General features: G+C 52.9%; 51 protein-coding genes, 1 pseudogene and 1 riboswitch (2 of these 53 cut by a window edge). Of the genes and pseudogenes, 7 read left to right on the plus strand and 45 right to left on the minus strand.

Annotated features, from left to right (window positions below):
- The 4 genes from ACTQ52_RS07170 to yiaK all read right to left on the minus strand — a co-directional run.
- Positions 1-199: the beginning of a glycoside hydrolase family 3 protein gene (locus ACTQ52_RS07170; protein WP_441982192.1), read on the minus strand. Its footprint begins 2,582 nt before the window's first position; only the first 199 of its 2,781 coding nucleotides appear in the window; it begins with the start codon at positions 197-199; its stop codon lies beyond the left edge, outside the window.
- A complete protein-coding gene (locus ACTQ52_RS07175) occupies positions 196-1,194 on the minus strand; it encodes a helix-turn-helix transcriptional regulator (protein WP_410043475.1) in 999 nt (332 codons plus the stop codon). The genes ACTQ52_RS07170 and ACTQ52_RS07175 overlap by 4 nt, the downstream gene beginning before the upstream one ends.
- Positions 1,195-1,562: 368 nt before the next feature.
- On the minus strand, positions 1,563-2,015 hold the full coding sequence (locus ACTQ52_RS07180; protein ID WP_410043474.1) for a YhcH/YjgK/YiaL family protein: 453 nt from the start codon (positions 2,013-2,015) through the stop codon (positions 1,563-1,565).
- Positions 2,016-2,044: 29 nt separating this feature from the next.
- Positions 2,045-3,130, minus strand: a complete 1,086-nt coding sequence (gene yiaK / locus ACTQ52_RS07185) for a 3-dehydro-L-gulonate 2-dehydrogenase (protein ID WP_441982193.1) — start codon at positions 3,128-3,130, stop codon at positions 2,045-2,047.
- A gap of 236 nt (positions 3,131-3,366) precedes the next feature.
- Here yiaK and ACTQ52_RS07190 point away from each other — a divergent pair, with 236 nt between their 5' ends.
- A complete protein-coding gene (locus ACTQ52_RS07190; RefSeq protein WP_441982194.1) occupies positions 3,367-4,077 on the plus strand; it encodes a GntR family transcriptional regulator in 711 nt (236 codons plus the stop codon).
- A gap of 177 nt (positions 4,078-4,254) precedes the next feature.
- On the opposite strand, the gene ACTQ52_RS07195 is transcribed toward ACTQ52_RS07190, so the two are convergent.
- The 22 genes from ACTQ52_RS07195 to ACTQ52_RS07300 all read right to left on the minus strand — a co-directional run bounded on the left by ACTQ52_RS07195 (position 4,255) and on the right by ACTQ52_RS07300 (position 29,466).
- Entirely contained in the window at positions 4,255-4,737 is a 483-nt protein-coding gene (locus ACTQ52_RS07195; protein WP_441226615.1) for a YhcH/YjgK/YiaL family protein, read from the minus strand.
- 200 nt (positions 4,738-4,937) lie between these two features.
- Positions 4,938-5,609, minus strand: a complete 672-nt coding sequence (locus ACTQ52_RS07200; protein ID WP_410044016.1) for a cyclase family protein — start codon at positions 5,607-5,609, stop codon at positions 4,938-4,940.
- 339 nt (positions 5,610-5,948) lie between these two features.
- Complete coding sequence (locus ACTQ52_RS07205) at positions 5,949-6,866, minus strand: ketopantoate reductase family protein (protein ID WP_410044012.1); 918 nt, start codon at positions 6,864-6,866, stop codon at positions 5,949-5,951.
- Between the two features lie 121 nt (positions 6,867-6,987).
- Positions 6,988-7,449 carry a threonine/serine exporter family protein gene (locus ACTQ52_RS07210; RefSeq protein WP_410044011.1) on the minus strand — a complete coding sequence of 154 codons (462 nt, stop codon included), beginning with the start codon at positions 7,447-7,449 and terminating at the stop codon, positions 6,988-6,990.
- Between the two features lie 2 nt (positions 7,450-7,451).
- The gene (locus tag ACTQ52_RS07215; protein ID WP_410044010.1) at positions 7,452-8,231 is read right to left on the minus strand and encodes a threonine/serine exporter family protein; all 780 of its coding nucleotides are present in this window, start codon (positions 8,229-8,231) and stop codon (positions 7,452-7,454) included.
- Between the two features lie 112 nt (positions 8,232-8,343).
- A complete protein-coding gene (locus tag ACTQ52_RS07220) occupies positions 8,344-9,300 on the minus strand; it encodes a DNA-directed RNA polymerase subunit alpha (protein WP_441226616.1) in 957 nt (318 codons plus the stop codon).
- A gap of 184 nt (positions 9,301-9,484) precedes the next feature.
- On the minus strand, positions 9,485-10,336 hold the full coding sequence (locus ACTQ52_RS07225; protein ID WP_410044008.1) for a replication initiation protein: 852 nt from the start codon (positions 10,334-10,336) through the stop codon (positions 9,485-9,487).
- A gap of 985 nt (positions 10,337-11,321) precedes the next feature.
- Positions 11,322-12,821: a hypothetical protein gene (locus ACTQ52_RS07230; RefSeq protein ID WP_441982195.1), complete on the minus strand. Its 1,500-nt coding sequence runs from the start codon at positions 12,819-12,821 to the stop codon at positions 11,322-11,324.
- A gap of 39 nt (positions 12,822-12,860) precedes the next feature.
- Positions 12,861-13,253 carry a hypothetical protein gene (locus ACTQ52_RS07235; protein ID WP_441982196.1) on the minus strand — a complete coding sequence of 131 codons (393 nt, stop codon included), beginning with the start codon at positions 13,251-13,253 and terminating at the stop codon, positions 12,861-12,863.
- A gap of 264 nt (positions 13,254-13,517) precedes the next feature.
- Positions 13,518-14,660: a sigma-70 family RNA polymerase sigma factor gene (locus tag ACTQ52_RS07240; protein ID WP_410044005.1), complete on the minus strand. Its 1,143-nt coding sequence runs from the start codon at positions 14,658-14,660 to the stop codon at positions 13,518-13,520.
- Positions 14,661-15,190: 530 nt separating this feature from the next.
- The gene (locus ACTQ52_RS07245) at positions 15,191-15,868 is read right to left on the minus strand and encodes an MBL fold metallo-hydrolase (RefSeq protein ID WP_410044004.1); all 678 of its coding nucleotides are present in this window, start codon (positions 15,866-15,868) and stop codon (positions 15,191-15,193) included.
- Positions 15,869-16,017: 149 nt separating this feature from the next.
- A complete protein-coding gene (locus tag ACTQ52_RS07250) occupies positions 16,018-16,545 on the minus strand; it encodes a hypothetical protein (RefSeq protein WP_410044003.1) in 528 nt (175 codons plus the stop codon).
- A 165-nt stretch (positions 16,546-16,710) separates the two neighbouring features.
- Positions 16,711-17,274 carry a hypothetical protein gene (locus ACTQ52_RS07255; protein WP_410044002.1) on the minus strand — a complete coding sequence of 188 codons (564 nt, stop codon included), beginning with the start codon at positions 17,272-17,274 and terminating at the stop codon, positions 16,711-16,713.
- Between the two features lie 157 nt (positions 17,275-17,431).
- A complete protein-coding gene (locus tag ACTQ52_RS07260) occupies positions 17,432-19,591 on the minus strand; it encodes an ATP-dependent helicase (RefSeq protein ID WP_441982197.1) in 2,160 nt (719 codons plus the stop codon).
- A gap of 392 nt (positions 19,592-19,983) precedes the next feature.
- Positions 19,984-22,020, minus strand: a complete 2,037-nt coding sequence (locus tag ACTQ52_RS07265; protein WP_441982198.1) for a HelD family protein — start codon at positions 22,018-22,020, stop codon at positions 19,984-19,986.
- Between the two features lie 121 nt (positions 22,021-22,141).
- Positions 22,142-23,611, minus strand: coding sequence for a C69 family dipeptidase (locus tag ACTQ52_RS07270; protein ID WP_441982199.1), 1,470 nt, complete (start codon positions 23,609-23,611; stop codon positions 22,142-22,144).
- A gap of 117 nt (positions 23,612-23,728) precedes the next feature.
- Complete coding sequence (locus tag ACTQ52_RS07275; RefSeq protein ID WP_441982200.1) at positions 23,729-24,808, minus strand: GTP-binding protein; 1,080 nt, start codon at positions 24,806-24,808, stop codon at positions 23,729-23,731.
- A 26-nt stretch (positions 24,809-24,834) separates the two neighbouring features.
- Positions 24,835-25,758, minus strand: coding sequence for a sigma-70 family RNA polymerase sigma factor (locus ACTQ52_RS07280; RefSeq protein ID WP_410043997.1), 924 nt, complete (start codon positions 25,756-25,758; stop codon positions 24,835-24,837).
- Positions 25,759-25,773: 15 nt separating this feature from the next.
- Positions 25,774-26,322 (minus strand): histidine phosphatase family protein, encoded by a 549-nt coding sequence (locus ACTQ52_RS07285; protein ID WP_441982201.1) that lies wholly within the window; start codon positions 26,320-26,322, stop codon positions 25,774-25,776.
- A 135-nt stretch (positions 26,323-26,457) separates the two neighbouring features.
- Positions 26,458-27,909: an SseB family protein gene (locus ACTQ52_RS07290; RefSeq protein ID WP_441982202.1), complete on the minus strand. Its 1,452-nt coding sequence runs from the start codon at positions 27,907-27,909 to the stop codon at positions 26,458-26,460.
- A 135-nt stretch (positions 27,910-28,044) separates the two neighbouring features.
- Entirely contained in the window at positions 28,045-28,866 is an 822-nt protein-coding gene (locus ACTQ52_RS07295; RefSeq protein ID WP_441982203.1) for an HAD-IIB family hydrolase, read from the minus strand.
- A gap of 9 nt (positions 28,867-28,875) precedes the next feature.
- Positions 28,876-29,466, minus strand: coding sequence for an ECF transporter S component (locus tag ACTQ52_RS07300; protein WP_410043993.1), 591 nt, complete (start codon positions 29,464-29,466; stop codon positions 28,876-28,878).
- Between the two features lie 209 nt (positions 29,467-29,675).
- A riboswitch (FMN riboswitch) is annotated at positions 29,676-29,799 on the minus strand.
- A gap of 317 nt (positions 29,800-30,116) precedes the next feature.
- On the opposite strand from ACTQ52_RS07300, the gene ACTQ52_RS07305 reads away from it, so the two are divergent.
- On the plus strand, positions 30,117-32,102 hold the full coding sequence (locus ACTQ52_RS07305; protein WP_441982204.1) for a flavocytochrome c: 1,986 nt from the start codon (positions 30,117-30,119) through the stop codon (positions 32,100-32,102).
- A gap of 1,500 nt (positions 32,103-33,602) precedes the next feature.
- Here ACTQ52_RS07305 and ACTQ52_RS07310 read toward each other — a convergent pair.
- From ACTQ52_RS07310 to ACTQ52_RS07325, 4 genes are read right to left on the minus strand one after another with little or no spacing between them, the layout of a single operon-like run.
- Positions 33,603-33,878: an acylphosphatase gene (locus ACTQ52_RS07310; protein WP_410043991.1), complete on the minus strand. Its 276-nt coding sequence runs from the start codon at positions 33,876-33,878 to the stop codon at positions 33,603-33,605.
- 10 nt (positions 33,879-33,888) lie between these two features.
- The gene (iadA, locus tag ACTQ52_RS07315; protein ID WP_441982205.1) at positions 33,889-35,046 is read right to left on the minus strand and encodes a beta-aspartyl-peptidase; all 1,158 of its coding nucleotides are present in this window, start codon (positions 35,044-35,046) and stop codon (positions 33,889-33,891) included.
- A complete protein-coding gene (locus tag ACTQ52_RS07320; RefSeq protein ID WP_441226628.1) occupies positions 35,043-35,168 on the minus strand; it encodes a hypothetical protein in 126 nt (41 codons plus the stop codon). Before ACTQ52_RS07320 ends, iadA begins: the two co-directional genes overlap by 4 nt.
- A 10-nt stretch (positions 35,169-35,178) precedes the next feature.
- Positions 35,179-36,546: an MATE family efflux transporter gene (locus ACTQ52_RS07325; RefSeq protein ID WP_441982206.1), complete on the minus strand. Its 1,368-nt coding sequence runs from the start codon at positions 36,544-36,546 to the stop codon at positions 35,179-35,181.
- A 318-nt stretch (positions 36,547-36,864) separates the two neighbouring features.
- Here ACTQ52_RS07325 and ACTQ52_RS07330 point away from each other — a divergent pair, with 318 nt between their 5' ends.
- The 5 genes from ACTQ52_RS07330 (at position 36,865) to ACTQ52_RS07350 (ending at position 42,351) form a co-directional block, all read left to right on the plus strand.
- Positions 36,865-38,697 carry an NAD(P)-binding protein gene (locus ACTQ52_RS07330; RefSeq protein WP_410043987.1) on the plus strand — a complete coding sequence of 611 codons (1,833 nt, stop codon included), beginning with the start codon at positions 36,865-36,867 and terminating at the stop codon, positions 38,695-38,697.
- Positions 38,691-40,427 (plus strand): [FeFe] hydrogenase, group A, encoded by a 1,737-nt coding sequence (locus ACTQ52_RS07335; RefSeq protein WP_441982207.1) that lies wholly within the window; start codon positions 38,691-38,693, stop codon positions 40,425-40,427. The genes ACTQ52_RS07330 and ACTQ52_RS07335 overlap by 7 nt, the downstream gene beginning before the upstream one ends.
- Positions 40,428-40,716: 289 nt before the next feature.
- Entirely contained in the window at positions 40,717-41,469 is a 753-nt protein-coding gene (locus ACTQ52_RS07340; protein ID WP_410043985.1) for a copper homeostasis protein CutC, read from the plus strand.
- 77 nt (positions 41,470-41,546) lie between these two features.
- Positions 41,547-41,888, plus strand: a complete 342-nt coding sequence (locus ACTQ52_RS07345; protein WP_410043984.1) for an arsenate reductase family protein — start codon at positions 41,547-41,549, stop codon at positions 41,886-41,888.
- Between the two features lie 91 nt (positions 41,889-41,979).
- Entirely contained in the window at positions 41,980-42,351 is a 372-nt protein-coding gene (locus ACTQ52_RS07350; protein WP_410043983.1) for a RidA family protein, read from the plus strand.
- A 205-nt stretch (positions 42,352-42,556) separates the two neighbouring features.
- Here ACTQ52_RS07350 and ACTQ52_RS07355 read toward each other — a convergent pair whose 3' ends face one another.
- From ACTQ52_RS07355 to ACTQ52_RS07425, 15 genes and pseudogenes are all read right to left on the minus strand, one after another.
- A complete protein-coding gene (locus tag ACTQ52_RS07355; protein WP_410044015.1) occupies positions 42,557-42,973 on the minus strand; it encodes an Hsp20/alpha crystallin family protein in 417 nt (138 codons plus the stop codon).
- A 218-nt stretch (positions 42,974-43,191) separates the two neighbouring features.
- Positions 43,192-43,632, minus strand: coding sequence for an Hsp20/alpha crystallin family protein (locus ACTQ52_RS07360; RefSeq protein WP_410044014.1), 441 nt, complete (start codon positions 43,630-43,632; stop codon positions 43,192-43,194).
- 334 nt (positions 43,633-43,966) lie between these two features.
- Positions 43,967-44,236 (minus strand): annotated as a pseudogene (locus ACTQ52_RS07365) (flavodoxin family protein); the annotation flags it as partial.
- Between the two features lie 15 nt (positions 44,237-44,251).
- Entirely contained in the window at positions 44,252-44,446 is a 195-nt protein-coding gene (locus tag ACTQ52_RS07370) for a helix-turn-helix transcriptional regulator (protein WP_441226634.1), read from the minus strand.
- Positions 44,443-44,964, minus strand: coding sequence for a hypothetical protein (locus ACTQ52_RS07375; protein ID WP_441982208.1), 522 nt, complete (start codon positions 44,962-44,964; stop codon positions 44,443-44,445). The genes ACTQ52_RS07370 and ACTQ52_RS07375 overlap by 4 nt, the downstream gene beginning before the upstream one ends.
- 300 nt (positions 44,965-45,264) lie before the next feature.
- On the minus strand, positions 45,265-46,092 hold the full coding sequence (locus ACTQ52_RS07380; RefSeq protein WP_441226636.1) for an AraC family transcriptional regulator: 828 nt from the start codon (positions 46,090-46,092) through the stop codon (positions 45,265-45,267).
- Between the two features lie 92 nt (positions 46,093-46,184).
- Positions 46,185-47,138: a beta-galactosidase small subunit gene (locus tag ACTQ52_RS07385; RefSeq protein WP_441982209.1), complete on the minus strand. Its 954-nt coding sequence runs from the start codon at positions 47,136-47,138 to the stop codon at positions 46,185-46,187.
- Positions 47,122-49,026: a glycoside hydrolase family 2 TIM barrel-domain containing protein gene (locus tag ACTQ52_RS07390; RefSeq protein WP_441982210.1), complete on the minus strand. Its 1,905-nt coding sequence runs from the start codon at positions 49,024-49,026 to the stop codon at positions 47,122-47,124. Before ACTQ52_RS07390 ends, ACTQ52_RS07385 begins: the two co-directional genes overlap by 17 nt.
- 108 nt (positions 49,027-49,134) lie before the next feature.
- A complete protein-coding gene (locus ACTQ52_RS07395; RefSeq protein WP_441982211.1) occupies positions 49,135-50,097 on the minus strand; it encodes an ROK family protein in 963 nt (320 codons plus the stop codon).
- 82 nt (positions 50,098-50,179) lie between these two features.
- Positions 50,180-51,112 carry a mannose-6-phosphate isomerase, class I gene (manA, locus tag ACTQ52_RS07400; protein WP_441982212.1) on the minus strand — a complete coding sequence of 311 codons (933 nt, stop codon included), beginning with the start codon at positions 51,110-51,112 and terminating at the stop codon, positions 50,180-50,182.
- 80 nt (positions 51,113-51,192) lie between these two features.
- Complete coding sequence (locus tag ACTQ52_RS07405; RefSeq protein WP_441982213.1) at positions 51,193-52,227, minus strand: mannonate dehydratase; 1,035 nt, start codon at positions 52,225-52,227, stop codon at positions 51,193-51,195.
- A gap of 36 nt (positions 52,228-52,263) precedes the next feature.
- Positions 52,264-53,892: an ABC transporter substrate-binding protein gene (locus tag ACTQ52_RS07410; protein ID WP_441982214.1), complete on the minus strand. Its 1,629-nt coding sequence runs from the start codon at positions 53,890-53,892 to the stop codon at positions 52,264-52,266.
- 18 nt (positions 53,893-53,910) lie between these two features.
- The gene (locus ACTQ52_RS07415; protein ID WP_441982215.1) at positions 53,911-55,947 is read right to left on the minus strand and encodes an ABC transporter ATP-binding protein; all 2,037 of its coding nucleotides are present in this window, start codon (positions 55,945-55,947) and stop codon (positions 53,911-53,913) included.
- Between the two features lie 45 nt (positions 55,948-55,992).
- Entirely contained in the window at positions 55,993-56,889 is an 897-nt protein-coding gene (locus ACTQ52_RS07420) for an ABC transporter permease (RefSeq protein ID WP_441982216.1), read from the minus strand.
- Positions 56,890-56,903: 14 nt separating this feature from the next.
- Positions 56,904-57,671, minus strand: the 3' portion of a protein-coding gene (locus tag ACTQ52_RS07425) for an ABC transporter permease (protein ID WP_441982217.1). It continues 174 nt past the right edge of the window; the window shows 768 of its 942 coding nt (coding positions 175-942); the start codon falls outside the window, past its right edge; the stop codon is at positions 56,904-56,906.

The following is a 57,671-nucleotide window of genomic DNA, read 5'->3' on the forward strand; positions in this document are numbered from 1 at the left end:
TTCCACCCTTGATCGTGAGCCCCGCACCTGCACCGAACAACGCCACCGGAATCCCGGTCGGAAGCGGCAGCACCCCGTCGTTTTTCAGAAGGACGATGCTCTCCTCGGCCGCCTCCCGCGCGAGGATGCGATGCCGCTGCTCCCGCTCGGAAATCTCCTCGGATGTCGTTCCAGTTCTCGTAAATTCATTTATTTTCATTTCGTTTCCTCCTGATATCTCGCGGCCATCTCCGCGATGTCTGTTCGCAGCTTCTCGCGAAGCTCCGCCGGCTCGAGCACCGTCACGTACTTGCCATACTGGAGCGCCCAGTACTCCATCGCCTCCAGATTACAGCGGAGGCGGACATCCATCATCCCGTCCTCGTACTGCTCGACGATCTGGAAGTCCTTTCCGAACCAGTCATAGAGCATATCCATACTGCGCTGACTCGTCCGAAGCAGCACCGTCACCGACTCGCCGGAGAACATATAGACATGCTCCGCCATGTGCTTCGGCAGGTCGAGGCCATGCTCCATGCCCTTCACTTCCCGCGCCGGCTTCCGCTCCTCGTCGAGGATCTTCATGTTCGTCATCTTATCGATGCGGAAGTGCGAGATCGTGTCATACTTATCATAGTTGCCGACGAGATAGAAGTTTCCGTTCGACATCACGATCTGATAGGGATTATAGATGTACGGCTCCTTCCGCCGCGGATGCATCCGCCGATCCGTCCCGTAGCTGTTGTAAATGAAGGAAAGCTTCTGCTTTCGTTCGATCGCCTCATCGATCAGGTCGAGGTTGATCATCGCCTGCTTGTTCTCCGTATGCTGGAGCGTCGTGATATTGGCGAGATGCGTGAAGCGCGGCTTGAAGTGTCGGCTGCTCTCATCGACCAGCTTGTCGATCAGCTGCTTCGCCTGTGCCTTCGTCAGAAATTTCGAGAAAACCACCGAGTTGATGAGCATCTGCAGCTCCGCATCATCGAAGGTCCGGGACATCAGCCGATAGCCCTTCTCCGTATCGATATCGAAGCCGTACTCGATGAGACAGTCGATGTTATTTCGGACCGAACGCCGGTCACACACCACCCCGTAGTTCTCCTTCAGAAGCTGCAGCACCCGCTGCTGCGTAAGTGCATGCTCCTCATCCGAATAATCCTTCAGGACCTCAAGTATCAGCAGATTCAGATTTTTCTTACCGCCACCGTCGTACATAGCCCTACCTCCCGAACAAAGAATCTCTTTTTATCCTATCATAAAAGCAGCGCCTGCACGACTGCGTTTCGCCATTTTCGCTCATTCGTTGTTACCGAGCAGAAGCCTCCGCACCATACGGCGCGGGGGCTTTTGCTTTATAGGATAGGAAAAAGTGTAGTTAGCGTGTTAATCATCCATGAGAGGGCCGCGCGAAGCGCGGAGAGGCTCGTGGATGCCCCCAGGCGGCGAGGCTGTTTTTTCGCAATAAGCGAAAAAATCAAGCGACGATGCCTGCGCCGAAGGCGCATTATCATGGCATCGTCTCTTTGCACTAATCCATGAGAGGGCCGCGCGAAGCGCGGCCCTCTCATGGATTAATGTTCAGATTAAACAGCGACCTTTACCACTACCTTGCGGACGAACTCTGGTCCTTCTGCAGTGCAGGTACGTGGCTTATGTGCATCCTCCGGTGCAACGACGATCATGTCGCCCGGAAGCAGCAGTACGGTACCGCTGAGTGCCGGCTCCTCATAGAACTTGAGATCATTCTCCGGATGATCCTCCTTCAGTACGAGACCATCGCGCTTGCAGTAGCCGAACTGCTCCTTGCCGGAGATCACATACTGGATGTCGAAAAATTTATCGTGGGTCTCGAAGAAGCCCTCATTTGCAGGGAAGCTGGTGTACTCCTGTACATTTGCAGTCACGCCCTCGCATACCGGATAGCTTCCGACCGCTGTGTGATCGAGGTCGGTCTCTGCCAGCCACTTATAGGCTGCCTGAAACTTCTCATCGAGGTAGTTATACTTGGTTGAAAGATTTAATGGTGAAAAAAACATAGTAAACTCCTTCTCACATTCAGATGTGATTACTTCTTCTCTTCTTCCTGCATGTTGTCGAGTACGCAGGCTGCGGAGATGTCCTTCGTTTCCATCTTACCGGCGGCGAGATCGAGACACTGCTGCCAGATCTGCTCATCGACCACGACGCCCTCACGGAGGTTACGCTCACGGGTCGCAGCGGTACGCTCACCAGGGCAGGTTACGTGACCACCCTCGTGATCCGGCTCCGTCGCATCTGCAGCGGCTACACGATCATCGAACTTCGCCTGGATCTCCTCTTCATCACCGAAGAGATACGGATCATATGCGATGAAGATCTGGCAGCAGCCGGTGCAGCTTCCACGACCCTCACGGTCCATATCCGCACCTGTCTTACCGTTCGCCATCGCAGCGGCTGCGAGGTCGAGGGCGATCGCCATACCGGTACCCTTCCAGTAACCGGTCGGAAGGATACGTCCGCTGACCTCGATCGCACCCGGATCGCTGGTCAGATTACCATCCTTATCGAAGCCGCCCGGATATGGAAGCTGCTTACCAGCGAGACGATATACGCCGAGCTTACCGTATGCATACTGGCTCATCGCCATATCGAGGACGATCGGGCCGCTCTTCCGCGGAATCGCGATACAGAACGGGTTATTACCGACGCCCGGCTTCTTCGAGCCCCACATCGGCATACAGCTCTCGGTGTTGGTCCAGCTGATACCGATGAAGCCGGCCTGTGCTGCCTGCCATGCATAGGAACCACCACGCATCCAGTGGGTCGTGTTCTTCAGTGCGACGCAGCCGATACCATGTACCTTTGCAAGCTCTACGGCACGATCCATGCAGAAGGTAGCATTCAGTGTACCGATGCCGAGGTGACCATCGTAGTTCTCGACTGCACCCTTCGCACCAACCAGCTCCGGCTTCGCCTTGATATCGACCCAGCCCTTCTGAACATACTCCGCAAAACGAGGTACACGATTGAGGCCGTGGCTCTCGATACCCTCGAGGCTGCTCTCGGTATGGATCTCTGCGCACTGCTCTGCCTGCGCCTCTGTTAAACCGAGGTTCAGAAATGCCTTCTTGACCGTTGCCTTCACCGTTTCTACAGGTACACGAATACTCATAATTAACTCTCCTTTTCTTAATCGTCAAGCTTTTCGCAATAATATATCAGTTGTTTTTCATTGGTGCTAGCATAGCACAGTTTACAGATGCATTTCAAGGCATATTTGACTGATTTTTCTATATTTATCTTCTTAATCACCAAATATTTTATGCGATTTTTGTATACATCATCTTGAAAAGCACCCGTTGCACTGATATATTAGTTATATTGAATCTCATGGAAGGAGTCCTGCACATGAACCTGATCATCCCATCTCCATATAAAAACGAAAACAACCGCGCCTACGCTTCCCGCGTATTGCGTTCGAATATCATGACGCTCCGGCTCAAGCCGGGGGAGTCGCTGAACGAGATCGAGCTCGCGCATGCGCTCAGGATGAGCCGTACACCGGTGCACGAAGCATTGACCACCCTGCAGAGCGAGTGGCTGGTCGACATTTTTCCGCAGCGCGGAACCCGGGTCAGCCGCATCGATCTGACACTCGTCAAGGAGGGCCACTCGACCCGCCTTCTGCTCGAGAGTGCACTGCTCCGGGATGTCGCCGGAAAGATCGACCGCAGTCAGATCCAGGAGCTGATGGAGTGCATGCGGAAGCAGAATGCCCTGATCAGCCACATCGAGGACTCAGTGGACGAGATCATCCAGCTAGACGACGAGTTTCATCGTATGATGTACTACTTCGGCGGCCGCTCTCACACCTGGCTCGCGATGCGCGGCCTCGTCTCCCACTACGATCGCCTCCGCTACCTCGATGTCTTCGAGGGCAGATGCGATTTCACCCGCGTCAACCGCCAGCACCGCGAGTTCTGTGACTATCTCCTGCTCGGCCTCCCGGATGATGTCTGCGCCGAGACGAAAATCAGCGAGCACCTGACCAGCTTCCGCGGCAATCTCATGGATACGATCGAGCGGCATCCGGATTACTTCACCGTCAGTGAAACATAAGACGCTCACTCCACCACTCCAAAGATCAGCTGCATTACGGCAGGAGCCCGGCCCACCACTTTATGGGGTCTGACCCCATAAACTGCGGTTTAGATTCTGTTTAGAAAAATTTAATGGGGTCAGACCCCCTTACGAAATTCTTAAGGTGATGACCGGATGCCCGCGACCCCCCTCCGCTCAGAGGCAGGTGTCGAAAGCCACCTTGATGACGATCTTCCGGATATGCGCCGGTGCGTCGACCTGGATGGCTGGTACGTGCACATCCCATGGGAAGAACATCGCGTAGCTGCCCGGCTGCATCTCGATGATGCCTTCACGGGCATGCGCGTTGTTCTTATAGAAGCAGATGTCACGCGGGGTATCGAGCAGATTCTCGTCGGTCTCACTATCGCCTAGGTCCGGATACCAGCCGATGCGCTCCGGACCGCCGGCTGCGAGGAACTGTACATCGACATACTTGCGATGGCACTCCGGACGCAGCTGCTCGCGTGGAGCGGTGTCCTGGTCGATGACCTGGAGGATCATCTTATCACCGTCAAGCTCGAACTTTCCCGGCTCGTGCGCCGCGAGGTCGTTCTCCTTCAGGAACTGCACGGCACGCTGTAACGCCGCCGGCAGAAAACGCAGATTTTCGTTTTCATGAATATTTCCGGATATCATGATGTTCTCCTTTTGTTAATATTACATAACCGTTCGTGTAGCGGGTCCCCGGCTTATAGTTCACCGGTCTCGGAGTACTGTGCCTCCGTTGACGCTCCTCCGGGTCCCCCATTCTGAATAAACCCATTTCACAAAAAGGCCTCCCGGAAGGGGAAGCCTTTTCGATTATCTTAGATTGTGATGCCTCATCGCACCCGCGATCAACGAGTGAAGCCCGGCATACCCTCGATCGCGTACACACGTGTCGGGCAGGAGTCGAGGCCGATGATGTTCATCGGAGCATAGCTGATGAAGAACGTATCCGTCTTCAGAAGCTCCAGGTTGCACAGAACCTCGAGGAAGGTAACGTTCTGCGCCATCAGAATATCATGGAACGGCTTTACGTTGCGAACATCGCCCTCGATCGCTACACCATCACCGAAGCCCACGCACTGTACCTTGTGATCTGCGAGCCACTGCGCCATGTCTGCACCTACCTGAAGACGATGGTCGGTCGGGCCGCCGGTCAGCTTCGTGAATGGCGGGATCTTGTGCGGGCTGTCGAGGATGACGGTGTCGCCCTCCTGGACCCAGCCACCGAGTGCCTTCTCGAGATCCTCAGCGGTGATCTGGTGATCCTCCGGAAGATCCAGTGTGCAGTAGATACCACGACCCATGAACTGATCGAGTGGAAGCTCTGCAACGCTCGGCCAGCTGCTGTCATGATGGTACGGACACTCACAGTGCGTACCGAGGTGGCTTCCGATATCTACATTCGTATGGAAATCAGGTACGACACCACCGGTGTTGAAACGCCATAAGTTGCAACGACGGCTCTCGGTGCTCGGATCGATGCACTTGCTCAGGTCGACGATATGAAGACCACCCTTCATGTACTCCTTTGGTGGAAGCTGATCTGCAGCGACGGTCTTCGGCTTTCCAGCCTCCCAGTCATAGGTTACGAACTCTTCGGACATAAAATATTCTCCTTACATAAATTTGTCGTTCTGCGCTGGCCGCCCTTCATCGAAACGCAGGTCCCGCGCTGAACAGAAACTTGATTTATCTCACGATGCACCCGAGGTGCATGATGATTCATATGATTTTATCTGCCGGTGTACACCTGCACTTCCGTGCCGCCCTCGATCCCTTCACGAGGGCAATGCTGCCATGAAAGTGCCGCCCTCCGTACATCTTCACGAGGACAATGCCTCCATCCGGCACCCGCCCGCTTATGCTCTCGGACGGTTCTCCATCGCATGGATGAGGCCCACCAGGAAGCGGTGGCTCGGGGTCGGTACGCCGGCCTTGACACCCGCGCGGACGATGCTACCGCTGATGGTATCCACCTCGCTGCGGCGGCCATCCCGAAGATCGGCATAGATGCTGGTGAGACCATTCGGGCTCTTATCGCATACCGCCTTGACCTCCGCGACCTTCTCATCATAATCGAAGTCCATGCCGAGCGCCGCTGCGACATCCACCGCCTCGCGGATCAGCTGACAGCAGAGCTTCCATGCATGCTCATCTGCGGAAATGAAGCCCAGCGGAACCTGCAGGGCACCCGTCAGCGCACTGGCAGAGACATTAGTAAACATCTTGTTCCAGATCATCTTCTGCACGCCGTCGGATACATCCGCATCGAGACCGCACGCCGTGAACGCATCTGCGAACTTCTGAAGCCGCTTGACATCACCGGTCACACAGCCCATGTGGGTCATACCGCTGCCACCATGCTTCGTCACACCGAAGCCGGCGACGCTTGCGTTATGCTGTGTCGTACCGATGATGATGTGCTCCTGCGGTACGAACTTCCCGAGCATATCCTCGTGGCCGCTTCCGTTCTGCAGGGTCATAAGATAGGTCTCCGGACCGATGATGCTACGGTTGTTATTCAGCGCGCTCTCGCTGAACATCGCCTTCACGAACACGACGATCAGATCGACCGGCGCCATCCCCTCGGTGGACAGCACCGCATGTGGATGATACACCTGAGACGTACCATCCGGCTCCTGCACCTCGAGGCCATCTGCATTGATCTTCTCTACGACCTGTGCGTTGACGTCGATAACCGTCACCTCGTTGTGCCGGCTCAGGTACGCACTGTACAGACCGCCCATGGCGCCTGCACCTAAAACTGCAATTTTCATATATCCTCTACTCCTTTCGGGTTTTCAAAATACTGTGGATACTACTGCTGACACAGCGTGACAGTCTCCTTTATTATAAGCGAAAATGCATCCAAACTCCACCGCAGATTATGAAGACAGCTCAGCGGTTTCTGCTCACTTTATAGGCCTTCCGAAGATTTGTCAGAAAGCCTGCCACGTAGGCAGCGATGATGATGCCGAGGGCGATCGCGCCCGCCTCGGCCAGCACGAGCTTCAGTGTCGCACCGAACTGTGCTGTATCTCCCTCGATCAGACTGTACATCGCATAGTAAAGACCGCCGCCCGGGAATTCCGGAATCAACATCGGTCCCAGCATCACAACCACTGGAGTCTTGATGATCCGCGCAAGGATCTCACTCCACGCCGCGATCGTCAGCCCAGAGGCCAGCATGCCGAAGGTTTTTCCGTAACCGGCGTACTGACAGACGATATAAGCTGCCCAGCCGATCGCGCTGCCGATCACGATAGAGATCAGCGCTTTTCGATTTCGTACACCAAATAAAATCGCGAAGGCGAGCGAGCTGATCGCCCCCATCAGCGTCTGTATGATATCTGCCTGCATCCCTAACCTCCTGCCAGAAGAACGATGGCAAATCCGAGGGCCACCGATACGGCCTTCAGAATCGCTTCACTCAGATTCAGCACACCACTGACGGTGTCTCCGTTGATCATGTCACGAAGAGAGTTCGTCAGCTGCATCCCTGGAATCACCAGCATGATGTTTCCGATCATGATTTTATCCGGGTGCACACCGATCCCGAGACGAACGAGAAGCAGCACCGCGATCGCCGTGACCGCACTGCAGATGGAGGTCTGGATCAGGCTGTTCATCTGAAGATGTGCACTCATACAGATCATCCCATACAGTACCATGCCGGAAAGAGCGGATGCGATGCCATCTGGAAAAGTTCCGCCGAGAAAAATCGAAAGCGAGAACGAAATGACCATATACATCAGAAGATCGAGCCACCACGGGCTGGTCTTTTCTTCCCGGACACGCCTGAGTTCGTCGCGGAACTCCTCCAGGGATATCTCACCATGGCAGAAGTGGCGGGACAGTGCATTGACCTCCTCGACCTTTCCGAGACCCGTGACACGGGCTTTTATACGACGACTTTCGGTCATCGTCGTCCCATCCGGAAGAAACGCTGTAGCGGCGATATACGAGGTGATCGTAAACACATCCACGCGCTCAAATCCACATGCCCGTCCGATGCGCTGGACGGTATCCTCCACGCGGCTGACCTCTGCGCCGTGGGTCAAGAGAAGCTCGCCCGCATTCAGCGCACTGCTGAGACAGCTGCTGAGCTCCGCTTTCTGCGCAGTTACCTGCTCTTCCATCATGCTTTCCTCCTTTCGTTTTTCTATAACAAAAATGGCTGCTTCCCGGAGGAAGCAACCATACAGTATGCTATTACTCTATATCGGTCTCACTTTTCAGGTCAACATCAGACGATTACTCTGCCTCTCTCGTCGCAAGAGAAAGTCCCAGAGAATCCATCTTTGCGAGGATCTCATCGATCGACTTGCGGCCCATGTTACGAACCTTGCTGAGGTCCTCCATGGTCTTCGCACGGAGATCACCGACGGTGTTGATGCCGGCTCTCTTTAAGCAGTTGTACGAACGAACGCTGAGCTCGAGCTCGTCGATGCTCATGTTATCGATATCACCTGCATCGGTCTCCGTCTCACTGCCACCCTCGGTATCGATGCTGGTCGACTGTGCAGTATCCATGTTTGCAAACAGCTGAAGGTGAGACTCGAAGATACGTGCGGAAAGGGATACGGCATCCTCCGGTGACATCGCACCGTTGGTCGTTACATCGAGGGTCAGCTTATCCTCCTGACCGCCTTCCAGCGGATCGATGGTCAGGTTGACCTTCGTCACCGGGCAGAAAATAGAGTCTACAGCGATCACACCGATCGGCAGATCACTGCGATCACGTGTATTGGCACCGTCATAGCCACGGCCCTTTACGATCTTGATCTCCATGTAGAGTCTGGTTTCCTTACCGGAAAGGGTAGCGATCACCTGATCCGGGTTGATGATCTCGACCTCGGAGCTTACCTTGATATCCGAACCACGTACGATCCCCTCACCGGCATAATCGATGTATGCCATGACTGGATCATCGCTGGTTGCGGTGTTTCTGATCGCAAGCTTTTTTAAATTAAGGATGATATCGCCGACATCCTCCTTCACACCAGGGATGGATGAGAACTCATGATAAACGCCGTCGATTTTCACCTCGCTGACTGCAGCACCCGGCATGGATGAAAGAAGAATACGTCTTAAAGAGTTACCGATGACGGTACCCTCACCCTTCGCAAGTGGTGAACATACGAAACGGCCAAACTTCTTATCATCTGAGAGCTGCTCGACTTCGAGAACCGGTTTGATATCTACTGCCATTACCCTACCTCTTTATATAAATCTATGAACGAATTGACAACAGCAGATCCTAGAAGCACCCATGCACATATCAAAGCACATAGTGATGCTATTTTTAGAATCAAGCTATTCTATTATAGCGTTAATTTTTTTCTTGTCCAGCTTTTTCACAGAATTTGTTAAAAAAGCGTGGTTCCGAGTGGAATCACGCTATATCTACCAGTGTGCCGGTGCTGTCGAAGTTCAGACTCAGCTGGCCGCGGAACTGCTGATTCCGCTTTTCGATCTTTCCGACCGTCTTGTTATAGGTCGCGAAGCGATCGAGTGTATCCTTGTTTTCGATGTATAAACGTATATATGTTATACGTTTGCCCTGCAGGCGGCCCTTGACGAGCTCACCCTTATCGGTGATGCAGTCGTAGGAGACGGTGATGTCGGTGTATTCATTGATCTCCTTAATCGCCGGGGCGAGCACACGTTGCTTGAAGTTTCCGAAAGCAGTATAGACATCCGCCATCAGATTCTCCCGGAGGGCATCGACCGAGATGTCAACCCAGCCCTTATAGGCATAAGACTTCGCAAGCTCATACAGGCGCGGGGAGTACTTACTGGTCATCGCGAGGATGTTATACAGCTCATATTCCGTGAAGTTGTTCTGGATTCCGAGAAGGTAGGTCTTGATACGGCTGTCGAGGATCAGGCTGATCGTGCCCTTGCGTTCGTTATACTCCGGTTCGTTAAACCAGCGGAGCTTGATAACACGGTTATCGAGGTTTACCCAGAAGGCCTTCTCATCGATGGAATCGATCATGTTTCGGAAATCACGGTATACGTTCTTCGGATCGATGCCACAGAGACGTGCGAAATCCAGGGCACGAATCTCATATTTTTTAAACTCTTCTTCGCCCGGCTTGATCATCGTGATCACGTAGTTCACAAGCTTCTGTTCGTTGGCGGTGAGATTATACTTCGCCTTCTGGATCAGTGCGTTATCCTTTACGACCAGATAGCTACGCTGATCGTCCATCTTCTCTTTCTGTGTTTTAAAAGCTGCCATACGTCTCCGTCTCCGCGCACGAGCCCCATGATAAGTACCGGCGTTATATGCCTGCGTGTGAAATTCAGCACACAATAGCATAACTACACGATTCTTACCCTTTAGGTCGGTGCAATGATATGTCAATATAGTAAAACGCTGCAGGGTAAAAATCAATGACCGTAATTTTGTTATAATTCAGACCTCGATTTGTCGTCCATAATGACCGTAATTATGTTATATCTCCTGCGGGTGGCGTTTCTGAACCTGCGATTCCCACCCACGCGCGCGCCTTGCTATTTGATTTTCGTTTAATTTTTTATTTTGCTTATTTAATATTTAATATATTTATATATATACAAGGGGTGAAAGCACAGAATTGCGTCGTTTTTTATCCACAAAGATAACATTTTGATGGTAAGGCATAACGAATTTACGGTGAGCTGTAACAGAAAGACGGCAGCTTCTAACAGATTTACGGTATGCGCCGAAGCGCCTGCGAGGGGGTTTTTCCAGCCGGATCCGGGGGCTGTGTTATCCCTTTTTCGCGCTGAAAGCCGGACTGAAAAGCGAAATTTCTACTGCAGGTCCGCCGTGGTCTGTTTCTTTTCAGACATTTTCCGGTAAAAAATCAGCAGTTTCACGATTTTCACGCGATTCTTTTGGCGTTTTTACCGTATAACAAAATTACGGTACCTGCTTCGCTTATAACGCGATGACGGTCGAAAGATAACAGATTTACGGTCGATACGCACGGTCCAGTTGTAGGCACTTTTCTACCGTAATTATGTTATAAGCGATGAAAAGATAACAAAAAGACGGTATGAATACAATCCATACCGTCTTTTTGTTATCTTTTATGACCGTAAATTTGTTATCTTTTCAGATCTGGCTGGTTCTGTCTCTGCATTCTCCGATATGCATCAGAACGTTCATCAGTACTTCAATGCTTCGAGTTGTGCTACGATGTCGTCTCTGTATTCTCCGATATGCATCAGCGTTTTCATCAGTACTTCAGTGCTTCGAGCTGTGCCCGGATGTCGTCGCATGGCTCGGATGTGAGAATCTCCTGCAGTGCGGCGCGCATCGCGTCTCCCGGCTCGTAGCCGTCCTTACACCAGCTTTCGAGGACGTTCAGAGCCATCTGTCGGTTGGCATTGACCGGGCAGCGGAGAGCGCTGATGACGAGGTCCTCGCCCTCTCCTGTGCTGTCAGCGAGGTTCTGTACGAGGTAGCTCAGCTGATGGTACGGGCGGTAGGCTTCGCCGATGCCCAGCTGGTCACGCGGACCGGAGGCCATCATCGCGAGTGGCAGGTGGCGGCGGTAGATGTCGAGCAGCTTCCGAAGTGTGTCATTGTCTTTCGGGAGGACATCGACGAGATCGGCGTAAGCATTGAACTCCGTGTCCATCGCGTGCAGCATCTCATCGGTGCACTGGATGCCCATGCGGCAGGCGGTACGGAAGCCCTGTCCCTTTGCGAGGAGCTCCTGGACGAAGCTGCGGATGTCGTCGGTATGCAGGATCTCCTCGGCACGCTCGTGGAGCTTACCGCTGCCCTGGAAGATGTTCTGATCGAGGTAATCGCGCACGCTCAGCACGGTGTTCAGCGTCTGCTCGCTCATGCGGCAGCGTCTCGCCTGGTGAAGATAGCCATCGAGGAGCTGTGTGCGGTCCGGCATGGCGGTGATGCCCTGCATGCTCGATTCATCGAGGAGACCGTCCAGGATGGCGCTGGCGAGCACGAAATCGTCGTCGTTAAAGGCCGGGTTCGTGAGGACGGTTGCGAGGTGGATCTTATCGGCCACGGTGCGCGCGGAGTAGGCGGCACCGATCGTGTTGTGCACGCCCTCATGGAAGAGCCAGTCCTTCACGCGGCCGCTCTTCGCCTCCAGATGCTCGACGGCGTGGATGCGGCCCCAGCCGTGCACCTGCTGTCCGAAGCGGAGGATCTCCTCTTCGGCGTCCTGCCAGGTCTCCGCGACATGAATCGCGAAGAGCGTGAATTCGTCGGAGAGCGCCAGTGTGCGGACCGCGTCCTTCACCGCGTCGTTGTCGTCGGTGTCGAGCATCGAGAACAGCACGAGGGCGAGCTTCACACACTCACAGCTTTCCGTCGTCACGAGGAGATTTGCGGCCAATGCAAACAGCCCGTCTGCATTGACCGCGTCCGTATGGTCGCTTGTCCACTGAAGAAGCGGGGCTTCGAGCGGAAGCATACGGTGGCCCGTGGACGGCGCGAAATACGCCTCGATGGCCGCCTGAATGCTCTCGGTGTCGCCCATGGAGGTCGAGCTTATGAGATCCGCGAGCGGCGTACAGTCGGCCTTCTCGGACGGGCCGTGGAACAGCGCGATGCCGTCCAGCGCACCATCGACGAGCTGCATGTCGGAGAGTGCGCTGTGGGAGCTGCTCGCCTCCGCCGGTGTGCAGCCCGGCAGCTTGAAATCCGCCGGCAGCGTGCCGGACGGCGTCAGATGATCACAGATATATTCGTAAATAGACATGATTTCCTTCCTTTAGCAATAGGAGACGATGCTCATGGATTAGTACCCAAAGTGTTCGCGCTGCGTGTCGGCGTCGAAGACCTTATGGTAGGCTTCGCTGCCCTGGTAGAGGATGCGGACGAGCGTCCACTCGACGGCCTTGATGGTGACGCGGTCGCCGACCTTCTTCTTACAGAACGGGTGGCTCGCGAGGTTCACACGGGTCGTGATCTCCTGCTTTCCGTCTGAGATGATGACGTAGTCGCCCGGCTGCGCACCTGTGCGGCCCTGGAGCTTCGTCTGGTAATAAGGCTTCGTGCTCGCTGCGCCACTGCTCTTTCGCGGGCTGCTGAAGCCGTTTGCGGAAGCGTTTCTGCCGTTCTTTCCCTGTCCGCGCTTCGCTGCTGCGCCTGACTTTTTCGGCTGACCGGAGCGTTTTCTGAAATCGTTCATATCGTACCTTTCTTTCTCTATATGCTGGTTCATGTTTTATGAGCCAATGTTTCCATCGCATACGCATATCGCCGCAGCGAATGCTATGCGTTCCCGTGATGGGTCCGCTGTTTCCATCGCATATCGCAGATCCGCAGGCCATCCGGCGGGTGCACGAGTGTATGCATTGGATACCGTAAATCTGTTATCTGTTTCGGGCGTTTGATCGCCTGGTGTGAAAAAACCGGCCTTTCTGCCATTATAACAGAAAGTCCGGTTCGTGAATCAGTTATTCTCCAGGAAGCCTTCCAGCTCGCGCTTGTACTTCGGATTCTGCAGCTTACGAAGTGCCTTGTTCTCGATCTGACGGATACGCTCACGTGTGACATGGTACATGGTACCGATCTCCTCGAGGGTACGCTCACGTCCATCGACGAGACCGTAACGCATCTCCAGGACCTCACGCTCACGCTCCGAAAGGTTACAGAGGATCTTCTCGACCTGTTCCTTCATCATCACGTTCGTCACGTTCTGCTCCGGGGAGATGATCTTCTCGTCGGCGATGAAGGAGCCGAGATCAGAATCCTCATCCTCACCGACCTTACTGTCGAGGGAAGCAGGACCGGCATCGTAGTTGACGACCTCCTGTACACGCTCCTCCGGGATGTTCAGGTACTCGGCGATGTCGGCAGTGGTCGGCTCGTGACCGAGGGTCAGCGCCAGCTGACGGGAGGTCTTCTTGATCTTATTGATGAGCTCAACCATATGTACCGGCACACGGATGGTTCTCGACTGATCGGCGAGCGCACGCGCGATCGCCTGACGGATCCACCAGGTCGCATAGGTGGAAAGCTTGAAGCCACGCTCCGGCTCGAACTTCTCGACACCACGCATGAGACCCATGTTGCCCTCCTGGATGAGATCCAGGAAGCTCATGCCACGTCCGGTGAAGCGCTTCGCGATGGAAACAACCAGACGGAGGTTGCACTCGATGAGGCGCTGACGCGCATACAGGTCGCCGTTCTTGCAGCGATTCGCGAGGTCGAGCTCCTCCTCCGGTGTCAGCAGCGGGTAGCTTCCGATTTCCTTCAGATAGATACGAACCGGATCATCAGCGGATACATTCTCGAGGTTTGCGAGTGCTTCCATATCGAGGGTTCGTGCTTCGCGGTCCTCATCGGAAAGCTCCTCTTCCTCGAGGTCCTCATCGCTCACATCTTCGTCCTCGTCGACGGCCACCTGCGTCAGCTCATCGGAAAGCTCCAGCTCGTTCTCCATGTCTGCTTCGTTTTCGAGCTCGTCGCTGTATGCATCCTCCAGCAGCTGTTCCGTCTCCTGCTTAATCACCGTACTGGAGCCATCGCGTCCATTGATTTTGATGATGAGATTCTTGTTACCTTTTGTGTTCTGTGTATTAATTTTAGCCATTGAATAACCTGAAACGATAAAGACGACCTGAGTCGTGTGAATTATATTGCTACAGATCATCTGCAGCGCAGATGAACATGCTGATATTTTTAGACAGCCTTGCTATTTTATGAGGAAAGAGAAATCTTTACAAGACAGTTTGGAAGAAAGAGCATAAAAATTATTTTATATATATGATAACATTTTTTATGCCCAAATTTTCGAAGGTGTTGTGCAGCGCATCTCAGCTTTTTTTCAAGAAGCTTCGATTAAGCTGGGCAGAGACGCTTCGCGTCTTGCCCACCGAAAAGCAACAGAGCCCAAATCGTCCATAAATGGCCATTTGGGCTCTGTTGCTTTTCGGTGCTGCACAAAATAAAATAAAAAATCCCGGGAAGCAACCGGGATTAATTATAAAGGATTTAGTTTTAAAAAAGGATTGTGCCTGATGTCTTTCTCAAGCATCTTTATCATAACGGAATCTGTTCCGAAGTGCTTGAAGAAAAGCGAAATGTCTCATTATGAAATTCTTAAGATGATTCTTAACTTTTTTACGCGTAGCGCTCCATACGGATCTCGACATGCACCATCGGTGCGGATTTTCCGACGGCCTGACGGAAGACCTCCTCGTCCTCCGGCTCTCCGGCGACGGAGCCGTAGTGTGTCGGGATGACCAGCTGCGGGCGCAGGATGACGGCCAGTGTCGCCGCTTCATGTGCGTTCATGGTATAGGTACCGCCGATCGGAAGCAGCGCGACATCGCAGCGTACCGCCTCGGCTTCCGGCGTGATGTCGGTATCGCCGGCGATATAGATGCGACGTGTACCATCATCGAGCAGATAGCCGATCCACTGCTGTGCCGCCGGGTGGAAGCGCTTCTCCGGATTATAGGCCGGGATAGCGGTGATCTTTATGCCACGGAAATCCAGGCTCTCGTTCCATGCGAGAAAATGCTCCTGTGCATCGTCGATACCGGAATCCCCGGTCTCCCCGCGCATCGAGGCCGGGTAGATCGCTTCACTGCCACTCTTCCGTACCTTCGCGATATCCTCGACCGAATAGTGGTCATAGTGCGCATGCGTTACGAGGATGAGATCGGCATCGGCTGTGGTTTCCACGAGGTGAAACGGGTCACAGTAGATCACGACATCCTCATGATGCTCGTCCTTCAGCACGAGCCGGATCGCGGCATGGGTTAACACACGAATGTCTTCACGTAACTGCTTCATACATACTCCTTCCCGGATGGTAATAGCACCATCCATCCTGGAACGCCCCTTTATATTCTGTTTTTCTATCCCCTTTGTCTGCTTCTGTGAAGCGCCATAAACAGAAGCAGACTCGATACGTGCCCGGCACGCATTGATTTACTTCTATTTTATGCGTTTTCGCGCAGTGTCGCAAGTAAAAGCAGGCTCGAAACGTGCACCGCGCGGATGCCGGCGAGCTGCAGCTTATCGAGGACGCCTGCGCTGTCATCGATGAACAGATGCGGTGTCTCGAGTCCCTGATGGTTCTTTTCCAGCGCTTCCCGCACAGCCTCCGCCTTCACATCGCTCCGTGTAAACAGGATATGGTCCTCCGGGAACAGGCCAGGATAGCAGCGCTTGAGAAACGCGAGCTTCTGCTGGTCCTGCGCCTCGGTGCCGGACTGACTCACCACATAGTTCAGCGTCGGCGTCGTATACTGCTCGATGTACTCTTTTATAAAGACCGGCGCAGCTGCGTACTGATAGAGGTCATGGGTTTCCATGAAGGCATCGAACGCCTCGTCGCGTACCGCGTTGATACCATCTGCTCCATAGGCATACACCGACAGCACCCCGTCGATATCGAAAAAACGAACCAGATCCCGCTGCTTCAGAAGCGCGGTGTCAAGGCCCAGCTGATAATCTGGATTAAACATGCGTACTCTCTCCATTCTGATAAGAGCAAGCCCGGAATCAGCGATTTTCCGGGCTTGCAAAACATACCGTTATTTTGTTATATGTCCGCAGCGACCCATCTGGATCCGCCGCATCCTCGCACCCAGGGCGCGGATAAACGAGCTGCTCGACGAACGCCGGACAGATCAGTCCTTCGGCTCTCGTGCAGCGTCGATCTCCTCCTCCGTCATATGGTCGAGCATCGCATAATCCATATTAAAGGTAAGAAAATCGTCGTAGTCATACATATCCTCGAAGCTGGCGAGCCGGACATCCGGGTCCATCTCATCCTTCTCCTCGTCGGTGAGGTACTCGTTTTTCAGTACATTTATAACATATTGACGGGCTTCCTGCGGCATCGGACGCGCCGGACTCAGTCCCTTATCCTCGCAGTTATGGATGTAGCTGTGGATCGCCGCGTGGAGCGCATACTCCTCGTAGATGTTCGGGATGAACGGATCCTTCGACTTCACACCCTTCAGCAGATTCAGAAACGCCGTTGCGCCATCCTCTCGATCATAGTGATCCGGGAAGTAGAAGTGGATGTTCTCCTGGTATTCCTCATCGTCCGGTCGCACCTTGAGATAGCTTTGGCCCGCCGCCCACTCGATATCGTTGATCAGAAGGGACATCACCCGATCGTTGATGAAGTCACGGATGTAGGCATCCGCCTGCGGATCCCTCGTAAATGCTGTATTGATCTGGAGCATGGATTTTCCTCCTGTAGATAGAATTACTCTAGTATAGCATATCTTGATTTCGAAGCACAGCTTAGGAAGGGGACCGGAGGGGCGGCAAACGGAGTACTGTGCTTCGTTTGCCGCCTCTCCGGATCCCCTGCCTTGACTTATAACAAATTTACGGCACTCACTCTTCCACCTTCTCCATCTTCACGCGGAGACTCAGCCGGCGCTCCGTCGGGAGGTCGTCGAAGCGGATCGTGTAGGCCGACTGGTCGAGGTCCACCTCCTGGATCGTACCGAGTCCGAAGGCGCGGTGTCGTATGCGGTCGCCAATGTGAAAGACCGCGGCATCGTCACTGCGCCGGAAGTGGCTGTCGACCAGCTGGATATAGCTCTCCGCCTCCTTCAGAAGCCCTGCCTTCGGTGCCTCGGTGAAGTGCAGGAGGTCCCGGTCGATGTCCAGGATGAAGCGCGACGGATAGCGCGGCGAACCATCGAAATTCCGGCCGGCAGCTTCGGAGAGATAGAGTCCCTTTTCGGCACGTGTGATCGCGACGAACGCGAGGCGCCGCTCCTCTTCCATGCCTTCGAGGGTGTTCACCTTCTTCGACGGGAAGATACCCTCACTCATGCTGCAGAGAAAGACGTATGGAAACTCCAGGCCCTTCGCGGTATGGACCGTCATGAGCTTCACGCGGTCGTGGCTGTCCGCGATATCCATATTGCTGAGCATCGCGACGCTCTTCAGGTACGCTTCGAGATCCGTCTCCTCGCCGGCGCTCGTCTCGAAGGAGAACACCGCCTGCTTGAGCTCCGCGAGATTATCGAGACGGTCCTGCGCGCCCTCCGTGCGCAGCAGCTTCTCGTAGCCGGACTCATGCAGGATGCTCGTCAGCACCTCGGAGATCGTCCGCTCTGCATAGATCGTCGCATATTTCTCGATGAGTGCGACAAATTCCCGCGCCTTCGTGCCCCGGAAGATCTCATGCTCCAGGTTCTTCACGAGGGCGTCATACAGTGTGCCTCCGTGGTGCTCCGTGTACTCCTCGAGGAACTTCATACGGCGCACACCGAGATTCCGCTTCGGGACATTCGCGATGCGTCGGAAGCTGAGATCATCCTTATAGACGATCATGCGCAGATAGCACAGTGCGTCCTTGATCTCCATGCGCCCGAAAAACTGCACACCGGAGTAGATCGTGTACGGAATCTTCGATCGAAGAAGCACCTCCTCGATCGTCCGCGTGACATAGTGCGCCCGGTACATGACCGTCATTTCGTTATAAGCGACGCCCATCTGATGCAGGGTTTCGATGTTTTTCACCATCCACTCGGCTTCCTTCGTGCTGTCCTCTGCGAGATGACAGACGACCGGTACGCCATCGGGAAGCATCGGGAGCAGCTCCTTCTCGATCCGCTTCCTGTTCTTCCGGATCAGAGCATTGGCCACCCGGAGGATCTGCGGCGTCGAACGGTAATTCTCCATCATCATGATCGTCTGCGTGCCCGGATGATGCTGATCAAAGTCCAGCAGGTACTTCACGTTCGCACCGCGCCAGGTGTAGATGGTCTGGTCCGGATCGCCCACGATGAAGAGGTTATGGTGGTAGGCGCACAGCACCTCCATGAGCCGGTACTGCAGCGGATCGATGTCCTGGAACTCGTCGATCTGGATGTACATGAGACGCTTCTGCCACTTCTCCGCGATGTCCGGATGCTCCTGGAAGATGTAGAGACTCAGGATGATGAGATCGTTGTAGTCGACCGCAAAGGTTTTCCGCTCCTGGTAGAGATAACCGTAAAAGAGGATGTCATTCACCTCGGTCGCCTGGAGATACTTCTCATGCAGCTCATCGATCGGGAGCGCGATCATGTCGAGGAAGTAGCCCGGCTCCGTGAGACACTTCCGCATCTCAAACATATCCCGTGCGCTCGCGAAGGTCTTATCCCGGAGCGTGAGCCCCCGCTCCTCATAGATGATCTTCAGCATCTCATCGATGTCGCTGTTATCGAGCACCATGAAGCTCTTCGGATAGCCGATCGCATGGCTGTCCTCCTGCAGGATGTTCACACAGAAACCATGGAAGGTGCTGATATAGCCCGTATCATTATCGCCCGTCAGCTGATGGATCCGCTGCCGCATCTCGTTGGCCGCCTTGTTCGTGAAGGTCACACAGAGGATGTTTCCCGGCAGCACCCCGAGCTCCGTCACGAGATACGCGAAACGATGCGTCAGCGCCCGCGTCTTCCCGGATCCCGCCCCCGCGATCACACGCACGAAGCCCTCCGTCGACGTCACCGCCTCCAGCTGCGCTTTATTTAGTCCTTCCAGAATCTCTTCCATTTCTCGCTCCGTTTTCGCATAATAGTTCAGTTAATAAAAATATAATAGCACAGACGTTTGTTGAATACAATATATGATTCGACGTGTATATGCCGGAGGGGGAATTATCGAAAACAGTTCAGGCAGGATCCGAAGGACCGGCAGCTGAAGCCATACGAAGAGATCGTGAATAAATCCAAATCGGGCCCTTAGAACCAGTTGGAGTAATTTTTCCTTAGCACTCTCTGCAACACTGAGTTTTCATAAAGAAAACTCAGTCGTTTGCAGAGAGCCTACTGGTTCTTAGGGCCCGATTTGTGATTTTTCCGATCTCGTAGTACTGTGCTTCAGCTGCCGGCCCTTCGAGTCCGTCATTGAATTATACTGTGATTTCGATGTCTCCCCTCCGGTGATTATACATGAACCAGCGGCGACAGCTCCCCATCCGCCAGGATGATCAGCTTCTCCGTCGCGCGCGACTCCGCGGTATACAGCCGGTGCCGGTACAGCGCCCGGTCCGGATAATCCCGCACCGACACATCCGGCAGGATGACGGTATCGAATTCGAGCCCCTTCGCGAGCTTCAGCTCCATCATCACCACACCACTCTTCGGCAGTGCCTCATAGGAGCGGATGATGTGCGGCGTGTCGTCCCCGAGTGTCCGACGCATCATATTGATGCCGGTCCAGTCGCAGCATACGATCGCCGTGAGCCCCTCCGTGCGGTCGTTCTCCCGGATCACACGACGCAGCTCCTCCACGTAAGTCTCGTGGTCTTCGCAGGCCAGCACCGTCGGCTCCACACCCTCCCGCTGCACGGAATTCGTCTGGATCCGGATTTCCTGCGGCAGCAGGCTCGTGAAGAGCTTCGTGATCTCCGGGGAGGAACGATAGCTCGTCATCAGCGAGAGCTCCGTCACCTCCTTACCCTGCTCCGTAAACATCCGGCGGATATCCGCGAAGCTCGCCGTACCACTGTGGATCGACTGGAACTCATCGCCGAGGAACATGAAGTGCGCGTTACGGAAGTAGCGTGCGAGCAGCATGAGCTGCGCCTCCGTATAATCCTGCACCTCATCGACGATCACGTAACGAGTGTTGCGATCCGAGGTGCCGGTCAGCGTCATCTTGAGGTAGCTGAACTCCGCCGGTGTCAGATCATCCTTTCCGAGAATCGACTGACCGATGGCCTCCATATCGAGCCAGTCGAGGTTTCGGATCTTCTCATAGACACCACCCATCTGGCTCTCATCCGGCTCCTCGTCATAGAGATCGTCGAGGCCCTGATCGTGCTTCTTCTTTTCCTGCTTCTGCGCGTTGCTGCGTGCGAGCTCCTCGAGCTCCTCCACCGCAGTCTGGATCAGCCAGGTCGTGGATGAGGTTCCCTTATGGCGGCGAAGCACACCGAGAATCTGCTGCTTATCGAGCACACGTGCACGCTTCAGATTGATATTGTGGAGATGCTTCGCCTCGATAGAGAAGCCCACCAGGCCCTCATCGATCTGGTGCAGCGCATCCGCTTCCGTGATATCCGCCTCGCCGAGGCTCTTCACCCCGAGATCATCGAGGAAGTCGGACCAGGTCATGGTCACTGGATTCGCCTCACCCATCTCCGGCAGCACGTGGTCGATGTACTGCTGGAAGACCGGATTCAGCGTGATGAGCGCCACCTGGTTCGGCCGCAGGGTATGCCGGCGGCGGTAGAACAGATACGCGATACGCTGCAGCAGCACGGAGGTCTTACCAGAGCCTGCGATGCCCTGCACGAGCAGCACCGGCACGTCCGGATAGCGGATGATGAGGTTCTGCTCCTTCTGAATCGTCTCCGTGATGGACTGCATCTTATCGCTCCGCTTCTTCGTAAGCGAGTGGATCAGCAGTGGATCCTCCAGCGCGATTTTCGTGTCGAAGTAGGCCTTCAGCACATCGCGCTCCAGATCGAACTGCCGGCGAAGCTTCAGGTCCACCGGGATCTTACGTCCATCGACCATATAGGAGGTCTCGCCCAGCGCCTGGTTGTAGTACACCTCCGCGATCGGGCTTCGCCAGTCGATGATCTCCGGCTCATGATGCTCGTTTGACACCGAGGAAGAGCCGATATAGAAGCTCTCCTCTTCCGTCTCCTCCGGGAACTGCACGGTGATGCGCGCGAAGTACGGACGCGGCAGCAGGCGGTTCACGCGCTGCAGCCCCATCGATACCGTCCGGCTCGAGATATTGAGCTCCTCGACGGCACGGCTCATGGTCTCAAACTCGATCAGCGTCTCCTGTGACTCCTCGATGCCGACGAAGTCGTACTGGAGGTCATCCGCGACCGTGTTCTTCTCCTCCTGTGCCTGTCGCTGGAGATCGACGAGCTCGGCCTCCATCTGCTCCTTCATCCGCGCGAGCTTTCCGTACTGCTCCGTCAGATGCGCCTGTTCTTCTCTGAAAATTCTATCTTCGTTCATTCCTTACCTATTACTTAAATCCATGTTTTTCAGGCCAATGCTTCCTGCGTTACATCGTCACATCACGTGAGATACCACTGCCGGAGAAATCGCTCTCTCCGGCAGTCTGTATCGTATACGTTTATGCATCCGAGCGCGCGAACGCGTTCTTCATGTGCATGCTGGCCTCATACAGTACCTTGTCCAGCACGTCGTCCGTTTCTCTCCGAAGCATCTCGGCGATGGCCTCATTGGCCTCCTCGAGCGTTGTGTCCTTCGTGTCCATGAAGCGCTGGTCATACTCCCGGATCAGGCGGTGACCTGCGATGGCTACCTTATTCTGGTAGCGTTCGATGTGGGAGGAGGTGTAGCTGTAGGCAGCGTCCGACAGGGCCGCGATCATCCGGCTCGCCCAGTAGAAGCTGTCGGTGGACACCTGTGCGGTGGTGCTGTTCATATACGCCGGGGTTCCGTCAACATTGGCATAAAATGGTACAAACGCGTTAAATGCGTTGGAGCCGTAGCAGATCCACTCGAGCGCCTGAAGATCGGCCGGTACGTATGGGCGGAGCTGGAGACAGGCCATGAAGCTCGTACGGTTGATGCCGATGGTCCGGTAGGTGCCGCAGAGTGACTTGTCCCCGTGCTTCCGATACGGATCATACGGGGTGCCCTGATAGTGGTTTGAAAGCGCCCACTTCACCTCTTCCACCGTGATCTTATGCTCCGGCACGAGGGACCATGGGAGGTCGTCGCTCACCGGGGTGAAGTCTGCGTCCGGGCCATCCCAGCGGTACGTGCGCGGGTTGAAGTAACGGAACAGCGCCCAGGCACGTGGGGTGTTGTAGGTGTGGTCAGAATCGTCGTGGCTGCCGAAGGCGAGTCGTGGATTGAAGGCGTCACCCTGATTCAGATTCAGATGATTCTTCTCCACGAACGCACGGAGATCCGCGGAGCACATGAACTCCTTCTGCGCACCGAGGGCATCCTCGAAATCGAAGTGATCGATGCCGAGCTGGTTCGGCATGATGACATACTGGTCATCCGGTACGCGACGTGCCATCCAGTGGTGTCCGCCGATGGTCTCGAGCCACCAGATCTCATTCACATCCTGGAAGCCGATGCCGTTCATCTCATAGGTGCCGTACTGCGCGAGCAGGCTGCCGAGACGCTCGACGCCCTCGCGAGCAGAGTGGATATACGGAAGGACCAGGAGGACGATATCCTCCTCGCCGATCCCGCCGGCCTTCTCCGGTGTATGCTCATCGCCCGGCTCGAAGGTGACGAGCGGATCAGCACCGAGTACACGTGCATTCGAGGTGATGGTCTCAGTGGCGGTCATCGCGACGTTCTCACTGTTCACGCCGGCAGCCGCCCAGATGCCCTCCCCCTTCACGGCGTTCGGCATCGCGGTATAGCGGAGCGGATTCTCCGGCAGCGGAATCTCCACATGGCTCAGCACCGAGCGGTATACCCGCGGCTGCTGGGACGGCTCCATCACAACCCACTTCTTCGCTGTGAACTTTCCCGCACCGGAATCATCGTTCCGGGCGATCATCGTCGAGCCATCATAGCTCGCGTTTTTACCTACTAAAATCGTCGTACAAGCCATCGTACGTTCCTCCCTCACATATATTAAGATGCCTGTGTTGCACTGCATCAAAAAAAGTACTAACTATTTTAACATAGTTCGTACTTTCCTCAAATAGTCAGTTTTCAGCTTTCGGTATCAGATGGTGACGGCACCCGGGAAGTAGCCGGCGACGATGTCCTTTCGGAGGCCTTCTCCGATGACGATGATGACGTCCTCGGTCGGCACAGAAAGTGGGCGGAAATGCCGCTCGTCCTTCGTGACATTCAGCTCGAGGCCGCTGGAGAAGCCCTTGATGCGGAGGACGTGGCCGGCAGCGGGATCCGCGAAGAGCTTCAGCACACGCGCCTGCAGGTCCTCCGGCGTGGTTTCATAATGCATATAGAAGAGCGACTGGTACGCATCCTCTTCGGCGACGGCCTTCTTCAGGAAGCTGACATGCCGGTAACCGGCGGCCTCCAGCATCTGAAAATCGCTATCCTCGAGCTGATCCCATGGCTTCGCGAGCACATCGGCGGGATATGCGAAGCGACGCGCGCACTGCACCTCTTCCATCACCTGATTCAGGATCGCGAGCGTCTGTGCGATTACATCGTTCTGCGCACGCTCTGGGTGCTGGTCAATGTTGTCGACCGGTGCGGTCATCGCGCGCTGTCGGCGGTCATTTCTGCGACCAGTGTCGATACCCGCAGTGCGGTTCGCCTCTGGCCGCGCTTTGTCGTGTTTCGGTGTCGACAATGTGACGGGCAGCTTACTGAGGATGATTTTTCCAGCACCTGCGGCCTCCGAGGCGAGCAGATAGCGGGACGCAGGCGAGAGGTCCGGGTCGAGCTGGGCGTCGACGATGGTGAGCACCGAGCCCACCTCGTACCAGCGGTCGAGCGGCTCCTCATAGAGCGTGTCGAAGAACTCATCGATATCATAGATCCCACTCGGCTCCACGAGGACGCGGGTATAGCCGAGCATCGCCATGCTGATAAGCTTCGTGCGGAAACGTCGCTGATGCGCTACGGCCCCATCGCCGCCGACCACCATCTCGAGTTCGCAGTTTGGGCCGAGGAGATCCTGCAGCAGCACACGGTCAATGTTGATGGCCCCGTAGTCATTCTCGAGGATGCAGACACGCTCGCCCTTCGCGACGAGCCAGCGCGCGTACTTTTCGATAAAGGTCGTTTTACCGGAACCTAAGAAACCGGTGATGAGATCGATCGTAATCATAGAAGCCCTCCTGATGAAATATCGGATTACTCGCCGCTCATCGCGTTTCGGATCGTTTTGATCGCGTGCTGCTCCCGCTGCCGGATCGCCTCCGGGCTCACATGGTAGAGCTCGGCGATCTCCCTCAGGGTGTGGCGCTTCCCGTTAAAGAGACCGTAGCGGAGCACGAGGGTGTTTCGGTCCTCCTCGCTGAGCTGATCCAGTGAATCATAAAGCTCCTGAATCTGCTGCTCATCGAGCACCTGGTCCTCGACATTGTCCGGCGATACGGCGATATCGCCGAGCTCCGTCGCTTCGCCATCATCGTTTCCGACCTTCGTGTTCAGTGAGGTCTGGCGCAGTACCTCCTGATCGAGCTGCAGACAGCGCTCCACCTCCTCGCGGCTCAGCCCGGAATCGCGCACGATGGCGTCGATCATGGCATCCCCCTCGAGGTGCTCGAGATCGTAGCGCTTCTTGATGGCCTGCACCTTCATGATCCGCTCGAACTGATGATTCGAGACCCGGATGTTGAAGCCGGTGTTGTAGATCTCCTTCAGGATGCTGTCGCGGATCCAGTAGGTCGCGTAGGTCGAGAACTTCGCGCCCTTCGCCGGGTCGTAGCTGCGTGCGGCCGTCATCAGGCCAATGCTTCCGGAATTTACGAGATCATCGAGCCCGAGGGTGTGGTTGAAGAGCTTTTCGTACTTCTGTGCGGCGTGAATCACGAGTCCGCGGTTGCGCTCGAAGAGTTCCGTCTCCTCTGCCTGGGCGGACTGACCTGCCGCGGCCTTCGCCTGAATCTCGGATACGAGGCGTAGATTCTGCTGCTCCTGTTCGTCCATGGGCGGAGAGCCTGCCGGCTGTTCGGTCATATCGTTTACCTGTACGTCAGAAACAGGCAGCGACTTCGGTGCTTCTGCTGTACCGGCGGCTGTATTCTTTTTATTTTCTTCAGATAATTCAGTCAATGGCGTCCTTTCTTTCTATGGCATGATGAAGATCTGCTCTTCTGCATTGCCCTGAGTGAAGGTTTCGAAGCCTTCGTTTGACATCGGCTGGAAATAGCTCGTGATCATACGGCAGATCCCGTTATGTGTCACGAGGAGGATGGTTTCGCCATCGTGCTCGCGACGCAGCTTCTCGAGATACGGGTAGATGCGGGCAGCGATGTCGAGGAAGGATTCCCCCTCCGGATAGCGAGCGAAGTAGCGATGCTTTTCGACCCGGTACGCCTCAGAATCCCGCAGCAGTCCCTCACAGATACCGAAGTTCATCTCGATGAGCTCGGCAGCCTCCACCGGTGCCGGTGTACCCGTGCCCTTCTGTGCGGCGACGATCTGTGCCGCCGTCTCCTTCGCCCGGCTGAGCGGTGAGCAGTAGACATGATCGAAGTGCACGTCGGCAAGCTTCGTACCGAGTGCCTGTGCCTGCGCGATGCCGCGTTCGTTCAGCGGGATGTCGGTCCGGCCCAGTACCCTGTTTTCCTGATTCCACAGCGTTTCGCCATGGCGTACGAGATAGAGTTTCAGCATCCTGCCCTCCTCTTCTGCAGCACATCGTCAGATCGACCCGTGTCTGCGATCACATATCTTTTAGAATCAAAGATCGGAGCCGGCTTCGCTTCCGGGGCATGCTGCCCCTCGCCCGGCTCCGATCGTTCACTTATCTTAGGCCTTTGCGCCCGTGCCCTGTGCCGGTGTCTGTCCCGGGTTCGGGTTCTTCTGGCGCTCGATCACCATCGCCTGTCCCTGCGGGTTGATGATGAAGCCGTCATAATTTCCCATGAAGCGGGAAATCGTCTGGAAGTCTGCACGTGTCGGACGGAAGCCGCTGTTGGCAAACTTCTTCGAAAACTCGAAAATGTCGGTGTAGACCGGCATGAAATTCTTTCCATTCAGTGTCACCATCGGAAGCTGCACGCGATGGTTCTTCTTCGCAGCTTCTGCGGACTCCGTAGCGGCATCGGTCGTCTTCGCCATACCATCATGGGTCGGGGTCGCCGGCTGCTCTGCCGCAGCGCCATCTGCGTTCGGGTCGCCTGCATTGGCCGCATCCTCGTCGAGGTTACGGAAGGGCAGGAGGTAGGTGCCCTTCGGCACGAGCTTCATGACGGAGTTGAACTTCGCCTGCAGCAGCTCCTTCCGCTTCCCGTACTGTACCGGCCAGCGGAGCTCGCCGACGTAATCGGTGAGGGCGAAGGAAATCGCCGGGTTGTATGGCGGAATCTTCTCCGGATCCTCGTTGATGTAGAACGGCGCGGAGATCTCCGAACGGCGCAGGAAGCCCTTGTACCAGCCGTTGTCGATGACGATGTTCTCGGCTCCGAGGAAGAAAAGATAATCGAAAATCTTCATCTGGATCTTACCGTCGTGCTGCGCCGGCTCTGCGGTCATACCCGGCACCTCGATGATTTTCACGGAGCGGAGCTGCTCTGCATAGAGCTTCGCGGCGATCTCTGCATGCTCTTTGTCGAGGTACATGAGGACGAAGCTGCCGTCGAGCAGCGGATAGCCGGTGCGTGCGTCATAGAGCACATAGATCTTCTCCTGCGCGCGGACCATGTCGAGGAAGTGATTACGGATCACCTGACGATTCTGATCGTAGTTGTCAAGCGGATGCTGCTTGTGGGCGATGAGAAGGGCCGCCTCGAGGAAAAGCGTCTCCTGGAGATTCAGCTCCTTCAGCATATCCGGCTTCAGTGTCGGCTCATACACGAGCGCGCCCACCTCGTCCTTCCGCTCCGGCGTCAGCGGATCCGAAAGAATCGTCGGCTGCGGCTGCGCAGTGGTCGCTGCGGAAGCTGCGGTCGTTCCGGCATTTTCGGTGTTGGCAGCCTCGGCAGTATGCTCAGCATTTCCTGCATTTACGGTGCTCGCCGTTGCCGCCGCATTTTCACTGCCCGCGGCTGTGTTCGCACCTGATCCAGCTGAACCCGCCGCCGGCGTCTCGCCCGGCTTCTTCACGAACATGTTGATCGGCGTGATCACCGGCCAGTGCATCTCCGGATGCTCCTCCCGCTGACGCGCCACCGCCTCGTCATGCTGCTCCTGCTTCTGCTCCTCTATCTTCTGCTCGGCCTCGGCCTTCCGCTTACTTCCAAAAAAATCAAATAATGCCATGTCTCTTCTCCTAACCACGATGGTCCGAATGCATGATGTCATCGTTTACAGATATCATAAAATATCGCACAACTATTAATTATACCAAAAAAAGAAGAGGTATGCACCTGTTTCGTACATACCTCTTCCGGAACCTCACAGCAGCCCGAGCTGCTCCATCGCATAGAAGATCCCATCCTCCTCGACCCGCTTCGTGATGAACGGATGATAGGCCTCGAGCACCTGATCATGCTGTCCCATCGCGACCGGGTGGCCGACTGCCCGGAACATCTCCTCGTCGTTCGAGCTGTCGCCGAAGCCGTACGCATCCGCCCGCGTCAGATGGAGATAATCGAGGATACGATCGACCGCCGCGCCCTTTCCGTGCCCGATCGGTACATTCTCATAGAAGCCATGTCCACGGTCGATGATGATAAACTCATCTCCGAACGCCTCCCGGAAGCCCTCCATATCCGAAGGATGTCCGGACTCGGCGCCGTCATCCGTCTCGATGCAGAACTTCGAGATCTCGTACTCCCCGTCGTACGGCGTCGGATCGATGCCGCCTTCCATTCCGATGAAGCCCGCGAGGTTCTCATAGAGTGCCTGATATCTCGGATGGTCCCGGAGCAGCTTCTCTGACGGCTGACAGTGCCAGCCATGCTGCCCCTCGAGGTGTACGAGGACACCATAGCGGTCGGATGCGTCCTTGATGCGCTGCTTCATCTCCACCGAAAGCTTCTTATAATAAATGGACGCTCCTTCATAGATCAGCTCCGTGCCACAGCCACAGAGGAAACCGTCGACCTCGACCATCTCCATGATACGCTTCAGCATTCCGACGGTACGTCCTGAATTGATAAATACTTTATTGCCTTTTTCACGTGTGCGACGGAGCGCTTCCAGTGTGCTCGCCGGGATCTCGTGCTTTACTTCATCGATCAGTGTGCCATCCACATCAAAAAACAGTGCTTTCATATATACCTATTATTTCCTTCCGTGAAGAATCGGACTGATATAAGGATATACAACAAATGTGATCACTACGTCAAGAAGTCCTTTCACGATCGTAAACGGAAGGTTGAAGCAGAGGAGGCACTGAAGGATGCTCTTCATCGATGGGATGAGTGCCTGGTAGGCTGCGAGGATGACCTCCTCCGGCATGAAGTTGTAGTAAACCGGATACACAACGAAGTAGTTGGACGGAACAGATACGAGGCCCATCACGACAGCACCGGCGAGGGAACCGAGGATGGCACCCTGCTTCGTCTTCTTATGCTGGTAGATGCCACCGGCCACCGCGGTCATCACGGCACCGAGGATGAAGTTGGAGATCTCACCGACACCGAAGCTCTGGGAAGCCATCGAGTGCAGGAGGTTCTTGATGAGCTCGATCAGGATACCAGCGACCGGACCATACGCGAAGGCACCGATCAGGGCCGGCAGATCCGAGAAGTCAAACTTGATAAAGGTCGGCATGAACATCGGGACCGGGATCTCGATGAGCTGAAGCACGAAGGCAATCGCGGACAGGATACCGACCGCGGCGATGTAACGGGTGTTTTTTACGTCTTTCATGATGTTTCTCCTCCACATTTCGTGTACTGCGTTTCTTCCGGCACGCCGGGACTGCGTCAGGCAGGCCCAAGTCCCATGCAGAAAGCCACGCGTGATTCTTCAAGTGAGTAAGGAGGCGACGTAAAATCGCTGTGCCCGCCGGGATCAACCCGCTGCCAGCATAAAAAAGTCCCTGAGCATACACTCAGGGACAGAGATATCGTCATCACTACACTCTTCTTCCATCCAGACTATACTGTTGGTACCGGAGTTTCACCGATTCAGCCTGCCCGGGTGAGCAGGGTCGCGGACTTTACCGCCAGTGAGGAATCACACCTCGCCCTGAAGAACTATTTTTGATTACGTCTACATTCTAGCGAATGCCACCGCGATGCGCAAGCCCTTTTTCTCCAGGGGCCAATGTCTACATCCAGCGCCGCCCGCCTGCTGCTGACACAGGCGCTTATTTAAAAAGCACAACTTTTTTTACTTACTAAAGCTAATTTCGTAAGTAAATAGATTTACTAAAAATTTACTCTATGCTATAGTAGTCCACGCCAATGATAAAAAAATATCAAAAGGAGCCGGATGCGCGCATCTATGCCGCTCCACTACGTATAGGCTCCGGTGTCAAGTGGAAGCATTGGCAGAAACAGAGAGAGGAAAAAGACATGAAAAAAATGAATCTGGTGCTTGGATTCGCAGCAGCTGCCAGCCTTCTGGTGACAGCGTGTGGTTCCAGCAAGACCGAGACGACGGCAGCTGCGACAGAGGCAGCGACGACCGCTGCTGCGACAGAGGCAGCAGGCGAGATTCCTGCAGACGCTGTGACCGCGACCGGTACAGCGAAGGGAAACAACGGTGACGTAACGGTAGAGGTTACCATGACAAAGGATAAGCTCTACAAGATCGAGGTTACCGAGCAGCAGGAGACCGAGGGTATCGGTGATAAGGCCATCGCGGAGATTCCGGGCAAGATGATCGAGAACAACAGCGTAAAGGTAGACGCCGTTTCCGGTGCGACCAATACATCCAACGCCATCATCGAGGCTGTAAAGGCAGCGATCAAGAGCGCGGGCTTCGATCCGGCTGATTTCGAGAACGAGATCGCCACTGCTGCGAAGGCAGAGGATCAGACACTCGACGCAGACGTCGTTATCGTCGGTGCCGGCGGTGCCGGTATGACGGCAGCGATCGAGGCAGCAGACGCTGGTAAGACCGTTGTGCTCGTAGAGTCACAGGCGATGGTCGGCGGTAACTCCGTACGTGCAACCGGTGGTCTCAATGCTGCGAAGACCAAGTGGCAGGATGAGAACGAGTTCGGTGAGGATGCCGGTGTAGAGGCGAAGCTTGCAACTGCGAAGGAAAAGTACGCAGATAACGCGGACATCACCGCACTTGCAGAGACCGTCGAGAAGCAGTACGCAGATTATCAGGCAAACCCGACCGGTTACTTCGATTCTGTAGAGCTCTTCGAGCTGGACACCATGATCGGTGGCAAGGGCCTGAACAACTTCGATCTCGTAAAGACCCTCTGCAGTGAGTCTGCAGATGCGATCGACTGGCTCGACACCATCGGCGCAGAGATGCACAACGTTGGTTCTTTCGGTGGTGCTTCCGTAAAGCGTATCCACCGTCCGGTCGATGAGAACGGCAAGACCCTCGCTGTCGGTGCTTACCTCATCCCGATCCTCGAGAAGAACATCGAAGATCGTGAGAACATCACTCTTCTTCTCGACACAACGGCTGACAAGATCCTCATGGATGGCGATCAGGCAGTTGGTATCCACGCAACCGGTAAGACCGGCAACAGCGTAACTGTAAATGCTGCTTCTGTTGTTCTTACATCTGGTGGTTTCGGTGCAAACCTTGCGATGGTTGAGCAGTACAAGCCGGAGCTCAAGGGCTTTATGACCACCAACGCACCTGGAATCCAGGGTCAGGGTATCGAGATGGCAACCGAGGTCGGTGCTGCTACCGTCGATATGGATCAGATCCAGATTCACCCGACCGTTCAGTATGACACCGCTGCACTCATCACCGAGGGTCTCCGTGGTGACGGTGCGATCCTCGTAAACGCCGAGGGTCAGCGTTTCATCGATGAGGTTGGTACACGTGATGTCGTATCTGCTGCAGAGATCGCACAGACCGACTCCTACTCATGGCTCGTTGTAGACCAGAAGATGGTAGACGCTTCTGCCGTTATCCAGGGCTACATCAAGAAGGGCTACACCGTTACCGGTGAGGATTACAAGGCACTCGCAGAGGCGATGGGCGTAGACGCTGCTGCTTTCGAGGAGACCATGACGAAGTGGAATGGCTATGTCGCTGACAAGAAGGATCCAGACTTCAACCGTACCTCCTTCGCAGAGCCGCTTGACACTGCTCCATACTATGCAATCAAGGTTACCGCTGGTGTTCACCATACCATGGGTGGTGTAAAGATCAACACCTCCACCGAGGTTCTGAATGAGCAGGATGCTGTGATCCCAGGTCTTTATGCTGCCGGTGAGGTTACCGGAGGCGTACACGGTGCAAACCGTCTCGGCGGAAACGCAGTTGCAGACTTCACCGTATTCGGCCGTATCGCAGGTCAGAACGCTGCTGCCCATGCTGGCACCGCTGAGACTCCAGCCGAGACCAAGGCTGCTGCATAAGGCAGAAAACAGAACGCATAAGCCGCTCGGCTTTGCAGATATCGCTATAGGCGAAAAGAAAAAACTGTCGCGCGAGCAGATGGAAACATCTGCTTGCACGGCAGTTTTTCTTTTTAAAAAGGCACTCTCCACTCGGAGGGTGCCTTTTTAAATCTGTATGTTTGAAAGACCAGGTTCATATCATCCTATTCTGGAAGGAATAAAAGCAACGCAAAACCCCAGTACCAGTTCATCTTCACTAGTACTGGGGCCTCACTGATCATTCGGGCTTCTGTATCCCATCGGGCTACCCTCCCTTTAATTATTAATGCAGATCTCGAATCATTGAAGCATCGCCTATGACTTTCTACCATCTGCACTACACTGAGTTAAGAATTGAATTGATGAAGCATCGACATCGCATCTCTTCTTTTGTTGTCTTTATTCTACGAAATAAAAAACACTTTGTCAATAATAATCTGAAAAGAAATTATTTTTATTCTGACTGCTAAGGAAACTGTTCAACGGGGTGAATTCTCAACCTGCTGATTTTTAAAGGATGTCCATAGCGGACGCCTCTTTTTGTTTGCCTGCCCACCCCAGGCATATATCTTTTATCTACTTACATATTGGCCCACCCCATGCAGGCAAACCAAAAAATCGGCGCCTGTGTTAATCCAAGCGGGTGATGCTGTATCAAAACCGCGAAAAACGGGTATGATGCTAACGGTAAGCGGGGCTCTGTGTTCAAATGGTCATGTTCCTATCCAATATGGCTTTATTTTGAAAATACTGGATATGTTTTTTGCCTGGAATAATCGAAGATGGCTGGAAAATATCCACTCTTAGGAGATTTTGAAAATACTGGATATAAAAGGCCTTATTTCATAAGATGAATCCGGGCTCGAGTATCCAGTATTTTAGAAATAAAGGTTTATTGGATATCGGCTTATGGAAATTCTTCTCTGAAGCCTGAAATACATATCCACTATTTAAAAAATTCAGGGATATTGGATAGGGCGCTTATATGCGTATGTATGATTTTACAGAAAACTATCCAATATGTGCCCGATTATGAAATCGTGGATATTTTAGCATCGTACGCAAAAATGATAAATGGTGTTAATATTATCCACTATTTCATAATCCACCAGTTATTGGATAGCATCATCGATTTTCATCTATTTCACCCGATCTGCCAGTGAAAATTTCCGGGCCGCGCGCAATAATCACCTGAAAATCGATCCGTATTCCCGCGCGGCAGCATCAGATGCAGAAAAACAAACGCACATCCAGCAATTCAAATGGACAAGCATCCTAAAGCAGGCATGATGATGACTTTTGAAGCTTATCATGCCTGCGCTTGTAAATACTTTTTGCAGCATCGGACATGTAGCAGTTTGAGGCCTCCTCATGAGCTGGGGCGGGACCGAAACGTATAAACATCCGTTGAACTCTATGGGGTGGGCGAATGAGGAGCAGCCTCAAACTTCCCAAGTGAGCCGAGGAGTGTTTGAACTGTTACCGGATATGAAATCCGCTCTCTTCTACGCATGGAATCTCGCTCATCTCGAGATCTGTTATGTCGATCCAGCGCTGCTGCCGGATGCGGGCCAGCAGTTCCTGAATCGCGCTTTCAGAGCCCTGCACTTCCATCTCTACGCGGCCGTCCCACATATTCTCTACCCAGCCGGTGAGTCCCAGTGACTGCGCGATGTAGTAGGAGCGAAAACGGAAACCGACACCCTGGACATCTCCGGAAAAATAGATGTGTTTTCTCACGATGGATTCACTCATATACGACCTCTTATTCCTCGAATCGTCCCTTCATGCGCAGGTCCTTCTCCCACAGCGCGAGCTGTCCTCGCGCGAAGAGGCTGTCGATCTCGAGCTCCTCATCCAGTACTAGGAGATCTGCGTCGGCGCCTGCGGCGATGCATCCCTTTCGGCCATCCTGCGCGAGGATCGTCGCCGGTGTGGTCGTCAGGAGCTTCAGCGCCTGCTCGAGCGGCATGCCCATACGCACCAGTGCTCGGATGGTTTTATGCAGGTACTTCGGCGACGCATAGGTCAGTCCCACACACTCTCCTTCTTCATTAAAACGCGGCTGGCTTCCGTAGGCGTCACTTGACAGGCTGACATGATCCGGGTTCACACCCTCGCGATGCAGTAAATCAAAGAGCTTCATGGCATCCTCTTCCACTGCCACATCATCCGAGCCGGCGGTGCAGTCGATGTAGCCACCCCGCTTCACGAGCGCCACGCCGGCGTCGATGAGCTCAGAGGATCGCAGCATATGCGTCGGGAGCAGGTTCTTCGCCGGTACATCCGAGTGATCCAGTACGTAGAAAATCGGATCAAGCGTCGCCTTCCCACTACCCATATGCATCGTGACGAGCCCCGGTGTGCCGCTTAACAGCCCGGCACGACGTGCAGCCGTCGCCAGCGCGATCAGCTCCTCTCCGCCTGGATTCGAGCTTCGATGATCAGATACCGCCACCTTCACGCCGATCATCGGTGGAATCAGGACGATGTCCCGCTCGACACTGCCGGTGATCGTCGTCGGCGGGTAGCCGTAGGACGAGGTCAATGTATACACCGTCATGCCTTCCTCGCTCAGTGCACGGGCCTTCGCCACCAGGTTCTCGAGGCTTCGCGTGATGCCGTCCGTACCCAGCAGTCCGACGACGGTGGTGATACCGTTCTTAAAAAAGGTGCTGAGGGAAGACTCCGGTACGCGGGATGCCGGTCCCTGCTCTCCGCCACCACCGGTGATATGGACATGCAGATCGATGTAGGCCGGCACGAGGGTCTTCCCCTCGAGATCATAGACCTCGACATCCGGAAGGTCATCATAGCCTGTGATTTCTTCCGCGATCCGAAGGATCTTCTCTCCCTCGATCAGCACATCCCTTTTACCGAGAGGCGCTGGTGTGTAAACGCTGGCATTCTTTAATAATTTCATAGGGTCATCCTTTCTATGGCGACGTAAAACATGATTTTTGCGATGTATTCCGCCTCGTCGCCGGCGGTGATGGAGCCGGTATTCGCGACGGTGACCGCATATTTCAGCTGTAAAAGAGTCATAACTTACCTCTTATTTCCTCCTGCCTTTTTTCAGGATGCCATCAAACTTCAGCATGAAGCAGCTGGTGGTGACGAGGGCGGCGATGAGATCACTCACCGGCTCTGCGAGGAATACGGAGAAGACCTGATTCGACAGGAAATGCGGCAGGATCAGGATGAGCGGGATCAGCAGGACGATCTTCCGGAGGCAGGCGAGCAGCAGGCTGATCTTCGCCTGGCCGAGGGCCATGAAGCTCTGCTGGCATCCGATCTGTGCACCGAAGGCGAAGATGCCGGCCATATAGATGCGGAGCGCCCAGGATGTATAGTTGCGAAGCTCCATATTGCTGGTGAAGATGCCGGCGAAGAACTGTGGCTTCAGCATGACGATCGCCCAGAACAGGGTTGCATAGCTGAAGCAGGCCGTAAACTGTGCGGCGAATGCTTTCTTCACGCGGTCTGCATTGCCCGCACCGAAGTTGAAGCTGATGATCGGCTGACCGCCCTGACAGATGCCCTGCATCGGCAGTGTTGCCAGCTGGCTGACGCTGGTGATGATCGTCATCGCGCCGACCGCAACATCCCCGCCGTAGCGCGCGAGGCTGGAGGTGAAGCTGATCGAGAGCAGGCTCTCGGTCGACAGCATCACGAATGTGGAGATGCCGAGACTCAGGCACGGCAGGATGATCTTCGGGTCGAGCTTCATATTCGCCCTGCGAAGGTGCAGAAGGGTCTGCTTTCCGGTCAGGAAGCGGAGGATCCAGACCGCGCCGACCGACTGACTGAGCACCGTGGCGAGCGCTGCGCCCTGCACACCCATCCCCAGTACGAAGATGAAAATCGGATCCAGGATGATGTTGATGACGGCGCCGATGACGGTCGTCAGCATACTGATTTTTGCGAAGCCCTGGGTCGTGATGAAGGGGTTCATGCCGAGCACGGTCATCACGAAGACGGTGCCGAGGATGTAAATGCGCGCGTAAGCCAGTGCATATGGTAGCGTGACCGCACTGGCACCGAAGAGGCGAAGCAGGGTCGGCGCGAGCGCATAAAACACGATGGTCAGCACGAGGGCGAAGCGCATCAGGATGGCGAAGCAGTTGCCGACGATTTTCTCTGCCGTTTCATGGTCCTTCGCACCCATCGAAATCGCGGCGCGCGGTGCACCACCGGCACCCGCCAGCATGGCGAAGGCGTTGATCAGCATGAGGATCGGTGTGAAGAGGCCGACGCCGGTCAGTGCATGGGCACCGACGTCTGCCATGTGACCGATGTAGATACGGTCGACGATGTTATAGAGGAGGTTGACGATCTGGGCGACGACCGCCGGAATCGCGAGCTGGGCAAGCAGCTTCGGGATGCTGCCGCTGCCCATGTCCTGTGTTTTGGTCTGCATCATATAAATCTGAAATCCTTTCTGGCGCGTAAGATGCTCGGGAAGCGCAGTTGTGGCTATGCAGCGCTTCCGCGTTGTAAAGATATCTCCATTTTTATTATACGTGAGCATATCTCTCCTATTATAGCCAAAGATGAAAAATATACCACGTTGTTTTTGCGTAAAACTGCATTCGATATAGCTTGCGATTCGTGATTCGCATGTCAATATTCTATAAAACATGAACCGAAATTCTCAAAAACATGCACGAATATGCTATAATCTACACAATTGTATCCTTGGGCGAAGGATGGAGTATCAATTTTTGAAAGGACATAGAATATGAGTAGATTGACCATTTTTACGAAGAATGAAGCCGAGAAAACGGTGGAGTCTCTCTACAAGGATCTCGAGCGTCGCGTTCAGGCGGCCCAGCCGGGACTCTGCCCTGTAGATCTCGCGTCTTCATTTCTGCACCTCTGCCATGCCCAGTCCTGCGGTAAGTGTACACCATGCCGTGTCGGCCTCGGCCAGCTGGAAGCACTGATCGGACAGGTGCTGGATGGTACGGCGGACATGTTTACACTGAAGGTGCTGGAGGACACGGCAGAGAGTATCTATATGTCGGCGGACTGCGCGATCGGTTCCGAGGCGGCACGTATGGTGCTCGAGGGACTGCGCGGCTTCCGCGATGACTATGTGGAGCATATCAAGCATGGCCGCTGCAAGAGCATGCACAGCCAGCCGGTGCCATGTGTATGGCAGTGCCCGGCACATGTGGACATCCCAGGCTACATTGCCCTCATCCATGAGAAGCGTTATGAGGATGCGGTGCAGCTGATCCGTAAGGATAACCCGATGCCGGCGACCTGCGGCCTCATCTGTGAGCATCCGTGTGAGGTTCGCTGCCGTCGTACGCTCGTAGACGATCCGATCAACATCCGTGGACTGAAGCGCTTCGCGGTCGAGCATGAGGATACCATCCCTGCGCCGAAGCGAATGCCGGCGACCGGCAAGCGGGTGGCTGTCATTGGCGGTGGTCCGAGCGGTCTCAGCTGTGCCTACTATCTCAGCATCATGGGCCATGAGGTTACCGTGTTTGAGCAGCGGAAGCAGCTCGGCGGTATGCTGCGCTATGGTATTCCGGCCTATCGTTTCCCGCGTGAGATCCTGGATCGCGAGATCGAGGGTCTGAAGCTCGCAGGGTTCGAAACGAAGACGGATATCTCGATCGGCCGCGACATTTCCGTGGCAGAGCTTCGCAGTCAGTATGACGCGATGTATGTAGCCATCGGTGCACATACCGACCGGAAGATCGGTATCGAGGGCGAGGATGCCGAGGGCGTCATCTCCGCGGTGGAGATGCTCCGTGCGATCGGTGATGACCACTACCCTGATTTCACCGGCATGGATATCGTCGTCGTCGGTGGTGGTAATGTCGCGATGGACGTCGCACGTTCTGCGATCCGCTGCCATGCAAAGTCGGTCAAGGTCGCGTACCGTCGTCGGAAGCAGGATATGACAGCCCTCGCAGAGGAGGTCGAGGGTGCGATCGCTGACGGCGTGGAGATCGTCGAGCTGAACGCACCGGTGCGCATCGAGAAGGATGCTGAGAATCGCTGCACCGGCCTCATCGTGAAGCCGCAGATCCCGGGTGCGGTCAAGGGTGGCCGTCCATCTCCGAAGAACAGCACGAAGGACGAGGTGCTGCTTCCGGCCGATCGTGTACTCGTGGCCATCGGTCAGGGTATCGAGTCCGGCAAGTTCGGGGAGTTCGGTATCCCGGTTCAGCAGGGCCGTATCTCCGCCTTCGATACCTCAGATATCGCGGACAATGAAGGCATCTTCGCAGGTGGTGACTGCGTGACTGGTCCGGCGACCGTCATCCGTGCGATCGCAGCCGGAAAGGTAGCGGCCGCCAATATCGACGAATACCTCGGATTCAACCATGAGATCACGACGGATGTCGTTCTGCCGCCGATTCGTTTCGACGATCATAAGGCACTCGGCCGTGTGAATATGGTAGAGCGTCCGGCGGATGAGCGCAGATGTGATTTTAAGCTGATGGAGTGTCCGATGACGGAGGAGGAAGCACTGCAGGAGTCCTCGAGATGTCTGCACTGTGATCACTTCGGCTATGGCATCTTAAAGGGAGGCAGAGATACGAAATGGTAAATTGTACGATTGATGGCAGAGCTGTCCAGGTCCCGGAGCGGACCACCATACTGAATGCTGCCGCCGCTGCGGGCATTCACATCCCGACACTGTGCTACTTAAAGGATATCAACGAAATTGCGGCATGCAGAGTCTGCGTCGTCGAGGTCGAGGGCTATGAGCGTCTGATGACCGCCTGCAACAACACCGTGACCGAGGGCATGGTCGTCTATACGAACTCCCGGAAGGCACGTCTCGCGCGACGCGCGAATGTGGAGCTGATCCTCAGCCAGCATGACACGAACTGTGCGATCTGTGTGCGCTCCGGAAACTGTGAGCTGCAGAAGGTGGCGAATGATCTCAATATCCTGAGCATCCCGTTTGAGAAGCAGCTGCCGAAGAAACATCGCAGCTCGCTGAACTTCCCTCTGATCCGGAATTACGACAAGTGCATCAAGTGCATGCGCTGCGTACAGATCTGTGATAAGGTGCAGGACAGCCATATCTGGGATGTCATCAATACCGGTTCCCAGAGTACCGTCGATGTGAAGGATGCCTATGATCTCGAGACCAGTAAGTGCGCGCTCTGCGGCCAGTGCATCACCCACTGCCCTACTGCGGCACTGCGTGAGCGGGATGACACCCACGACATCCTCGACGCGCTCGAGAATCCGGATAAGATCGTGGTCGCACAGATCGCACCGTCGATTCGTACGGCCTGGGGCGAGGGCTTCGGTCTCACCCCGGAGCAGGCGACCGTGAAGCGTCTCGCCGCTGCGCTGAAGATCACCGGCTTCGACTATGTATTTGACACCAACTGGTCCGCCGACCTCACCATCATGGAGGAGGCGACGGAGTTCCTCGAGAAGCTGACGCATAAGGAAGAAAACAGGTTCCCGATGTTCACGAGCTGCTGCCCTGGCTGGATCCGCTTCTGCAAGGCACACTACCCGGATTTCGTGGACCAGCTCTCCACCTCGAAGTCACCGCAGCAGATGTTCGGTGCGATCATCAAGAGCTACTTCGCGGAGAAGCTCGGCGTAGATCCGTCTCGCATCTACTGTGTATCCATCATGCCATGTCTTGCGAAGAAGGCCGAGTGTGGCTATGAGACGATGCGGAACGACCAGGGTGATCCGGATGTCGATGTCGTACTGACGACTCGTGAGGTGAACCGTCTCCTGCGTATGGAGAACATCGCGCCGGGTGAGATCGACGAGATCGAGCTGGATAATCCGTTCTCTGCGGGTTCCGGTGCCGCGAATATCTTCGGCTCCACCGGTGGTGTTATGGAGGCTGCGCTTCGTACCGCTTATCACAGTGTGACCGGCGAGAATCCGGATCCGGATGCGTTCCATGATGTCCGTGGTCAGGAAGGCTGGAAGGAAGCGACCTTCGACATCAAGGGTATCCCGGTACGTGTCGCGGTCGTAAACGGCCTCGGCAATGCGGCGAAGCTCCTCGATGCACTTCGGAAGAAGACCGTCGAGTATGATTTCGTCGAAGTCATGGCCTGCCCTGGCGGCTGCGTCGGTGGCGGCGGACAGCCGATCCACGACAGCGTCGAGATGGCGCCGGAGCGTGCGAAGACGCTGTATGCACAGGATGCAGCCGGTGCTCTTCGCTTCAGCCACGAGAATCCAGATGTGATCCGCTGCTATGAGGAGTATCTCGAGAAGCCGCTCAGTGAGCGTGCTGAGCACCTGCTCCACACCGATCACCACGGCTGGAAGATGCCTGGCGAAAGATAAATACGTTTTTTATGAAGAGAAGCCGGCGCGAACGCGCCGGCTTTCATTATGCTCGTATAACTGCGTTGCTTTCGTCATGCCCAGTTCTGCCAGACGTCCGGCTGGTATCCCACGGTAAGAGGGGCCGAGGATCATAATGCTGCATCAAAACAGCCTAAAATGGAAATGATGCTAACGGTAAAAGCGTATCTCATATGCTTCTTCGATACGCTGAAGAGACTTGCAAGACTACTCCTGTGGGAGTATGCTCATTTCAGGACGTTATGGAGAAAATCAATTCGGAGGAGTGATGATGACGGACTATATCCTGGAAGTATGTGTCGACAGTGTAGAATCTGCGCTGTCTGCGAAGGCCGGCGGTGCGACGCGGCTCGAGTTGTGCGCAAGCCTCATCATCGGTGGCACCACGCCGGGCTACACTCTGTTTCGGCAGGTGCAGCAGGAAACCGGGCTTCCGATCCGGGTCCTGATTCGTCCGCGATTCGGTGACTTCCTGTACACGGCATATGAATATCAGCAGATGTGCGCGGATATCCGCTTTTTTGCCAATGCTGGCGCCGATGGTGTCGTCATCGGAAGCCTGCAGGCGGATGGCGGCCTGAACGAAGCGCAGATGCGCGGCATGATCGATGCGACGGACGGTCGCTGTGGCATCACCCTGCACCGGGCCTTCGATGTATGCGCGGATCCGATCGCCTGCTACGAAAAAGCAGCCGACCTCGGTATCGATACGATCCTCAGCTCCGGGCAGGAAGGCGACGCACAGACGGGAATCGCGCTGCTGCGGAAGCTCGTACTGATGTCGGAAGAGAATCCGACGATCCTGGTTGGTGGCGGCGTAAAGGCCGACAACATTGCCGAAATCGCGGGTATGACCGGTGCCCACGCTTTTCATATGTCGGGCAAGAAAATCCTTTCGAGTGGCATGCGCTACCGGAATGAACATGTCCATATGGGCCTCGAGGGTATCAGTGAATTCGAGCTCTACCGGACAGACGAAGCGGAAATCCGGCGCGCAGTGGAGATACTCAGATGTCTATAAATAACTCTACGGTGTCGACCAGGAAAGCGGATTAAAACACAAGTAGAAAAACGAATGCATAGAAGAAAGGGAATTCGATGAATATTCAGATTTTCGGCACGAAAAAAAGTGCCGACACGAGAAAAGCCGAGCGCTATTTTAAAGAGCGCGGGATCAAATTCCAGTCCGTCGATATGAAAGAGAAGGGCCTCAGTAAAGGCGAACTGAATTCGGTCCTTCAGGCGGTCGGTGGCTTAGAAGAGCTTCTCGATGAGAAGACGAAGGACCAGAAAGCGTATCTGCTGATCAAATATCTCGCACCGGAAGATAAGTTCGAAAAGATACTCGAAAATCCGATGGTGCTGAAGCAGCCGATCGTGCGGAATGGCCGCCAGGCTACCGTGGGGTATCAACCAGATATATGGAAGAACTGGGAATAAGGCCAAAGAGAAGCCGCGGAAGTAGGATTCTCTTTGCAGAACGGACCATATTTCGCTATAATGTATACAAATCTTAAGGAGGACTACTATTATGACAACTGTACACACTACCGATGCTCCGGCTGCGATCGGACCATATTCCCAGGCGAAAATCGTAGGTAACTTCGTATTTGCTTCCGGTCAGATTCCGGTGAATCCGGCGACCGGCGCTGTAGAGAGCGAGGATATCGAGGGACAGGCTGCACAGAGCTGCAAGAATGTAGCTGCCATCATGGAAGCTGCAGGCACCAGCATCGAGAAGGTCTTCAAGACCACCTGCTTCCTCGCAGACATGAACGACTTCGCGGCCTTCAATGCGGTTTACGAGCGGTACTTCAGCTCGAAGCCGGCACGCAGCTGTGTCGCCGTCAAGACCCTGCCGAAGGGCGTGCTTTGTGAGATTGAGGCGATCGCAGAGCTGTAATGAAAAAACCGGCTGGATACACCGTGTATCCAGTCGTTTTTTATTAAACAAAAACCGGGCGGGCACCTTACGTGTCCACCCGGCTTAAGTGATTTTGTATATATGAACTGCGATTTCTGCCTCGCAGGGTCTGGGCATTCTATAGATGTTCGTGCAGCCACTCACTGAAGCACCCTGCATTCATCGGGCAACTGCTTTTCGGGTATCATCCCTCGATCTCGATATAGCTCTCTTCCGGCAGTGCCTTCTTCGCTTCTGCCTTCGGAAGACTGATCTTCAACACACCATTTGCAAAGGATGCCTTCACATCGTCCTCCGTAAGTCCATCACCTACATAGAAGGACCGCTGCATCGCACCCTCGTAACGCTCCTGGCGAATCAGTCTGCCGTGCTTCTTCTCGTCCTTGTCGAGACCCTTCTCCGCGGAGATGGTCAGATAGCCATCGGACAGTTGAAGCTTTACTTCATCCTTCTTGAAGCCCGGAAGATCGACCTCCAGCTCATAGCTGTTATCGGTTTCCTTCACATCGGTCTTCATCAGGTTCCGTGCACGCTTACCAAACAGTGGATTGTGCTTACCGAAGAAGTTCTTATTCCAGTCATTACCCCACTCGTTCATCATCTCATTCATCACATCATCACCATCACTAAATACACTAGGCATAAACATATTCATATCCTCCTGTTTATTTACTTCTGGTTCTCCCTGTCCGCTCATCGGACAGATGCGAACCGCTCTGTTTTCCAGCTCTCAGAGAGAACTGTAGAGCAGCTCTGGATGTAGTTCAGAACTTATGGATGGAGGCCAATGTCTCCATCGGGGCACTGCCCGCGAGGGAATCAGCCCTCGATAGCGATGTACTTCTCTTCCGGCACTTCCTTCTTCGGCTCCACCTTCGGAACGGTCAGTGCCAGAACACCATTTTCAAACTTCGCAGCGATGTCGCTCTGCTTTACATTCTCACCGACGTAGAAGCTTCTCTGCATCGAGCCGGTGTAACGCTCCTGGCGAACGACCTTGCCGCTCTTATCCTTCTCATCCTTGTTCTCATTATGCGAAGCAGAGATGTTCAGATAACCATCCTTCAGCTGAAGCTTCAGATCTTCTTTCTTGAAGCCCGGAAGATCGATCTTCATCTCGTAGTTGTTCTCATGCTCCTCGATATCCGTCTTCATGAGATTCGCTGTCGACTTGCTGTAGGCAGGCTCATAACCAAGCCAGCTTGTATCATTAAAGAAATCATCCATTAAGTTCTCACCGAAAATACTAGGCATATACATCATAATCACTTACCTCCTGTATAACCGGGCTCCGGGATTCTGTCCCATCGCCGAATGTTTTATGTTTCAGAGTTTCGAAACCACCGGCTCGGAATGCGCTTCCTTTCGGATTGCTTTTCCTTTGCTTTCTGTTCCTTTTCTCCTTACAACTAACATAATACTCGTTTTGTTAGCACTTTCAAGATGTGAGTGCTAATTATTTTGTGAACTTTTTGTGTCGATCTGGAACTCATCATTTTACCATTCGTATCCGGCACTGTTTTACTCTATCCGGCACTTTAACGGCGGCTTTCCGGTCATCCTTATTTGTGTTTACTGATTCCGGGGGAATACCTCATCCTGTAATCTTTCTCCGAAGGTCATTCAGATCTGCCTCGTCCGGATGTGAAAGTGCTCGATCGAAGTTCTCGATCAGCGCATCCAGATTCGGCTTTGCATCCGGCATTTCCTTCATCTTCACATAGCGGTCCCGTACAGACTGTGGCATTTTACCCTGGCACATGTACTCTCCGACGACGGTGTTACTTCCATCGATGGCGGCATGTACATTGGTAAGAATCTTCTGATAGTACGCTTCGCTCCCACCGAAGCCCGCAGTCCCAAACCTGATTGTTTCCATTCACGCCTCCCAGAACAGTTCATCCAGTGTCCGGTTCAGTGCCTTGCAGATCGCGATGCAGAGTCGGATCGTCGGATTATAATCGCCCTTTTCGATGGCGTTAATGGTCTGTCGCGACACACCGACGAGATCTGCCAGCTGCTGCTGGGACAGGTCCAGCGCCGCCCGTGCCGATTTCATCTTCAGGTTCTTCATTCCGCCGAACCTCCCCGTTTATCCATCCACGCTTTCAGTAGCAGATTCACGATGATCAGCGCAAAGAACACGAAAATCAGCAGACAGAGGCCGCCATCCCAGGTGAGGACGCCATGCACGATCACGTCGCCGAGCTTCACATGCCCCCGGAAACCGAGGTACTGCATCACCATCACCGCCACCATGAGCACGATCGCGGTGTTTGAGCCAGATGCCTGCCGGATGCCCCAGTATGCATCCTTCCATATATCATAGAGGATTACCACCAGACATCCCACCATAAGGCAGGCCATCATGAGAAGTGAAAACTCGATCGGCAGTGCACCGACGCACTCCTCCCACAGCACCACAGCTGCAAGCGAGAAGGCCAATGTCAAAAAGCCGTAACGAAATGCTCTCCCTCGAATCAGCTCCTGCCGCTCATCATAGCCACTGTAATCCTTATCCTTCTTAAACATGATGATCTTGAATATCTGAACCACGATAAATGCAGCCGTGAATGAAAAAATCTCTGACATATCCGTCGTCCTCCTTCTGACATAATGTAAATTATATCTTACATTCACAGCATATAATAGAACATGTCATTATGTCAAGAATATTTTACATTTCAGGGCATCAGTTATCAGTTATCCATATTTTGGTTACTATTCAAACGTAGTTAAATCAAGGCGTGGCTCGGTGGATAGTAACATATTTTGTCTATTTAATGATGCTTTCAAACGGATCCAGACAGTGGCAGGTCATGAAATTAAAAAAACCCGGAAACGACGCATCTACGTCATTTCCGGGTTATGAAGGGGTACACATATCTCACCCTATAAAGAAAGCTGGCAACCGGAATCGGACCGGTTATCTACACACTCCATTTTTTTCCTGTATTCACGAGGTGTCAGTTTATATCTATCTTTAAACACTCGATTAAATGTTCTTTGACTTTCAAAACCACAATTCAAGCAAATATTTGTAATTGAATCCTGTGAATTTTCCAATTCAGTAACTGCATTATTCAAGCGAACGCCGTTCACATATTTACTAAAATTGCAGTGAAATGTCTTTGCAAACATTCTTGATAAAACATACTTACTTACACCTAAATCATTTGCCATCTTTTCGAGTGTTATTTGCGAACCATAGTTTTTAGCTACATATGCTACCGAACTATAAATTAAGTCATCACTTCCAATTGCATTCTTGTCAATCATTGGCATCTCGGTAAAGACATGTGCCAGTATCATATGTACATATGCTTTCATCAGTAATGGGCTTTGGTCGTTTTTGTTCATCAGAAATCTTATAGCATTGACAACATCCGGATGAACATGCTGACTTTTTATTACTGGATACTTAGGGCTATACATCTGAACTTCTTTGTAATAAGAAGGTACTATGGATGGATCCAAATACAGATATATAACCCTATTTTTTCCTTGATTAAAGACTTGATAATGGTGTATCACATTCGGAAATACGATTGCAAAATCCCCTTTTTCCATATGGTACAGTTCCTGACCAACACCAAGTTCAATACATCCTTCCGTTACATAGACAATTTCAATTGCCTCGTGTAGATGCGGTGGCATATGAACAGGCGTTTTCCACTCTACCGATACCATTTGTTGTTTGTTTTCATACACCAATAACACTCGTAATAGCTCCTTCCGCCTATGTGGTCATCTTTGGTTTCTTACGTTTTATAAAATCAGTGCTGAAATCAGAATAGCTATGCCTTTCCTTATCAGCAGATATAGAACGAATAATCGATATCTTTTTCTGCACTGATATGGTAAGCATCTTCGACATCGGTTCCCCAACTGTCTATACCACCAACACCGCGAACTGCGCCATATATGCACAATACAGTTCTTCTCGCTGGTGGTAATTCTTCATGATGCAAAGCATTCTCAATTTCACTTGCCGTATATGGCAGGCAGGAAAAGTCAAATGGTGTATCGGCCATTTCTATCCGCAGCTTATGATTAGGGGCCTCCATTCTACTATTATCCATACTTGTATGACGAGTGATTTCAAGCCATTCCGTATCCATTCTCATGCCGCATTCCTGAGGTACGATATATGGCGTCAAGCTAAGATCCGTAACTTCAAATTCGCCATGCTGTGCACCTGCTTTTCGATCTGGATATGTCTCTCCTGATAAGCCTTTATAGATATACTTATCTGCAAGTGTTGGCATAATAAATCTCATACCAAATACCGGAAATTCAGGAAGCCCTGTTTTGCCATTGTAGTGCACATCTACTTTGATTTTTCCAGATTTATTCACAGTGTAAGATACGATAACCTCCGTAGAAGGAATAGAAATCGTCTTATAAAGATACTCTACAGTAATCTCATTTGCCGATACATCTCCGCCATAGCTGTTATTATCCGGTGCCTTGCAATTCTGAACAGCTCCATCCATGATCACCTGGACATCCTGAAAATCGATGAACATATCTGCAGCAAGCCAGTTACCACTTTTAATATGGAATTTGCTTCCTCGGTCATTATCTGTCAAGGCTCTCCAGAACGTAGGTTTCGGGCAACGATAAAGCCATTCATATCCATCTTTCACGATAGATTCAAGGCCACCCTGTGCATAAGAAAAAATATAGTCAAACCCTACACCATGTACACCCAGGGTAAAGTCGCCATAGACTACTCTTAATTTTTCATTATCTGTATAAGCCATAGTAATACCTCACTTCCTGCATTGCCGGTTTTTCTTTACGGTCTGCGAATAGAATGCCATTTGCTGAAAACTCATAATCCGCAGGTCTGTCTTCAAAATCGCCACCATACCGAAGAACTTCCTGGCCTGTTACTGGGTCCTTTACCAGAATTGCCTGATCTATAAAGTCCCAAATAAATCCGCCCTGATAGAGGTCAAACTCATCAATCAGTTTCATGTAATCGCCAAGTCCACCCATTGAATTACCCATATCGTGCATGAATTCGCACAGAATGTAAGGCTTCTTTGGTTTATCGCTTAAATATGCCGCAACGTCCTGTGGCTTCGGATACATTCTACTTTCAATATCTGAAATTGTATCTTCATATGCCCTATTGTAGTAGGCGCTTTCATAGTGAACTAAACGGCCATCCTTCTTGTTCTTAAAGTACACGTTCATGGCCTCGATATCATCGCCTGCATAGGACTCATTTCCGAGAGACCAGAACAAAATAGAAGTATGATTTTTAAAGGTTTCAAAGTTGGTTCTTGCACGGTCCATAACAGCCTCTTTCCACTGCGGAATAGAACCCGGAACATTACAAGATGGCTCGACAGCCCCAAGCTTTTGGAAAGTACCATGGCTTTCAAGATTGCACTCTGCCATCACATAGATTCCAGCTTCATCACAAAGGTAATACCATGGGATTTGATCTGGATAATGACAGGTACGCACTGCATTGATATTATTTTTCAGCATGCAGGCTATATCGGAATGCATCTCTTCTAATCCGATACATCTTCCGGTCTTTGGACTCCACTCATGGCGATTAACGCCCGTGATAACAAGACGCTTTCCATTCAGATAAATGACTTTATCAATGATCTCTACTCTTCTAAAGCCAATATCATACGGGATAATCTCTAATAAATTTCCATTTTCTGCATTTTTCAATTCAACTGTTGCATGATATAGATATGGATGATGATTATCCCAGGATTTAATCACTCCTGTTTCCGTGTAAATTTCACCTGTGAGATTTCCGTTTGAACCGTGTAATTTAGTGCTGTTCTCTACAACTACATTACCTTCTCTATCCCTTAAAACAAACAGTGCATTTACAGCGACCTGCATAGTGGCAGATACCTTCATACGTACCGTAACACTACCACACTTATTGTCATAATTCAGTTCAGGCTGAAACCATACATCCTCCATATGAACATCCGGCACCGCTTTCAATGTGACATTTCTAAAGATGCCAAAGAAGCGGAAGAAATCCTGATCTTCCAGAAATGCTGCTGTACTCATTTTATGAACCTGCACAGCAAGGACATTATCTTTTTCGCGAATATAAGGCGTAAGATCAAACTCTGACGGTGTAAAACTATCCTCAGCATAACCAACAAACTGACCATTGAGCCATAAGTACATTGCTTCCTCTACGCCTTCGAAGCAAATACGTATTCTTTTTCCCATCATGGTCGGTTTTAAATCGAAATGCTTAAGATAGGATCCTACAGGATTATAATTTGCTTCTGAGAACATGCCGGCTTCTGCCCCTCTGCTCTCTAAACTGTAAGCGCCTCTATGGTACTCTTTTCCCTCCCAAGGGTACATGGTATTGATATAGCGAATCTTATCATATCCTGCCAATTCAATATGACCAGGTACCATGATTTTATCAAAACCAGAATCATCAAACCCTTCTTTGTAAAAATCGCAAGGTCTGCTTGCTGCGTTTTTACTAAACGCAAACGCCCACTGACCATTCAGCGACTGCGATAAAGGATTATCCTTTTCTTTCATATCCGCATAGTCCACATAGTACGAATGATCGCTATGTGCATCCAATTGATTCACACGGAATATTTCCGGATTATCCAACCATTTTATATTAGCGTTCATAGTGCTCCTTTCTTTTTCACAAGCTTCTTATGCTTATTTTCAATGGTCTTCGTTACCAATACTATAATCTCGTCGCTCGATGGCAGGCGCTACTTTTCGTGTATTAAATCACATATCTTGTTCCCGTGACAGTGCGATTCGAGCTGCGCCAATGATACCGGCATCATTTCCGAGCGCAGCTATACGAATGTCCGTGTTTTCGGATGCATAGCGAGAATAAAGTTCTGGATAGATGCGTTCCTTCAGCGGCTGCAGGAGTATGTCTCCGCTGGCGCTTAAACCGCCTCCAATCAGAAAAACTTCCGGCTGGAAGATATTGATCAGATTGGTGATGCCATCCGATAAGTATCCGCAATATGCATCAAAAATCGCACAGGCGATCGGATCCCCCTGTCGTACGGCATCGATGATCATCTTTCCATTGCAGCGTTTCGCAGCGGTCACAGCAGCATAGAGTGCGGAATTCGGATGCCGTGGCACCTCGTCGAGGGCCATCTTCGAAAAGGCCGATGCCGAAGCATAGGCTTCCAGACAGCCATGCCTGCCACAGGTACAGGCTTTACCGTTATAGCGGATGACCATATGGCCGATTTCACCTGCTGCAGAATTCATGCCATGCCAAATCTTTCCATCGAAGATAATACCACCGCCGACGCCCGTTCCCAGTGTCATGAGAATCATGGAATGGCTGTTTTTTCCTGCACCGGCGATATACTCTCCAAATGCGGCTGCCCGGGCATCGTTTTCACAGCAGACTGGAATCGAAAAATACTGTTTTAAAAGCGCCGCAAACGGTACATTTACGAAATCCAGATTATTGGCATACTCTACGATTCCACTCTTGTAATTCACCGTGCCCGGGATGCCGATGCCCAGACTTTCGATGTCCTCGAAGCTGTATCCAGATTCGCGTAAAAGCTTTTCCGATAGATAATATATATCCCTCACGATTTCCTCCGGTTGCTTCGGAAGTCCCGTCGGTACGGACTGTGTGCAGATGATTTGATTTTCCTCGCTGACGAGGCCTGCGGCGATATTTGTGCCGCCCAGATCGATTCCCAAATATAACATATTCTATCCTCTCCATGCCTGCGCTGTCATGCACAGCACACATGCATACGTAAACGCACCCTTCTTCTCTACCGCTGCGCGCTCATTCCTGCGAAATCACCAGCGTGAGCTCTCCGGTCACTTCGGCTTCTCCATAATTCGCCGGGATGATGAAATTCTCTCCGGCTTTCAATGCATGCCCATCGATGCAGCCACTTCCCTCGATCACATCGACGATCTGATACTGTCTGGAAGCTTCGATGTGCATGTGCTTCGTGATCACATACTTATCCACTGAAAAATACGGGCAGTGTACCAGTGACTGTGTCGTATATCCCTCCTGCGGGAAGACCGGCCCTGCCGTCGGCTCAAACCTCTGCGGACAGCGAATCACATCCATGGACTTCTGCAGATGCAGCTCTCTCGGCTTTCCGTCTTGAAGCCGATCATAATCATATAAACGATAGGTCAGGTCAGAGTTCTGCTGAATCTCGAGTATCAGCGTTCCTTTCCGGATCGCATGCACCGTGCCTGCCGGGATGAAGAAAAAATCGCCTTTCTTGATCTTATGTACTGAAAGTAAAGAAGTCCACTGATGTTCACGAATCATCTGCGCCAGTTCCTCTTTACTTCTGGCATGGTGACCGATGATGATATCTGCCTCCTCATCACAATCCACGATATACCAGCACTCGGTTTTTCCCCTGCCTCCATGCTCATGATGAAATGCATAGTCATCATCTGGATGCACCTGAATCGAAAGGTCCTCTCTGGCATCGATGAGCTTTACCAGAAGTGGAAATTCCTTTTCACCATCATCGCCGAACAGTTCTCGATGCTGTATCCAGAGCGCGCCTAAGGTCTGCCCTTTCCATGTGCCTTCGGATACGACACTCTGCCCGTTTCCAGTTGCACTGACCACCCAGGCCTCCCCTGTATGTTCCCCTTCCGTCTTATATCCATAGCGTTCCTGTAACTTCGTCCCACCCCACAGTACCTGTCGTGTATAGGGTTCCATAAATAGTAATTCTCTCATGGTGTCTGTTTCTCCTGTGTGATGTAGAAGAGGCGCTGCAGAAAAAGTACGGAACTCTTCTGCAGCGCCTCTCCGGATCATTATTTACTAAGTGATGCCAGCTCCTGCTGTGCACAGTTATAAAGTGCCTTGATATATCCCATGGAATATGTCCAGGCGGCGGTTGATCCACCGGTTCCCACACCGTTTCCCCAAAGTGGTACATGATCTGCATGCAGTACACCATCATAGTCTGCAGCCACAAATGCCTTCATGACGTCGTACATATTCATGTATCCATCTTCCAGCAGGGTTTCTTCGAAATTCGGAAGCGGGCAGCTTACATTCCGGAAGTGCACGCAGAAGACTTTTTTATTCGCTACGAAGTAGCGGATATCCTCCAGCACGTTTCCGAAATCCTGTCCACCTTCCAGCCAGCAGCCGATGCACATCTTCATTCCGAGATATGGACTGTTGCCCGCCAGTTCAAATGCGTGTTTGTAAGCGTCCGCCGAAATGATCAGATTTGAAATGCCGCAGATATGATCCACAGGAGGATCATTTGGATGTAACGCGATCTTCATGTCGATCTCTTCGCAGACCGGCAGCACGCGATCCAGCCAGTACTTGAAATTCCCCCACATTTCTTCCTGTGTGTAGAATCTGCCATGTGTATACGGGCGTTTCTCCAGTTCCTCCAGGTTCACGATTCTCCCGACACCGCCATGCATTTCCTGACCACTGGTCCACTGTGAGGTATATACCTGATTTGGTTCCCAGGTCATATAGCCGATGTGGATGCCGGCTTTCGCCAGAATGCGGTTAAATGCATTGTAGTTTTCGATGGCCTGATCCCGTCCTTCCAGGCCGAGATGAATCTTATCATTTTTATAGATATGGGTATTTCCTGCGTCTGTGCAGACCAGATCATACTTGTGCAGGCGATCGATAAAGCGCATCACACCTTCATATGCTTTCGCTTCATCTAAGGTACCTGTACTGTGATCATATCCGATATCCTCATCCTCAAAAATCGTATATACATACTTGATTCCCATCTGCTGAATCAAGAGTAATTGCTCATCCGTATAAGACGATGAAGAGCGGGACTGAATCTTTAAATTATCGCCCAACATACTTGCCTCCTGTGTATACATCGCTGCGTTATCGCATTATTTTACTGTTTTGATGTCCTCCGGTGTCCATACCGTGCTGGTCACCTGATAGATTCCAGAATCCGCTACCCGATCATTGGAGAAGCAGGTTGAGAAGATAGCACCGACAGGAATCACCAGTGCATGCTCCTGCATCAGTCTGGAGGAGGTCTTTAAAAGCTCCTTCTTTTCATCGAGTGTCTTCGCTGCTCTCGCACCGAAGAGGGCAGTCTCATAATCCTCCGGATGATCCATCATATTCAGATAGTTCACGCCCTGAGAGGAGTACAGACGGATATAGTTGTTGGTGAAATCCATCTTGGAGGCACCCTGGCCGGTGATGATACCACCATCATAGGTACCTGCCTTCTTCTGAGAATTGAAATCTGAGGTTTCCATCACCTTGATCTCTGCAGTGATCCCGATTTCCTTCAGAGATGCCTGAAGCAGTGTCGCGATGTTATTGTTGTTGGAGATAGTGGAGATGACGGTATTAAAGCCATTCGGATAACCCGCATCAGCCAGCTCCTTCTTCGCCTCCTCAACATTGTACTCTGGAAGGCTTACAGTATCGTCATAGGACCATGCGCCCGGAACACCGAACTGTGTCACCTTGACACCGAGTCCGCCGGTTAAGGACTGAACATAACCATCCCAGTCAATGCTGTGAAGAACGGCCTTACGAACAGCTTCATCGTGGAAAGGAGACTCTGCATCGCCGGATGCAAACATGAAGTACTTGATCGAACCAAGGTCCGGTGCCTGTGCTGCGATGCTCTCAAATCCCTGGGAGATTAAGGTCTGTGTCAGGGTTGCATCATTGGTCGAAAGAAGATCGACCTCACCGTTCATGAAAGCTGCCTGCTGTGTCGTGATATCCGTCATGAAGACGATCTTCACGCCATCGAGATATGGCTTTCCTTCCTGCCAGTAATTATCGTTCTTCACGAACGAAATATGATCTTCCGGAATATACTCCGTCATCACGTACGGACCGGTTCCGACTGCATGGATGGATGCCCAGTCTTCGCCGTTATCATCGAAGGCCTTCGGATCGTAAATATATACTTCACCCAGTACGGTCTCCCAGTTATTGGCCCACGCACTGTACTTTACCGTTATGGTATAATCGTCGGTCTTTTCATAGGATTCCGGATTTCCGAGCTCAGATTCCTTTCCGCCTTCCTTCATCTTATCGAAGTTCCAGAGAACCGCATCGGCATTGAAGTCGGTTCCGTCCGAGAACTTGATCCCTTCCTTCAGCTTGATCGTCACCGTCAGATTCTCCGGATCCGTTGTAAAGCTGTCGGCCAGCCACGGCTGCATGTTTCCCTCTGCGTCCGGTCGACCCAGGGACTCGATGGCCGGTGCTACGGAGAAACGATCACCGGTGGAAGATGAAAATGGCAGGAAGCAGGTGGTCAGCGTATCCGGATAACAGATCGTAACGGTATTATCCCCGCTCGCCGTCGAAACCGCTGCTGCGGTACCTGCTGCTTCGTCCTTTTTCGCAGCGGAAGTGGCAGCATTTTCACCTGCCTGCTGTGTAGGCGGTGTACTCGTGCCACTGCAGGCGGTCATACCGGTCGCCATCAGCGCAGCGGTCATCATTGCACTCATCACTCTTACGATTCTTTTCTTAAACATATGAATCCTCCTTAATATTTATCTTTCATTACCCTCGTGTAAGAAGCAGGCCACCTGATGTGTCTGATCCACAAAGGATAACTTAGGTACTTCTTTCGTGCATCGCTCGAAGCAGTGCTTACAGCGATTATGGAACGGACAGCCTTCTGGCCGATGGATGATACTTGGCACCTCGCCTTCCAGCGGAACGGCTTCTTTCTGGGCTTCGACATCCGGATCTGCCTCTGGAACCGCAGATAAGAGCGCCTGCGTATATGGATGCAGCGGATTTCTGTACAGATCATCGCAGTCCGCAATCTCCACCACTCTTCCCAGGTACATCACCAGGACGCGATCGCTGATGTGTTTTACCACCGCGAGATCATGGGCGATGAACAGATAACTTACGCCGAGCTGGGACTGGATCTCTTCGAGGAGGTTGATGATCTGTGCCTGAATCGATACATCCAGAGCTGAGATCGGCTCATCGCAGATGATCACATCCGGATCCGAGCTGAGCGCTCGCGCGATGCCCAGTCTCTGCCGCTGGCCTCCTGAAAACTCATGCGGTACTCTTTCCTTCAGTGCCGGATCCAGACCGACGAGACGGAAGAGTTCATCGACTCTTTTCTTCCGTTCTGCGGCATCCTTACAGGAGTGGTTGATGATCAGCGACTCTTCCACGATGGAACCGGCCGTCTGACGTGGATCCAGTGAAGAGAACGGATCCTGGAAGATCATGGCAATTTTGCTCCGATACGGAGCCAGCTGCTTATCCGTGAATTTCGCGATATCGACACCACTGAAGCGGATGGATCCTTCATCTGGCTTATACACGCGCATCACACTTCGTGCCATCGTCGTTTTGCCGCATCCGGATTCACCGACGATACCCAGCGTCTCTCCCTTTCGGAGATTGTATGTGATGTCCTCGATGGCTTTCACATCTCCGACGTGCTTTTTCATAATGCCCTTGTAAATCGGGAAATACTTTTTCACATCGGAAACTTCCAGCACGTTTTCCTCTTTGATATGCTTGATCGGCGTCGCTTTCTGCGGCTTACTGAGCACTTCGATTTCCTTTGTATCCAGCTCCTCATGGGTCAGCCAGCAGGCACTGAAGTGGCCCGGCACGATTTCCTGCAGATCCGGCATCTTTCTCTCTTTGCATGCGTCGGAGCGATACTCGCAGCGATCATAGAATGGACAGTACACCGGTCGCTTCGCCGGCATCGGTGGTAAACCATCGATCGGAATCAGTACCCTCTCCTTCGGATCATCGAGTCGCGGGATGGCACGCATCAGTGCTCTCGTATATGGATGCTTCGACTCCTTAAAGATGCCTCTTGCGGAGGAGGTCTCCATCACTCTGCCGGAGTACATGACATAAATCCGCTCTGCAAATCGGGCGACGATGCCTAGGTTATGGGTAACCATGATGACCGCGGTATCGGTCTCTTTCGCTATATTTCGGATGATCTCGAGGATCTGCGCCTGGGTCGTCACATCCAGCGCGGTCGTCGCTTCATCTGCGATCAGGATATCCGGGTTGGCAGACATGGCCATCGCGATCATGATACGCTGTCGCATACCGCCGGAGAACTGCTGCGGATAATCATCGAATCGCTGCTCCGCGTCCGGAATCTTGACCATCTTCAGCATCTCGATCGTGCGTTTCCTGGCCTCTTCCTTCGACAGACCAGTATGCTGCAGAATATTCTCCTGGATCTGATAGCCTATGGTGAGCACCGGATTCAGGGAGGTCATCGGCTCCTGGAAAATCATGCCGATCCTTCCGCCACGGATCGATCGCATCTTCTCTGAATTTGACGGACAGTCCAGAAGATTTCCTTCCTCTCCATCGAGATACACTTCTCCGGATTTCACAAATCCTGGTGGACTGATTAACTGCTGTATGCTCATCATGGTGATGGATTTACCTGATCCGGATTCTCCGACCAGACCCACGATTTCGCCACGATTGATGTGAAGGGAAACCCCATCCACCGCTGTAACTACGCCATCCTCTGTATGAAAACAGGTGACGAGATTTTTAACTTCCAACAAATGTTTCATCTTACGATCTCCTTTGCACTCCACGATATCTGATAAAAGATCGGATTATAATCGTCCGCGCATTCTCGGGTCCAGTGCATCTCTGACACCATCACCTACGGTATTTAAGAACACCACCAGCAGTGCGATGCAGACGCCCGGGGCCAGTGAGAACATCGGATTCTGCAGAAGATACATACGTCCGTCACTTACGATGCTTCCCCAGGAAGCGGTCGGTGCGCTGATGCCCAGACCCAGGAAGCTGAGACCGGCCTCTGAAAGAATCGTCTGTCCGACCTGCAGGGTCATCTGAACGATGATCGGCGAGATACAGTTCGGCAGGATGTGCTTCATCATGATGCCCATACTGCTGTTTCCCTGAAGCTTCGCTGCCATGATATAGTCCTGCTGCTTGATCGAGAGGACCTGTCCTCTCATCATTCGGATGTATACCGCGATATTCGAAATACCCAGAATGATCGAGAGATTTAAGATGCCACCGCCAAATACGGCACACAGGGACATCGCCAGTACGATCTGCGGAATCGCACGGATCGCTTCGCTGATACGGTTGATCACGTCATCGACCCAGCCACCGAAGAAGCCGGCGACCATGCCGAAGAAGGTACCGATGGCACAGGCAACCAGAACCGCTGCAACGCCTACTGTCAGGGAAACTCTGGCACCATAGAAGATACGACTCAGAATATCACGGCCATAATTATCGGTTCCTAAAAGATACTTGGCGCTCGGGCCCTTCAGTGTATCCATCAGGCTCTGCGCATTCGGATCATACGGTGAAATGATGGGTGCAAATACCGCCATACAGATGAAGAGGACGAGACCGATCGCACTGATCAGCACCATCTTTCTTTTAAACAGGACCTTCAGAAACTTTCTGAACTTCTCTTTTTTATATTCCTTCAGCTCTTTCTGAAGCTCCGCATCGGATTTCATATTCATTGCCGTTTCCTTTCTTATACTTTAATACGAGGATCTACTGCTGCATAAACGATGTCTGTGATGATATTGACAACACATGCAACAACAGCAATCAGAAGAACGCAGGCCTGAATCAGTGGGATATCCTGAGCACGAATGGCCGATACCAGTAAGGTTCCCATGCCGGAAATATTGAACACCGATTCTACAAACATCGAACCGCCGATCATACCGCCCAGTCGGAGACCCATCAGGGTGATGACCGGGATCAGCGCATTCTTCAGTGCATGGACTGTAATGATCTTATCCGGCTTCAGGCCTTTCGATCTGGCTGTGCGGATATAATCCTGTCCGATGACTTCTAGCATACTCGATCTCGTCTGTCGGCAGATCGATGCTACACCTCCGATCGCCAGACACAGGAGCGGCATGATCGTCTGCTGTATGCTCTTTCCGAGGTCCACCCACGGCCAGGTAAAACCGAAGGATGGAAGCCAGTGCATCTTCATCGAAAACAGATATAAGAAAAGGACGGAAAGGAAAAACTGTGGAAGGCAGCTGCAGACGTTTGCAAAGGTGGTCAGTGCGCCATCGATTTTTTTCCCTCGATTAATCGCTGCGAGCACACCTAGGGCAATTCCGGTCGGGATACTCACGAAAAAGGCGAGTAAGGAAAGATATAAGGTGACCGGAAGCCGCTGCGCGATGACCTCGATGACCGCCATATGCTGGCTTGCGGAGGTTCCGAAGTTACCTGTGACCGCTTTCGATATCCACAGGAAATAGCGGATGAGAAGTGGCTG

Source organism: Oribacterium sp. Sow4_G1_1 (genome assembly GCF_052116105.1).
In the GTDB taxonomy this organism is placed as follows: Bacteria; Bacillota; Clostridia; order Lachnospirales; family Lachnospiraceae; genus Oribacterium.

Bases quoted from the DNA above. Each gene is read 5' to 3' on its own strand.
- iadA (WP_441982205.1), bottom strand. From the start codon at position 35,046: ATGAAATTATTAAAGAATGCCAGCGTTTACACACCAGCGCCTCTCGGT.
- ACTQ52_RS07340 (WP_410043985.1), top strand. From the start codon at position 40,717: ATGATGACGGACTATATCCTGGAAGTATGTGTCGACAGTGTAGAATCT.
- ACTQ52_RS07205 (WP_410044012.1), bottom strand. From the start codon at position 6,866: ATGAAAATTGCAGTTTTAGGTGCAGGCGCCATGGGCGGTCTGTACAGT.
- ACTQ52_RS07305 (WP_441982204.1), top strand. From the start codon at position 30,117: ATGAAAAAAATGAATCTGGTGCTTGGATTCGCAGCAGCTGCCAGCCTT.
- ACTQ52_RS07355 (WP_410044015.1), bottom strand. From the start codon at position 42,973: ATGATGAACGAGTGGGGTAATGACTGGAATAAGAACTTCTTCGGTAAG.
- ACTQ52_RS07195 (WP_441226615.1), bottom strand. From the start codon at position 4,737: ATGATATCCGGAAATATTCATGAAAACGAAAATCTGCGTTTTCTGCCG.
- ACTQ52_RS07285 (WP_441982201.1), bottom strand. From the start codon at position 26,322: ATGCTGAAACTCTATCTCGTACGCCATGGCGAAACGCTGTGGAATCAG.
- ACTQ52_RS07350 (WP_410043983.1), top strand. From the start codon at position 41,980: ATGACAACTGTACACACTACCGATGCTCCGGCTGCGATCGGACCATAT.
- ACTQ52_RS07175 (WP_410043475.1), bottom strand. From the start codon at position 1,194: ATGTACGACGGTGGCGGTAAGAAAAATCTGAATCTGCTGATACTTGAG.
- ACTQ52_RS07300 (WP_410043993.1), bottom strand. From the start codon at position 29,466: ATGAAAGACGTAAAAAACACCCGTTACATCGCCGCGGTCGGTATCCTG.
- ACTQ52_RS07370 (WP_441226634.1), bottom strand. From the start codon at position 44,446: ATGAAGAACCTGAAGATGAAATCGGCACGGGCGGCGCTGGACCTGTCC.
- ACTQ52_RS07325 (WP_441982206.1), bottom strand. From the start codon at position 36,546: ATGATGCAGACCAAAACACAGGACATGGGCAGCGGCAGCATCCCGAAG.
- ACTQ52_RS07420 (WP_441982216.1), bottom strand. From the start codon at position 56,889: ATGAATATGAAATCCGATGCGGAGCTTCAGAAAGAGCTGAAGGAATAT.
- ACTQ52_RS07335 (WP_441982207.1), top strand. From the start codon at position 38,691: ATGGTAAATTGTACGATTGATGGCAGAGCTGTCCAGGTCCCGGAGCGG.
- ACTQ52_RS07395 (WP_441982211.1), bottom strand. From the start codon at position 50,097: ATGTTATATTTGGGAATCGATCTGGGCGGCACAAATATCGCCGCAGGC.
- ACTQ52_RS07270 (WP_441982199.1), bottom strand. From the start codon at position 23,611: ATGGCTTGTACGACGATTTTAGTAGGTAAAAACGCGAGCTATGATGGC.
- ACTQ52_RS07330 (WP_410043987.1), top strand. From the start codon at position 36,865: ATGAGTAGATTGACCATTTTTACGAAGAATGAAGCCGAGAAAACGGTG.
- ACTQ52_RS07245 (WP_410044004.1), bottom strand. From the start codon at position 15,868: ATGAAGCAGTTACGTGAAGACATTCGTGTGTTAACCCATGCCGCGATC.
- ACTQ52_RS07320 (WP_441226628.1), bottom strand. From the start codon at position 35,168: ATGACTCTTTTACAGCTGAAATATGCGGTCACCGTCGCGAATACCGGC.
- ACTQ52_RS07375 (WP_441982208.1), bottom strand. From the start codon at position 44,964: ATGTCAGAGATTTTTTCATTCACGGCTGCATTTATCGTGGTTCAGATA.
- ACTQ52_RS07180 (WP_410043474.1), bottom strand. From the start codon at position 2,015: ATGTTTTTTTCACCATTAAATCTTTCAACCAAGTATAACTACCTCGAT.
- manA (WP_441982212.1), bottom strand. From the start codon at position 51,112: ATGAGAGAATTACTATTTATGGAACCCTATACACGACAGGTACTGTGG.
- ACTQ52_RS07390 (WP_441982210.1), bottom strand. From the start codon at position 49,026: ATGAACGCTAATATAAAATGGTTGGATAATCCGGAAATATTCCGTGTG.
- ACTQ52_RS07225 (WP_410044008.1), bottom strand. From the start codon at position 10,336: ATGGCAGCTTTTAAAACACAGAAAGAGAAGATGGACGATCAGCGTAGC.
- ACTQ52_RS07235 (WP_441982196.1), bottom strand. From the start codon at position 13,253: ATGAACGATTTCAGAAAACGCTCCGGTCAGCCGAAAAAGTCAGGCGCA.
- ACTQ52_RS07290 (WP_441982202.1), bottom strand. From the start codon at position 27,909: ATGGCATTATTTGATTTTTTTGGAAGTAAGCGGAAGGCCGAGGCCGAG.
- ACTQ52_RS07345 (WP_410043984.1), top strand. From the start codon at position 41,547: ATGAATATTCAGATTTTCGGCACGAAAAAAAGTGCCGACACGAGAAAA.
- ACTQ52_RS07250 (WP_410044003.1), bottom strand. From the start codon at position 16,545: ATGTTTAATCCAGATTATCAGCTGGGCCTTGACACCGCGCTTCTGAAG.
- ACTQ52_RS07415 (WP_441982215.1), bottom strand. From the start codon at position 55,947: ATGAAACATTTGTTGGAAGTTAAAAATCTCGTCACCTGTTTTCATACA.
- ACTQ52_RS07220 (WP_441226616.1), bottom strand. From the start codon at position 9,300: ATGGCAGTAGATATCAAACCGGTTCTCGAAGTCGAGCAGCTCTCAGAT.
- ACTQ52_RS07360 (WP_410044014.1), bottom strand. From the start codon at position 43,632: ATGTATATGCCTAGTATTTTCGGTGAGAACTTAATGGATGATTTCTTT.
- ACTQ52_RS07255 (WP_410044002.1), bottom strand. From the start codon at position 17,274: ATGCTCCAGATCAATACAGCATTTACGAGGGATCCGCAGGCGGATGCC.
- ACTQ52_RS07240 (WP_410044005.1), bottom strand. From the start codon at position 14,660: ATGGCTAAAATTAATACACAGAACACAAAAGGTAACAAGAATCTCATC.
- ACTQ52_RS07190 (WP_441982194.1), top strand. From the start codon at position 3,367: ATGAACCTGATCATCCCATCTCCATATAAAAACGAAAACAACCGCGCC.
- ACTQ52_RS07260 (WP_441982197.1), bottom strand. From the start codon at position 19,591: ATGGAAGAGATTCTGGAAGGACTAAATAAAGCGCAGCTGGAGGCGGTG.
- ACTQ52_RS07230 (WP_441982195.1), bottom strand. From the start codon at position 12,821: ATGTCTATTTACGAATATATCTGTGATCATCTGACGCCGTCCGGCACG.
- ACTQ52_RS07215 (WP_410044010.1), bottom strand. From the start codon at position 8,231: ATGATGGAAGAGCAGGTAACTGCGCAGAAAGCGGAGCTCAGCAGCTGT.
- ACTQ52_RS07385 (WP_441982209.1), bottom strand. From the start codon at position 47,138: ATGGCTTATACAGATAATGAAAAATTAAGAGTAGTCTATGGCGACTTT.
- ACTQ52_RS07405 (WP_441982213.1), bottom strand. From the start codon at position 52,227: ATGTTGGGCGATAATTTAAAGATTCAGTCCCGCTCTTCATCGTCTTAT.
- ACTQ52_RS07410 (WP_441982214.1), bottom strand. From the start codon at position 53,892: ATGTTTAAGAAAAGAATCGTAAGAGTGATGAGTGCAATGATGACCGCT.
- ACTQ52_RS07310 (WP_410043991.1), bottom strand. From the start codon at position 33,878: ATGAGTGAATCCATCGTGAGAAAACACATCTATTTTTCCGGAGATGTC.
- ACTQ52_RS07210 (WP_410044011.1), bottom strand. From the start codon at position 7,449: ATGCAGGCAGATATCATACAGACGCTGATGGGGGCGATCAGCTCGCTC.
- ACTQ52_RS07295 (WP_441982203.1), bottom strand. From the start codon at position 28,866: ATGAAAGCACTGTTTTTTGATGTGGATGGCACACTGATCGATGAAGTA.
- ACTQ52_RS07275 (WP_441982200.1), bottom strand. From the start codon at position 24,808: ATGATTACGATCGATCTCATCACCGGTTTCTTAGGTTCCGGTAAAACG.
- ACTQ52_RS07265 (WP_441982198.1), bottom strand. From the start codon at position 22,020: ATGAACGAAGATAGAATTTTCAGAGAAGAACAGGCGCATCTGACGGAG.
- ACTQ52_RS07200 (WP_410044016.1), bottom strand. From the start codon at position 5,609: ATGAAGGGTGGTCTTCATATCGTCGACCTGAGCAAGTGCATCGATCCG.
- yiaK (WP_441982193.1), bottom strand. From the start codon at position 3,130: ATGAGTATTCGTGTACCTGTAGAAACGGTGAAGGCAACGGTCAAGAAG.